The organism is Larkinella harenae (genome assembly GCF_054780515.1).
Genome location: NZ_BAAGWE010000016.1, coordinates 1 through 49,104, shown reverse-complemented (window position 1 = coordinate 49,104; position 49,104 = coordinate 1). Strand labels below are relative to the sequence as shown.

The window sequence follows — 49,104 nt, the reverse complement described above, 5'->3', positions numbered from 1 at the left end:
CGGTGATGGTCGCACCCACACTGGCTACATACTCAATGCTGTAGGTATTAGTGGCCGTGTTACACACCGGACCCGAGACGGTCAACACCGGCTGCTGGCACGGTGGGCAATCCGTCGGCGAGGCCAGGCTCACCACCTGAGCCGGACACACGCCATTGAGCGCCGTCACACTCACCGGCGTACCCAGCGCGATGCCACTGATCAGCCCATTGCTCACCACACCCGTACTGGCTACCACCGTCACCCCGGCCGGAACCGTGTAACGCACACTGTAGGTGGCCCCATCACAGGTGGGACCCGCCAGGCTGATCAGCGGGCTGGTGCACGGATCACTGCAATCAGCCGGACTGGCCACCAGCGCCGTGGCCGTGCCACAACCCGGTAGTGTTGCCACCACCGTCACGTTGCTGCCCACCACGCCCGTGATCACCCCATTGGCGTAGGTTCCGCCCTGCACCGTGATCACCGAACCACTGCTCGCCGTTACACTCACTACGTAGCTGCCTGTACCCACGCACACAGCCTGACCCACCGTCAGCTCAGCCACCTGCGTACAGCTGGGCGGGATCGTACAATCGGTCGGCGAAACCGCCGTCGTCGAGACCACCCCACAGCCATTCGTCGCCGTCAGCACTACGTTGCTGCCCAGCGGTATATTTAGAACACTCGTGCCAACCACCGTACCGACACTGGCGGTGATGGTCGCACCCACACTGGCTACATACTCAATGCTGTAGGTATTAGTGGCCGTGTTACACACCGGACCCGAGACGGTCAACACCGGCTGCTGGCACGGTGGGCAATCCGTCGGCGAGGCCAGGGTAGCATAACCTATGGCCACACAACCGTTGGCATCGGTCACCACTACCGTATAGCTGCCCACAGCCACATCCGTTAAATTCGCACTAGTTGAACCATTGCTCCACAGGTATGTGTAGGGAGTCGTACCACCGCTTATGCTCACCAGCGTGATTGTTCCCGTACTACTACCACAGGCCACCGTCGAAGCTGACAGCTCAGCTTCGATGCCCGCAGGCTGCGTCAGCGAAACGATACCACTCGCTTGACAACCATTCGCATCAGTCACCACCACATTGTAATCGCCAGCGGCTAATCCATTGATGTTCGCGGTAGTCGCCCCGTTGCTCCATAGGTAAGTGTAGGGAGCAGTTCCACCACTGGCCGTAGCTAGGGCAATGCCCGTGTTACTTCCGTTACAGCTCACAGCTGTACTGCTGGTCACCACCGTCGGACCGGTCAAATCATTGATGATTACCTCATCGCTGGCCAGGCAGCCATTGGCATCGATTACTGTAACACTGTATACACCCGCAACCAACCCATTCACACTGCTGCTGGTCGCTCCATTATTCCACAGGTAATTATACGGGGCCGTACCACCACTTGCTGTCACATTAATACTGCCTATTGCCTGACCACAGGCTGACGCTGTACTTGTTGCAATCGCCGTCAGACTGCCAGGAGTGCTTTCTATTTCAACTGGCAACACGTCCGAACAACCGACCGCATCCGTCACTGTCACACTGTAAACCCCAGCCACTAGCCCACTCACATTAGCGGCCGTTGAACCATTATTCCATAGATAGCTATATGGAGCTGTACCACCAATGGCCGTTACACTAGCTACACCAGTAGCTCCGATACAGGTAGTCGGTGTCGTCGAGTTTACGACCAGCTGTGGCCCTTCCACATTGCCAATCGTCACCAATGCTGTGGTGCTGCAACCGACTGCATCCGTCACTGTCACAGTGAAGCTGCCCGGTGCCACCCCTGTCAGGCTTGCATTCGATGAACCATTACTCCATAGATAGCTGTATGGAGCTGTACCACCATTAGCGGTTATCGTTGCCTGACCGTCATTCTGACCACAGTGGGCATTCGTTGTAACCAAATTGATACCAAAGTCTTGACAGCATACGGTTACCGATACAGGATTAGTAATGACTGCTGATGAGCTACATCCGCTGACTGAGGTAGCCACGACGGTATAGCTTCCGCTGGCTGTAGCCAAAACATTCGTTAAAGATACGGTTGCTCCCGTCCCCGAATAGTTATTGGGTCCAGTCCAGGTAAAGGTGTAACTTCCGGCTGGACTGGCTGTGGCTGATAGTATCAAGTTACCTCCTACGCAGACGGTGTTACTGCTAACCTGGGCAGTAACGACCGGGATTTCATTGACCGTTACCGGAATTTCGGCGTAGGGTCGGCAATTCGGATCGGCAGGAGCTGGTGAAATTCGGGCATAAACGTAGTAGGTGCCCGCTGTGCTGGGGAATAATACATTGGTTAACTGGGCCATATTACTCACCGGGGTAGCAGTGCCCAACAATACCCCCCCCCCATAAACTGCCGAAGCACTGGTTTGGGGCGTGGTGAAGTAAACAAACTCTACTTGGCTGGGCGTAGTTGCAGAAGTATTTACCCGCAGCAGAGCCAGGTTCTGGCCCGCGCACACCTGATAGCTGTTGTCCAGTAGTGTGAAAGTCGGGCAATCACAAATTCCAACAGGCGTCGGTGGTGATAAACGGAAACAGCATCCAGCAATTCCGTTAACATTTTGCCCTACCGTTACTCCCGTCGGCGCTGGACTGGATGTACTATAAACAAGGACTCGGATATAATAGGACCCAACGGGCTGAGGTGGAAAACTAGGCGTATTCGATACAATCAAAATTTCACCTGTGATCGAGGTCAATAAATACAGAGCGGTGAACCCAGCTCCCGGATTGACGGCCTGACCAACAATGGGCTGATTTTGGTTAAAATCACAGCAGTTGGTAGCATTGATTACTACCTGATGCTCTCGGATACAAGTCGGGGCATTGGCATCTCGAATAATGATCGTGTACCCGCCCCGGACCAAGTTCGTCAAGGATGTAGATCCTGTGAAATTGATATAGGTGATTCCTCCATCAAGGCTGTATTGGAAACTGCCCGTACCGCCAGTGGCTGTTAACGAAATCGTTCCGTCAGCGACCGCACAACCTGTGGCCGAGGTGGACATCACACCAGAGGACAAAGCCGATAGTATCGTAATAGGATAGTCTTCCACTTCTCCGTCGGGCAAAGCCCCACCTGGAAGGCTAAATGCCTGAGTACTGATCCGAAGCCGGAAAAAGCTTTGGCCGGCCGTAATACTTAGGCTTTGAATGTTGGACCAGGTTAATGTGGCCGTAGTCGCGCCGTTAGGTACCCCAACGGAAGCAAATTCTCGGGCATCAAAGGTACCGTTCCGGTTAAAATCAATCCAGCCGCCTAATTGGGCAGTGCTGCCCGTGCTGTTACTAACGGGAACGGTTAGTGTATAAGTATCTGTACATTCGACCAGAATGGGGGGTGTGGAAGTAACACCATCCTCATCATCCAAGCCGGTTGTATCGTCACTATTTGCTGAAACGCTGGCTGTACCCGTGACTTCGGCATCAACGGTACTGCCGATATACAGCAATCCGAGTTTGGCGTGCGAAGGACCGTCAGCGGTAGTACTGTAGCTGGCTGGGGCGTCCCCGAAATCACAAACAGTCGTTAAGGTGGTCAACACACTGTCGCGCTGGGTTGCGAAAGTCCAGTTATCAATGTACCGATTATCGCCCCATGTGTTGGTAAAACCAAATCCCCACCCATGGACCCCTCCCGTTACATTACTATTGGTCCCATTGGACTGGCTGGTAAGGACTGGTGTCGTATTGACCCGATTCGTTGCTGATAAATTCTGGTCATTCCAATAAAGGTTGCTATGTGGAGATGGGCCATTCGTAGCGGTAACCTGAAGCCCCCCTAGGCCCTCTACATCTTCCAGGGTAAAATGGATTTCGCCCGGTTTGTCAATCAACACCTTGGCACCAACCGTTAACCCACAACCAATCACAGTGCCTAAACCATTTAATCCATCGAACGAAACCGTATTGAGCCCCGTAACCGTGTGAATTGGGATCGTACGGTCGACGGCATCCGTATAGCTGTTGTTATTGTTAACATCGACTAGTAAACTCGCATTTCCTGCATACCCTTCCACTGTGAAGGTAAAATTACCTGCCGCTGGATTTCCCTGGGTTTTATTAAAAACAAGGTTGGTTACGGAAGGTATTTGCAGAGCCGGATTTAACCACTCTGTTTCAGTCGCGCCCGTCGTAATATTGAAACGGGGCGCTGCCACAGGCAGTGAGGTATCCATCGGTCTGAAAAACTGCTTAAATGATCCGCCACAGTTAAGTCCATCATACGACCAGCTTTGCAACAGAGGTCGAGAGCTGGCACTTATTGTAGGGTCCGTTATTTCAGCACTCCGATAGGCAGGGATACATTCTCCACTCTTTCTAACCCCATACCGATCCGTGGTGATCTTTGACTCTACGCCATTATAATTGGAAAAGGTACTCGTATACTTGTACCCAAAATCGCTAATATGATAGAGATTAAACGTAACACTGGTATTGGTTTGAGTAAGCTCCAATGCCTCCGTATAAACCCGGCCCGCAATTTCGGCATTCGCTGACGTTAGAACGTCAACTTTATAGCCATAATTAACCTGATAATCAGGCGAAGTGGTCATACGTACCGTCCATATACCTGCCGTAGCCGCGGTGGCTTGATACTGCGAAGTTGGGATGGTACCGTTGTTTACAGAAAAACCGTTCGCTGCCAATCCATCGATTGTACCAGTAAATACAAGTCCTGTCGGCGAGTAAATCCTAATAGTCAGATCGGAGGTTGCGGTAGCGGCCGATTTTGCATTTATTCGAATATCAAACCGCAACTTTTCCGTGTTGGCTACATAGGCATAGACATAGTGTTCCGCCCCCTGTCGAAAGGCCCCCTGATCCGTTGAAATTTGCCCTGGGCCCACCGGAAAACCACGCCCTACCCCATCTGCATGGGTAGTCTGAGGGCACACCGCCAGCAGCCCAATTAGAAATAATAGCCAGGCCAGTAAAACGATCCTCCCGGAATTGCCAAGCAAAAAACCGGTTCCTCGATCCACCTCGTTTTGAATAGACGGGAGTTCGCTTAATTTTCCAGCTTTTACCAATAATGGATTACTACTCCAACAACCGTTTACCAGCGTTTCATTGGAATAAGCAGAATGGGTAGAAGTTCGCCACATGGTCCTATGGTTTACTGCGTGGTTCAATCGCGTTACTATCAATCGGCTCATACTTCTATGGTATGGGGCCCTTCCGATTCCGGAAGGACGATTGGCATCTTTTACAAATAGCTGCACAAACAACTGACTTAGTGTAGTGTTCATTGTACCGTTCCCAAATTGTCTATTCACCGCCCGTCAATCTAAATGGTGGAATAATGGGTACCGGGCAATCTTGCGTCGACAATTCGATCAACCGCTGCGTTCTGCAACTGGGTATGGCTTTATCACGAACTACCACCAGATAATTGGACGGTGCCAGGTTAGTCCGTGTGATGGTGCCACTAGGCAAATCGGCCCATGTCAGTCCACCGTCCAGACTATATTCGTAAGTACCGCTACCCCCGCCTGCCGTAATAGTGATCCTGCCCTGATCGGTGGCGCACACATCGAGATTCTGCCCGCTGATTGTTGCTGTCACACTACCCGGCGTTTGTATCTGGAAACTACCTGCGTTAACAAAACAACTTGGCGCCACAGCATTACGTACCAATACCGCATAAGTGCCCGCTGATAAACCCGGGAAGGTATTGGCCGTCTGCCAGGAGCCGCCGTTGTCGATGCTGTACTCATATACCCCTGTGGCACTATTGACCAGCACCACAGCCAACGACCCATTATTGGCCGTACAGTCCGTTGGATTGGTTACCACTACTGTTGAGACGACAGGAGCCGTCGGGGTCACAATTGTACCCGATAAAGTCGTTGAACAGCTGGGATCTGTGGTTGATCGAATGATAACCGTATAGGAGCCCGCAGCCAGACCCGTTACGGAGAATGGACTGCCGCTCAACGGTTGGAATGCTCCACCATTAAGGTTATATTGATACGTTCCCGAACCGCTGTAGACAATTTCCAGGCGGCCATCAGCCACATTTTCGCAGTTCCCGATGGGTAACGCACCCATCGAAGCCACTAGATCACAACAATTGCTGACGGATACCGGCACCGTTGCCGTCGCTGAACAACCTGCCACATCGGTCACCACAACGGTATAATTACCGGATTGCGTTAGGGAGGTCGCCGTTAAACTAATAGCCCCCGTTGTGTTGGTCTGGTTAAAGCTGTCGGGTCCAGCGAACACATAGGTATACGAACCCGTTGGGGTAACTGTTGCCGTTAGGGTAGTCGAGCCCGTCCCAATACAAATCGCCGTGTTGCTGGCAGTAGCCGTCACGGAGAAGCTCGAACCACCCGTCAGGGTGATCACATCACTGAAGGTACAGCCTCGGCTGTCGCCCATCGTTACGGTATAGCTACCCGCCGTTAGTGCCGTTAAGTTAGATACCACACCAGCAGACCCGGTAACTGTATACGAGTACGGTGCCGTTCCGCCCGTGGGTTGTACAACGGCCAGGCTACCCGACGATGGCGAAGCGCAGTTCGGGTTTTGATATTGAATATTAAAGTCTAATCCATCGGGTTGTGTTACCGTAACCGTCGTTACCGATACGCAAGAGGTTGAAATGGTTCGGGTAATCAGATAGGTTCCTCCCGGAACCGTGTATGTAGCCGCCAGATTTCCGGCCGTACGTCCAATTTCAGTAGCTGTCCCCGCAATCGTCACCACGTATTCTTCGGTGGCGATTCCCGTACCCGCAAATTGAATCGTACCATTCTCATCCGCGCAAAGCGCATTGGCCACCGTCCAACCCGCAATTGGGGTTGGACTGGATGGATTGATCAAGACATTTTCACGATTTACGGAACAACCATTAGCATCCATAACTTCGACCGCGTACACACCGGCTGGTAAGCCTTGGACGGAGAAAGTACGAGTTGTACTTACCCCTTGAACATAGCCATTGACACTATACGTAAACGGCGCGGTCCCACCGGAAACGGTAATTGTCAATCGTCCATCGGAGGCATCACATCCACTGGTTGCCGTCGGGTTAACCGCCAGCGTGAAGCCATTCGGCACGCGGTTTGGTATGACCACGTCAATAACCGACTTACAGGTTGAGTTGCTACCGGCAACGGTAAACACATAGTTTCCTGCTCGGAGGCCGGTGATGTTCAATAGGCCCGCATTCGTGGCCGATTGGGTACCCGACATCTCACCCGTCCAACTCACTGTATAGGGTGCTGTTCCACCCTGTATATTCAAGGCAACGGAGCCATTGGCCGCCGTACAGCTAGCACCCGCCGTAGCCGATACGCTGACAATCGGGCCACCGATATCGTTCACCGTGACCGTGTCAACATACATACATCCGGCGTATATCGTATTATCGGCAAAAAGCGACGCTGTTACCGAGTAAACACCCGAGGTCAGACCCGACGCAATCGGACCATTCTGTCCGTTGCTCCAGGCATATGTTGCCGTAGCTCCCGTCGGAATATTCAGTAATTCGGCCGTTGCCCGTCCGCTGGTTTCACCACAAAGGTTATCCAACACGGATGTATTGAAGGCAAGCGGTGGACATTTTAAGTCGCAGGGCGGCACTGTCACCAGTGCATCTTCGTTTCCAGGACAGCCATTTGCATCAACGACCGATATGTAGTAATTACCCGCCATCAAATTGATGTGGCTCGCCCCGGCGAAACTCTGTCCCTGATTATTAATGATTGAAATTGTATAAGGTGCAGTTCCTCCGCTAACCTGGATGACGTTCAGACTACCATCGCCATTCCCCACACCACCGGGCCCGCACGTTTCCGCAACGTATTGTACGTTAAAGTCGATTCCGGTGGGTCCAGTAATGGTCAAGTTCTGGAAGGAAGTACACGTTCCATCTGTTAATTCAACTGTATAGATTCCCTGCGGCAAGTTGTAGACAACCGGGCCCGGCACATTTTGGGGGGTTGTTGCAACCTCGGTTCCGCCGAGTAGTACCCGGTACGAGCCGGTGCCGGTGCCGCCGGCGTAGGTGATGGATCCCGTTCCCGCTGCACAAAGTGCACTCTGTGAACTCCATCCAGAAACGAGCGGTGCACCATTTTCCTGTATAATAACCTGTCGTTCGGTTTGACAACCATTGGCTCCGCTGGTTACCCCTACGGTATAAATACCGGCCGGAAGGTTCGGGATCGTTACCGTGTTGACTGAAACGGAGGTGTAAGCTACCCCATTTAGGGAGAAAATATAGTTTGGACCACTCCCTGATGCAGTTAGGTTAATCGAACCATCCTGGGCGCCACAACCCGACGCCGGCGTCGGCGTTGCCGTCAGATTTATACTGCTGCTCGATGAAACCGGAATGGTTACATCCAAGACCGTCTGGCAATCCGATCCAGCCTCCTTAAAGGTGAAAATATAATCACCCGGCGCCAGCCCCGTCTGGGTAAACTGGAAGGGAACCGTACCATTCACGGTCCGTGAGCTGCTCACCGGACCATTCCAGGTAACCGTAAAAGGAGCAGTACCGCTCGTCAGACTAAACGAAACCGAACCTGTATTACTGGCACAGCTTGATGGATTCACCGCCCGTTGTGTCACAACAGGTCCTCCTATCTGATTGATATTTACCCTTTCCACGTATGCACAACCAACAAATTGACCTGCTAAAATTGTGGCCGTAACTGAATAAACGCCCGTTGCTAATCCGCTGACGTTTTTACCAAAGAAGCCGTTGCTCCACTGGTAATCTACATCATTTTCATCATACGCACCCAATTGGGCGACTGCCCTTCCGTCGGCCGCTGTACAGTTTGCATCGACCACGAATGTATTCATAGGGACAATGGGGCACTCGAGATCGCAATCTGGAACCGTGATAAAGACATTTTCCACACCGGGGCAACCACCCGAATCGACCACCCGAATCGAATAGATACCAGGTGCCACAGCCTGCAGGTTCGAAACCACCTGGTTTTGTGCATTCAATACCGTAGTGCTGTACGGCGGTGTTCCCCCAGTGATCTGCACAATGCTGATACTTCCGTCGTTATTCGGAACGCCACCCGGCGCACAGGTCACTTTCGTATATTGAACATTGAAATCCAATCCTTCCGGCCGGTTGATGGTCACGGTTGTGTAGGATGTACAATTGCTATTGCTTGTAATTTGTTCGATTGTATACGTCCCCGCAGGTAACACCAGTGTCGTTGAGGTCGCTCCGCTAATGCTATTAGCCACAATTGATCCCGAAGCGGCTTCCCGCACTACAAAGGTCGCCGTCGGCTGCCCACCGGCAAATACCAACCGGCCTTGATCGCTCGGGCAATTCGGATCAACCGATGTCCAGCCCGCAATGACCGGAGCACCAACCTCCTGAATGACCACCTGCACATTTGCGGCAGAACAACCACCGACTGAGCTAACCCCCACCGTGTAGGCACCAGCGGTTAATCCATTGATGGTATAAGTCGGCAGGGTTGATGTGCCGATTTCGACCCCGTTCAATGAGTACGAGAAGGGTCCCGTAACCCCGACAGCTGGAGTAGCAACGATCTGAATACTGCCTGTTGCTGATCCGCAGACCGTTGCATTGGTTGGTGTTGCCGTTACCGTGATGCGGTCGCTATCGTCCCGAGGAATTGTAATAGCCAAGAACGATGAACAGGCGGTATTGCTGGAGGCACCAGTTATTTCAAATGTATATTGACCGGTAGCCAGGTTTGGAATTGTTGTCGTTCCCAGGTTAACCCCATTTTGGGTTCCTGTAGCGGCCCCGCTCCAGCTAATGCGGAAAGGCCCCGTCCCACTTGTAATGTCAATGGCAACTGCACCATTGGCTCCCAGACAGTCAGCCGCTGAAATCAGATCGATCTCCGCCACGGGTCCGCCAATTTCGTTCACCTGAATTTGCTCGACCACTGTACAAGTCCCGAGCGGCGTGGAAATCGTGGCAGTAACGGAATATACGCCCGCAGCCAGTCCTGTCACGGTAGGTCCGGTTTTACCATTACTCCAGGCATAGCCTACTGTTGCACCTGTTGTGGGTAAACCGCCCAACGAAACCGTGGCGCGTCCATCGCTGTTGCCACAAGTCGCATCGACTACGGCGGAACTGATCGGATAGTTACAGGGTGGCACCGAACAATCCCGCACGATGATAACCGCAATGGCCTCATCCGTGGGGCAATCACCACCGCCGACGGTATAGGTTACAGTGTACGAACCGACTCCCGATGCGATTCCGTTGAATATGCTTCCCGATAGGATACCGTTTAAGGCAGAATAAGATCCTCCTGCGGCGAAATACGGTGCCAGATCGACGGTTTCGTTATTGCAGATGGAGAGTAAAACATCTTCTCCCGCGGATGGTTGCGGCGTCACCGTGACTGCCACGGAAGCGACTGCGGTACAATTTTGTCCATCCGTTACGGTTACACTGTAGGTTCCCGCTGCGATGGCGGTAGCCGGCAGCAGGGGATTCGCTATGTTAGCGGTAAACCCATTGGGGCCCGCCCAGCTATAAGTCAAAGGTTGGCTGACGGGGGCGGTTGTGCTATTCCCCACCGTAACGGCTAAGTTGATGGTGCCGCCCGTGCAAGCCACAATTGAATTGCCGGCGGTCGCCGTCAATGAACAGCAGTTGTTAACGATTACGGCACCTGTAATTGCCGTTGCCGAACAACCATTGGCATCGGTCACCAGCAGCGAATAGCTACCTGACTGCGTGACCACCGTTGCCGCCAGTCCCGGGTTCTGAGCTGTACTGACAAACCCATCCGGCCCGCTCCATGCATAGGCAAATGGTGAAGTACCTCCACTGACACTGGCCGATAGGCTCAAGGTGCTGCCGATACAAACCGTTCCGCTGGGCGCGGAGGCAATGACCACCGGCTGCGGATTGACGGTCAGACTTGCCACTGCCGTTCCATTACAGCCATTGGAGCCGGTAATGGTAACCGTATAATTACCCGCCGCAGAGGCGGTGGCATTGTTGATTACTACCGACTGACCCGTGGCCGCGAATCCGTTCGGGCCGATCCAGGTAAATACCCCACCGGCGGACCCAGAGGCTGTTAAGGTCGTCGAGCTTCCTTCACAAACGATAGCAGGGGTAGCCACCGCTGTTGGGTTGGAGCCGACCGTCACCGAAACAATCGCCGTCGCGGTACAGTTGGGAGTTCCCGCATCCGTTATCACTACCGTATAGCTGCCGGTATGAGCCGTGGTAGCCGCGGGAATGGTAGGATTCTGAGCCGTGCTGACAAACCCACCAGGGCCACTCCAGGCGTAACTCAACGTTCCAATGGCTCCCGAGGCAGACGAGCTTAGCATTAAGTCCTGACCCGCACACACCACTGGGCTTGGGGCATTCGCCAAGGCCGTTAACGAACAGCAGTTGGCCACCGTAACAGGTACTGTAGCGGTGCCTGAACAACCTGCCGCATCGGTGACCACTACAGTGTAGATACCACTTTGGGTGATAGCAGCAGTGGGTGAAACCGTTGGCGTTGCTCCCACCCCAACGTAGCCGTTGGGGCCAGTCCAAGCATATGTATAGCTACCCGCAGGCACCACATTGGCAGAGAGACTTAGCGGAGTATCCGTACAGACCGTCGCGCTGTTGACAAAAGCCGTAACTTCCAAGCCCGGCGTCACCACAATTTCACAGGTGATGGTAGCCGAAGTACACGAGGATGGAGCTGGCGACTCGGCCCAAACCTTATAGGTATAGGTCAACGAGGAGGGGCCTGTATTGGTCAAACTCTGGCTAATGTTACCCGTTCCACTAGAAGGCGGAGGAGTTGTTGGGGTTCGAAGCCAATGTATCGTTGAACCTGGTATACTCACATCAAACGTAATAATTCCGGTTTGGCCCGAACAGATCGTTTGCGAACAGACAGATGGGGTAATGATGGGCACGGGATTAACTGTAATAACGGTTACCGTAGGGTCACTGGGGCAACCGTATAAGTTCGTATACGTAGCTGTATACGTGTAACTAATCGGTGTAGTGCCCGTGTTACTGAGTACTTCCGATACACTACCACCGAAGGTGACATTTCCCGGCATACGCGTAATTGATACGGAACCATTAGCGGGGATATTCGAATACATAATACTGGCCAGCTCTCCGCTACAGACAGCCGTGTTCGATACCACCGCGATGGGCGTTGGCGGGGTCAAGCTGAAACTCACTGGCGCACAGGCTTCGTTATTGGTGGCAATATCCCCCGGAATGGTCGTGGTATTATCCGTTGTATTGCCTAACGTGCCGTTATTGGCCGTTTGCCCAAAGGCACTAATAATTTCAGCACAGTTCGAGAAGGTCTGATTACAGGATCCTGCTGCTGCCCGTACCGTCAGTCGTAGGGTAATCGCATTGGCAGCCCCTACATTTAAATTGTTAATGGTCAGGGACACCGGGCCGGTAACCCCAACGGCTGGCGTCGACAATTTATAGTCGGTGGTGGCCAGGTTGGCGTCCGTCGCATCGAGAACCGAGGCACTTTGGAAGACCAGCCCGGCTGGCAATACATCCCGGGCGATCAGATCAGCTGCCGGAGCGGGACCCGTATTGGATAAAGTTATGTCAAATGTTGCACTGTTTCCGGTCTGACTTCGAAGCACCTTGGTAATGCTGGGTTCCACTTTGGTAACCGGGCAGGCAGCGGCATCATTTGAACCTACAATAGCCCCGGCATCGTTAACGGTTGACCAGGTATTGGCAACCGTGTTATACCGCCAGATTCTACCTGTTGTGTTCGCATACGCGTACATGTTGTTAAACTGATCAAACCAGATAGCACCAATGGGATTGGTGCCCACATCTGCTATAGCACCATTAGCAGGTATGATGGTTTGTGATACGCCGGTTGTCGGATTAACTTTGACGATCTGGCCACTCCCTCTAAGGACACTATATAGTTGTTGATCTTGAGGATTGAACGCCCAGTCCGAAAGGTCTTGAGCCGGCGTAATAGGACGCGCCGTAGCTGTATAGGGCTTAACATTCAGATCAATTGTATAAAATTGAGCTAGGCTATTATAATAAACATAAAATATTCCAGCGGGCGAAATATCACCGACCACATACGGAGTGCTAGTTGGCAATCCCGTCACATACCCTAGATCCTCAACCACGCCATTGGCACCTAACCGAAGCAATGTACTCGTCCTATTATCTGCATCCTCTCCCTGTGCAACCCTAATGGCGTAGATATGATTATCGACCTGATTATAACCTGCTGCATTATATGTCAGATAACCGGTCGTATCCACATCCATAAAACCACCGGTAGCATAGTTGTACTTTTTCAAGTCAGTACCAGTGGTACCCGTTGGCGTTTGTGTTATATAGACCGACCCATCACAACTGAATTGATTGGTAGCGAATCCATTAACGCAACTCAGATAATTGGTGATGTCCGTTTGTGAAAAGACATTAGGGCCAAGCCCAGGTATATTATTTACATCACCCCCATTGCTATAGACAAAATCATCGATAAACCCGTTGAAAAAGTCACCGCCTTGATCTAATGGAAAATTGCTGGAAAAGACGTTACCCCCTAATGTAGCTCCTATACCACCTCCCTGGGAAGTTGCTCCGATTGTTGTTTGGATTAATGGACCCAGCGCCTGCAACACCCCATCATAATAGAGCTTTACTCGCTGAGCAGCAGGCGCGCCGGTGCCCTGGAAGGTGAAGGCGACATGGTGCCAGTTATTATCCGCGACAACCGGCCCAGTAAGGGTGACGCTGCCTGTTCCTCCTGATGTGGTATTTACCCGCGCCTGTAAGACCCCATTGAACAGTCGAATGCCAATCCCATTATTGGCGTTCCCTTCCTCAAAAAGCATTTGTGTACCGGTTGCCGGCGCATTGGCTTTAAACCAAAACATGATGGAATAATTACTGTATCCCCCAGTCATGAATCCAGAATTTATATTATCATAGCGGATGAATTGACTGGTCCCATTAAAGCTTGCCGAACTCGCCCCCACTTTCGCCGTGGTTGAAAAGGTCGGAAGGAGGCTTGAGTAAGGAGGAGTTAAAGCCCACGGATTTTCTACGGCACTCGGGTAGGTTAAATCATTATAGGCCGAACGATCTTGAAAGGACCGCTCAAAAGAGTAATATGCTCCAGCATCAGGGGCACAATACGTTTGTGCCCTAGCAGGTAGGGTAGTTATAAGACCCACCAGCACCAGGAATACGTACACGAGCCATCGGGTTGTATCTCCTATCCGTTTTCCGGCTCTACCTACTAGGTTAAATTCCGGTCCATTCCACGCAGCGGAGAGTTGATATCGTCTACCAACAACTCCTTTGTTTCCAGTGTTAAGGGTAGAAATTATACGCATGGCAATGGTTTGTTTCGTTGTCAATAACTGGGTATGTTCTGCTTGTCGCGCTGGTGGGACAACTACCTGTCTTGCTTGTCTCATAGCTGCTATTGTTGAACCGTGACGGGTACGATCATGGGTGTTGTGCTACACCCATTTGCGCCAGTCGCCGTAAAGGTGTAGATATAGTTTGCCGCTGGTAAGGTTTCCTGGATAGTCACCGTTCCTACACCGCTACCCGAAGCCGTGCCCGGTGTAGTAGGCGTCCGAGTCCAGTTGATGATAGCCGTTGAGGGCGTTGCCGTCGCAATCAATGTCACCTCCTCAATGTCACAGTAGATTACCTGGCTGGGTTGTACCACGAGCACTGGTTCAGGGAGGATCGTTACCACAACTACTTCCTCATCACTACAGGAGCCAGCCGTAGCGCCGATTACATAAGTAACCGACAGCGGCTGCGTTCCTACGTTTCGGATGCCAGCAAAATTGATACTGGTACCGGTACCACTCTGACCTAAACTATTCGCCCAAACGACTGGTGAGTTATTGTTGCCGTTCACGGCCAGCGTTGTACTTTGGCCTGAACAGATCGTTAGACTAGGCCCTGCCGTCACCGTCAGACTTGGCTGCGTAGCAATGGTCAAACTATGACTCGCGCTGGCCGTACACCCTAGTGCATTGGTCACCACGACCGAGTAGCTTCCCGTGGCCGCTGTTGTCGCATTGGGGATGGTTGGATTCTGTAGGTTGCTGGTAAAGCCATTGGGTCCACTCCAGCTATAGGAATTAAAGCCACCTGTCGCGGAAAGTGATAAGGTGTTGCCCGCACATAGTGGGGCATTGCTGGTAATGACCACCGCTGGCTGCTGGACATCCACTACTACGGAAGCTTGGGCAATACAGCCATTGGCATCGGTCCCCCTTACCGTAAACACGACGGGACCACCTTCCGGATTGGGTTGAATGTTGGTAACGACAGGATTCTGAAGCGAACTGCTGAAGCCATTCGACCCACTCCACACGTAGGTATAGGAACCAGTAGGGGTTACAGCCGAGAAGAGCGTTGTGCTTCCGCCAACACAGAGAGCTGTTTGAGAGGCCGAAGCTGTAACGGTTAAATTACAGGGAATGGTACAATCAGTGACGGTGACCGGGACCGTAGCGGTGCCCGAACAGCCCGCTGCATCCGTAACGACCACGGTATAACTGCCTGACTGACTAGCCGAGGTGGCGGAGAAGCTGGCGGTTCCTGTGGTGTTGGTAACGGCAAACCCGTTGGGTCCGCTAAAGGCATAGGTATAACTACCTGCCGGAGAAACCGTTGCGTTCAGCATTAACCCGCCACTACCGATACAAACAGTAGTACTGCTCGCCGAAGCCGTAACGGAGAAGCTGGAGCCTCCGGTCAGCGAAACTGCCTTGCTGAACGTACAGCCATTGGCATCGCCCAGGGTAACCGTGTAGCTGCCACTGGTTAGGATGCTCAGGTTGGAAACAACGCCCGCAGCCCCCGTAACGGTGACCGAATAAGGAGCCGTCCCCCCGTTTGCCTGCACCACGGCCAAGCTACCGGAGCTCGGCAGATCACAGGTAGGGTTCTTGTATTGAATGTTGAAGTCCAGACCGGAAGGCTGTGTTACGGACACCACTGTGGTCGAGACGCAGGAGGTTGAGGTCGTGCGGGTGATCAGGTACGTTCCGCCCGGCACTGAGTAGCTGGCGGCTACATTCCCGGCAGTTTGGCCAATCTGCGTGGCCGTTCCCGCGATGGTTATGACGTACTGTTCAATGGCTGCCCCTGTGCCGTTGAAACTGATGGTGCCATTTTCGGCCGGACAGAGGGCACTCGTTACGGTAAATCCGGTAATCGGTGGCTGCCCCGCCGTGTTGATCAGCAGGTTCTGACGAACCGTCGTACAACCATTCCGGTCGGTCACCTCAACGTAGTACGTTCCGGCGGGTAAGCCCTGAACCGAGAAGCTTCGGTTGCTAGTCACCCCACGAACAAATCCGTTGATAATATAGGCAAAGGGACCGGTTCCGCCCGTTACGTTCACAAAAATCTGCCCATCACTCGCCCCGCAACCGGTGACGGCGGAGGTCGATGCCGTTGCGTTCAGGTTACCCGAGGTGCCCGGTAGTGTGATGTCGTAAACACCCCGGCAGGAGGTTGTCGCATCGGTCACCGTGAAGGTGTAGTTACCCGCCATCAACCCATTGATGGTAATGCTACCGAGGTTAGGCGCCGTTTGGCTACCACTGCTCTGGCCGGCCCACGAGATGCTAAAAGGTCCCGTGCCGCTTTGCAGGTTGACGACCGCCGACCCATTCGCCGATGTACAACTGGCTGGAGTGACGGGGGTTACTGTAAAGACCGGACCACCAATGTCGTTTACGTTGACAGTCGTTTCGTATTTACAGCCACTGTATAATGGATTGCTGCTGGAGATTTGGGCCGTTACCGAGTAGATGCCAGAGTTCAGTCCAGAAGCTGTCGTTCCGATAAAACCGTTGCTCCACAGGTAGGTTAACGCCGTGCCTCCGCCCGTTGGCGCATTGAGCAGCAGGGCCGTTGCTTCCCCATTCGACTGACTACACAACGCATCGACAACAACGGTATTAAAATCCAGATTCGGACAAACGATGCCGCAAGGTGGTACGGTTACCAGGGTTCCTTCCCCACCGGTACACCCATTCGCATCGGTTACGTTCACGCTGTAATTGCCCGCAGGCAGCGAGGTAAGATTCGCCAAGGGTATCGTCTGTCCCTGGTTGTTGACCACCACAATGGTATAAGGAGCCGTACCGCCGGTGATCTGAACCACCGACAGGCTGCCATCACCGCTTCCGAGGCCCCCGTCGGCGCAGGTTTCGGGCGTATACTGTACGTTAAAGTCGATATCTTGCGGGCGATCTACCACCAGGGTATCCGCCGAAATACAGGTAGTTGAGGTGGTTTGTACAATGTAAGTTCCGGCCGAAACGACTAGACTGGTTGAAGTAGCACCACTGATGTTGTTTCTGATAATCGCTCCGGTAAGCGCTTCCCGAATCCGGAAGGTCGTACCGGCCTGACCACCGGCAAATACCAATTTCCCCTGATCGGTCGGACAGTTCGGTGACTGGGCCGACCAGCCCGCGATGGCTGGGGCATCCGGAGAATTGATGATAACTGACTGGGAGTTGGTCGTACAGCCCGTTGAGGAGCTGGCGGCTACCGTGTATACGCCCGGCGGCAAATTCGCGATGGTGTACGATGGCAAACTGGAAGTGCCCATCAACTGCCCATTCAACGAATAAGAGAACGGCGCTGAAACCCCAACCTGAGGTTGCACATCAATCTGAATGCTACCCGTGGCCGTTGAGCAGCTTGTCGCAGGTGTGGCGGTAGCGGTCAGCGTCAATCTAATATCGTCGTTACGCGGTATCGTTACGCTCAGGTAGCCGTAGCAACCGGGTGTCGCAGCACTGCTGATCCGGAATACGTACGATCCGGCGGGCAAATTGGTAATATTAACGACACCTAGGTTGACCGCGGTTTGCGAACCGGTAGTCGCCCCGGTCCACGAAACCGCGAAAGGACCTGTGCCACTGACAATGCTCAACGACGCCACCCCACCGCTCGTACAGGTTGCGGGAGTAACCAACCGTAGTTCGGCCACCGGGCCTCCGATGTTATTGACTTGCACACTATCAACCACGCTACAGACGTTTGCACCATCGGTAACCGTAGCCGTCAGACTATAAACACCAGCTGCCAGACCAGAGATAGCCGACCCAACTTGTCCGTTGCTCCAGGCAAAGGAGGTGATTGCATTGTTGGGTATCCCCCCTAACGTTACTTCTGCCCTGCCGTCGCTGTTGCCACAACTAGCATCGACCACGATGGAATTGACCGGGTAATTACAAAGCGGTGGGGTACAATTCCGCACCAAAACCGTGATGGTATCCGGAGCACAGTTAGCAGCTAGTCCGGCCGAACGATAGCCAACTTTGAAGAGGCCTGCCCCCGATACAATCCCATTAAACGTACTGCCCGACAGCGAACCCGCAGCCCCGGTCAACAGGGTGAATGAACCGCCCGTTGGAACGTAGGTCTGCAAATTCAGCGTCTCGTTGTTACACAGGGAAACCGTAGCGCGGGCAATTGGCGTGGGGCAGCAGTTGTTAACCACGACCGGTACCGTAGCGGTGCCTGAACAACCTGCCGCATCGGTGACCACGACGGTGTAGGTGCCACTTTGGGTAATAGCCGCCGTGGCCGATACCGTCGGGTTGGCCACGGTACTAGCATAGCCGTTCGGGCCGGTCCAGCTGTAGGTATAGGTGCCAGCCTGGGCAACGCTGGCCAATAGGCTCAGGGGTGAACCCACGCAGACCGTCGCACTGTTGGCCAAAGCGGTTACTGTCAATCCCGGGGTGACGACAATCTCACAGGTGATCGTCGTGGAAGATGGACACGAAGCGGGAGCCGGTGACTCAGCCCACACCCGGTAAGTATACGTTAGCGACGAAGGGCCGGTATTGAATAGTTGCTGGCTGATGTCACCCGTACCGCTGGCGGGTGCCGGTGTCGTTGGCGTGCGTTCCCAGTGAATGGTCGAACCAGGAACGCTGGAAATGAACGTGATGTTGCCAGTTTGTCCCGAACATATCGTCTGCGAACAGACCGAGGGCGTGATAACAGGACGTGGGTTGACTGTAACAACGGTTGTTACGGTATTGCTTTCACAGCCCGAAAGGCTGGGAATATAAGCGGTGTACGAGTAGGAAACCGGCGCAGTACCGGTCGCGGTTGGGTAATCCAGCACATTACCGATACCGGTCTGATTACCCGGCATACGGTTCCAGCGAACCGTTTCGCCAGTGGGGGTTGTCGTGTAATTGATCGCGACTTCTCCGCCCGAGCAGGTGCTCAAACTAGTGGCTGAAGCGGTAATCGAACCAGGCTGTTGCAGGGGTACTTCAATGGTGGCCTGGGCAGACGACGTAGCAAAGGCCCAGTTGTCAATGTAACGACCATCTCCCCATGTGCCCTGACCGTTGGTACACGAAGCTGGCATATTCCAGCCATGTACTCCACCGCTGCTAGTTACCCCCGCCGTAGCACTGATTGGATTAGTAGGTGTGGCAGCCGCACATGCTGGTGCCGACAGTTTGCTATCATCCCAGTACAAGGTTGAATTGGGCGCTCCTGCTCCATTTTCCCGGGTCACGGCGATGGAACCCAGGCCTTCGACATCGTACATGGTAAAGTGGATTTCGGCTTCCCGATCAATTAACGCCCGGGCCTGAACCGGCTGGGAGCAACTTACTAAAGCTCCGGCACCATTTCTACCATCCCAAGCCAGGGTGTTATTACCAGTCACGGCGTTGAAACTAATGGTTCGATCTATTGCATCCGTGTAGCTTCCATTGTGATTGACATCGATTTGAAATGTTGCATTTCCGGAGAAATTGGTCACATTGAACGAGAAATCACCGGCCCGGCTCGATAATGAAGTTGATGTATATGAAAGTCCGGAGACCGTCGGAGTTTGAATTGTCGGATTAACCCAGTCACTTACCGTCGCATTCGTTGCATAATTCCACCGGTTCGAACTGGTAGGCAATGCCGCGTTTGGCGTATTGAAGAAAATTTTATACAACCCCCCGCAAGCATTGCTCGGCGGGGACAATCCGGGAGAGGTCGATGGCATACTTTGATAAGCCGATACGCAGGAACCGTCTCGGCGCACGCCATAGGCATCCGCTGAAATAGTCGAATAAATCCCCTGATAATTGGTATAATTTGCCAAATACCGATACCCGTATTCGCTCAAAAACCGAAGGGAAAAGGTTTGGGGCGCAGAGTCGTACATGAGTAGCCTGTTTAAGTATACCCTTCCCGTAATAGGCGTCGTACCCGTCGCTGGCAACACGTCCACATCCCAGTTGACGCGCGCTTGCTGCCCTGCCAGGTCTGAAGTGGCGATTCGAATCGTATAAATTCCTGTGGCCGTTGCGGTCACCGTATTGGTACAGGATGTGCCGTTTGTTGCATTAGCAGCTATGGTACAAGCTGAGCCTATTTGCCCAGTAGGCGAATAAGCATAAACGGTGAAGGGAGCATCAGTGCCCGCTGTTGCTTTGGTTACTACCCAACGTATTCGTTCACCGGCCTGAACATACGCAAAAACATCCTGACTACCGTGTAATCGGTTGGCGGGTATGTTATCTTGGAGACCTTCGGCCCAGGCTGATACAACCATTCCCCAGTTTAGCAAACCGATCAAAAGCCAGCTTATCCATCGCAGCAGTTGGTTTCGATACCATAACGAATGGGAAGCACTCTCCGACTGCCTGCCGACCTGAATAGTCGGGGTCGCGCCAATGCCAAAGGTAGATGTCAGGCCCATGCTTGTAGCAAATAATTGTTTGTCAAAACAATATAAATTCAAACGCTTCATAGTTCGTGCTCAGTTACTGCTGCACCCTTACAGGCACGCTATACGGTTGACTACTACATCCATTTGCTCCCGTAGCCGTAAACGTATACGTATAATCCGCAGCAGGTAAAATTTGCTGGACAGTGACCGTCCCCGTTCCGCTACCACTGGCAGCGGGGGGGGTTGGCGTAGCTGGACTTCGCGTCCAGTTAATTGTCGCAGAGGGTGAAGAAGCATTTGCCGTTAATAAAACATTTTCGATGTCGCAATAGACAGCCGCTGATGGAACAACCTGAAGTACAGGAGCTGGGTTGATAGTCAAAACAAAAATCATTTGATCGGAACACGTTCCGGCGCTCGCTTCTACAACATACGTAATAGATTGCGGCTGGCTACTTACGTTTTGAATACCGCTCAACACAATATTTGGCCCAATACCAGTTTGCCCGAACGTGTTCGACCAAGTTACCGTTGCCCCACCGCTACCGGCCACACTTAAGGTCGTACTCTGTCCTGAGCAGATGGTTGGACTCGCTCCACTCGTCAGGGTGAGACTGGGCTGATTTGTTACGAGCACATCCGTAGTAGCAGTGGCCGAACAGCCGGTGGCATCCGTAATGGTGACTACATACGTTCCATTGACCAGGGTAGTGGCATTGGGAATACTGATAGGGCTACCCGTTCCGACGAAACCGTTGGGTCCTGACCATTGATAGGTGCCACTGACTCCATCGTTTACCAATGCCTGTAAAGTGACCGTATTGCCCGTACACTGGGGGCTATTGCTGGTGGCAATAAGTCCAATTGCGTTGATTTCTACGGCACCCGTCAAAGTGGTCGTACAGGTGGGATCACCAACGGCCTGGATAACCACGGTGTAACTTCCCGGTGCCAGATTGCTCACCGTAAAAGGACTGGCTCCTAATGCCTGGAATGTACCTCCATTCAGGTTATATTGGTAGGTTTGTGAACCTGTATACGTAATTACCAGTCCACCGGTTGTTGCCGTACAATTGGTTACGGGCGCTGATGCTACACTCGCCAACAGGTCGCAGCAGTTGTTAACCACGACCGGTACCGTAGCGGTGCCTGAACAACCTGCCGCATCGGTGACCACGACGGTGTAGGTGCCACTTTGGGTAATAGCCGCCGTGGCCGATACCGTCGGGTTGGCCACGGTACTAGCATAGCCGTTCGGGCCGGTCCAGCTGTAGGTATAGGTGCCAGCCTGGGCAACGCTGGCCGATAAGCTCAGGGGAGAACCCACACAAACGGTGGCACTGCTGGCTAGGGCCGTTACCGCCAAAGAGGGTGAAACAATTACCCGGCACTCAATGGTGTCGCTGGACGCACAGTTCGAGCCATTCGCAACGCCCCAGATCTCGTAGACCAACGTCATCGAGGTGGGGGTTGATGGGGCTGTAGCCGCAATGTTGCCCGTGCCGCTCTGGGGAGCAGGCGGTGTTGGGCTCACCAGCCGCCAGTTGACCGATGCAGGAATACTGGTAGCAAAGTTAATGGCGTAAGGCTGATCGGCGCAAACGGTCTGCACACATTCGCTAGGTGTGATGACGGGCCGAGGATTCACCGTCACGGTGGTGACGGCGGTGGTGCTGGGGCAGCCGGATACGGTGAACACCGTGGCCGTATAAGTATAGGTCTGCGGACCGGTTGTTGTGTTGGTCAGGTATTCTAATACATTTTCGCCCCCCATGACATTACCAGGCTGGCGTATCCATTGTACCTGTCCACCCGTGGGGGCCGTCGTGTAGTTAATCGCTACGGCATCACCGGAGCAGGTTGTCAGGCTGGTTGCACTGGGTGTTACCGTAAACGTGGGGCAAACATCTGTAATGGTGTACGTGCTAATGGTTTCCCCCAGTCCACAAGCATTGCCTGATGGTAGGACGATTCCTGAAGATGGATTTTGCAACGACATGATGATGATCTCATCCGGTTCGGGGTAAATGGCATCCGGCAAAATCTGGATGTAAGGAGCCAGTGAGATAGCCATAGAATCAGATCCGTTGTAATTTCCCACCGGAATAGTCACGGTGATGGGTCCCGTAGCGGGGCTGGTTGTGTAGTCTGTCCCCCGGGTGGCTGTGCTGGCGGGACTGATGTTGATCTGTACGGTTTGCGGGGTTGTAATGGCACCATTTATCCGCAGCCTGGGTAGGTTAGCCGTAGAGATGTTTTCGGGGCCGGAGGCTGCAACGGGACTAAGCGAAACCGTTGCCTGCAAACCCGTGATGGAAACCGCATCCAGGAAATTTCCAGAACCTATATCACCATTGGATGTGCTGACGGCTCGAAACGCAAACTGAACAATTTTGGAAGCCCCGGTTGTATTGGTCCAGGTGCCACTGTATTGCGTCCAGCCAGCGGCATTGGTAGCTCCTTTGGTAGCCGTTGTGGTAGCTGGTGTCAGTACAGAAACCGTATGAGTCCCCGTCTGGGCATTGTTGTCGATAATTTCAGCTACGTCCACATTATCGATGCGCAGCCGCATCACATCAACGCCATTTCGCCCCCGATGCGCCAGACTCCAGTTAAAACGTTCTCCAGGCAACACACAGATGGGTTCCTGACTCAACTCGCCATTCATAAAGGCATTCAACTCCGCATGCCTACCCCCTTCAAAGGAAGGGACACTGAAATATCCAGAGCCCCACAGTTCAATACGACCGCCATTGGTTCCATCAGGGCTAGGAGAGCGATACTCATAATTTACACTGTTTCTCAAATCGGCAATGCCTTCTGTGGTTGACCAGCCTGGCACAAGTGCTTCTCCGATAAATTGCATAGCAGCGGCCGGTGGTCCGAATGATTCGAATCCGGTATTGACAAACGTCCGAACGGGGCTTAGGCTTGTTCCGTAAACTTCCACTTCTGCCAAGTTGAAGTAATCATCCTGTGTCGATAAAATTAAAACATGTCGGGCCAAGTGAATTCCTACATTCAAATTTAATACCGTATAGTCGGGTCCAAGACTCTGACCAGCGGATTTTACCCCGACTGCCTGCGTTACCGATTCTGGAACGGCAAGTTGAGATAAGTCCCCATAGAATACTCTATTATACCGGGAATCGTTTACATAAGCGATAGGGTTTGAACCCAGGCTAGGAAGGCTATTAGGGAAGGTGACAATCATGAATCGGCGACCACGATCCTTCCCAGTGTCCGTTCGGTTCCTAATAACGATTCGGTCAATGTAATAATCGGCCCCTAAATCAATTTGGAACCATTCTCCCGAGGGTGAGTTAACCGTATTATTGGTATGCGCAAAGGTGGCTGGATTTCCATCTGTTAAGTTGGAGTTAGGATAGAGCGTTGCATTGTACTGAGTTGATGAAAACACTGGTTTACCTGACGCAAGGTTTGTCTGTGCTTGTACAGACGAATTTATTCCTAACAGGAAAACAGCTATCGTGAAGGCCAAACCATGTATAAGCCCTCCCGGTGATGTCCATCGTAGAGATTGGATCGCAGTCCATAGCCTAGCGAAGGATCCGGTGGCCGCCCAGCCCGTAGGGACCTTAGACAGCTCACACTCCATCTGGTATCTGTTCATGGCGTTTCCAACTGGGTTTTGACTTGTATACAGTGTACTCATGGCAATCGTTGGCCTTTGCTGATCATCAATTTTAAGATTCAAGGCAGCCCCGGGCCGCACATTGACAGCGTTTTGTTGCTTCATCATTGTTGCACGGTTACAGGTACTGAGATGGGCTGGCTGGTACATCCGTTGGCACCCGTAGCCGTAAACTGATAGGTATAGCTAGCCGGCGGCAGCACTTCCTGAATCAACACGGAACCCGTGCCCGTGCCCGTAGCGGTGCCGGGGGTGTTCGGGGTTCGTGTCCAGTTGATAGCTGTTGAGCTGGTCGGAGCAATGGCGCGCACCGTTACCTGTTCCAGATTACAAACCACCGACGAGGTAGGAATAATCTGTAATTGCGGTACCGGATTGACCGTCACCAGAACTGTATCCTGATCGGTACAGTCTCCTCCGCCCGCACTTGCCGACAAATAATAAACGATGGTTAGCGGTCCCGTTCCATTGTTGGTGAGTACCCCTGTGTTAATACTGGTTCCCGTTCCGGTTGATCCGTTGCTGCTGCTCCAGATAACCGTGGCTCCGTTTGATCCACCCACCGATAAGGTCGTGGACTGACCCGAACAAATGGTTAGGCTTGGACTACCCGTAACGGCCAGTACGGGCTGGGTGGCGATGGTCACCGCCGTGGTAGCCGTTTGGGAACATGCCGAGGTAACATCCGTCACCACGAGCATATACAGGCCACTGGCGGCCGTAGTCGCGTTCGGAATGGTGGGGTTTGGCTGGTTGCTGTTGAAGTTATTAGGCCCCGTCCAGGCATAGGTAAAGTTTCCACTACCTCCCTGCATAAACGCGTTCAGCTGTAAGGTATTGGTTGCACACACCGGACTGTTGCTGTTGGCAGCCAGATCGAAGCAGCAGTTCTGTACGACTGCCTCAACTACCGCCGTGCCCGAACAACCACTGGCATCGGTGACCACGACAGTATAGGTTCCACTCTGGGTGATGGCCGCCGTAGCCGACACCGTTGGGTTAATTCCCGATCCGATGTAGCCGTTGGGTCCACTCCAGGTGTAAGTGTAGGAACCGGTGGGTGTGGCGGTGGCCGACAAACTGAGCGGAGAACCCACACAAACCGTGGCACTGCTGGCTAGAGCCGTTACGGTCAGTCCCGGTGTGACAACGATCTCACAGGTGATGGTCGTGGAGGAAGGACACGAAGCGGGGGCGGGTGAGTCCGCCCAGATTTTATAAGTATAGGTCACCGAAGTAGGTCCGGTGTTGGTGAGGGTTTGGCTGATGTTCCCCGTACCACTGGCGGGAGCCGGGGTGGCTGGGGTGCGCTCCCAGTGGATGGTTGAGCCGGGAATAGTGACATCGAAGGTGATGGCCCCCGTCTGGCCCGAACAAATCGTTTGCGAGCAGAGCGAGGGTGTAATAACGGGCCGGGGATTGACCGTGACGACGGTTGTCACCTCATTGCTGGCACACACCGTACCGGATGTTTGAGCCGTGTACGTGTACGTGGTGGGACTTGATGGTGACACTGCAGGTGGTACGTCGATGACATCCCCAAAACCGGAAATATTACCGGGCTGACGAACCCAACGAACCTGCGTAGCGGGAGTTGTCGAATAAGTAATGGTGGCCGTTTCGCCCTCACAAAGGGTCAAACTGGAAACGGCGGTCAATGAGGTTGCATTAATCGGGATCTGGTAATCTTCCACCTCACCATCAAAGGCCGGGTTAGTAGGAGTATTGACCGTAATGTTCGGATCGCTGGTAAGTCGGATGCGGGCGATTCGCGTTCCGGCCGTCAGCCCGGTAATCCCCGTCCAGGTGAGCAGGTAATTGCCCGTCTGATCGGCAGCAACGACCGGAGCGGCTTCCGTTGCTTCAAAGATACCGTTCTGATTAAAGTCAATCCAGCCATACAGTTTGGCACCGGTGATATTGATATTATGGACCGCTACGCTAGCGGTGATGGTCGAATTGCCCGCGCAAATGGTGGGAAATGTCACCCCGTCTTCATCGTCCTGATTGGTGTCATCGTCGTTGCTGGCGCTGGCCGAGGCTACCCCATCGGTTTCAGCGTCAACCAGATTTCCCATTCGCAGCAGCACATTTCCGTTAAAATCCGTTTTGATAATGTGCCCGGGTCCCAGTTGGGCTTTGGTCACACCGTAGGTAGAAGGGGCATCTCCAAAATCCAATCCGGCGCAGAAGGCAACGTTCTGGCCTAAAAAACCCGCATAACGGGGACCCGATTTTGTGTGCACCACAATTTCATTCATCCCTAATTGCCAGTTATTGGACAGCACCGTACTGGCCTGATTGGCAATATTAAAGCCTGAATACGTATAGCTTCCCGACGCCTGAGGCAGGTTGGTTTGAGGGGCCTGCCCGACTCCATTGACATACACGTTTTGGACCTGATTGTCGGCCAGAAAATTCAATTGCAACCGGAAGGCAGACAGAATGTACGGATCTGAAATAGTAAACCGGTAGCGAAAGAAATAATCGTTTAGGGCTGCTCCCTGTCCTGATTGCAAAACGTCTTTTGCATAGGCAGTCATTGCAATCCAATCCGCATTCCCAAATGGGCTCGGGCTCCATAGAACCGATCCCGCAATAATTGCTGGCTGGAAAACGGCATTGGCCACACTGGCTAGAGTTGCCCCGGAGTTATTACCCACATGAGCAACATCCCAATTGGCATCAAACGTCCGGACCGTTCCCGTAGCGTTTCCAGAACTGCTGGTTCCCGTATTCAACAAATTGGCATTCTGGCAGAATACATCGGGATAGGTAACGCTGGAATTACATACGATGGGTAAAAGCTCGACTGCGGCCGCAACATTGGCGACATTGTCCCATACCGAAGTAACAAAGATTCGCATGTAGCGAGCCGTTACGGTAGTCGGAAAAAGGATCTGCCTGGGAACCCCGGCCGGTAAGTTATCCGATGGATCCACAATATCATTTGGAATCACGCCACTAATAATGGATGTGAAATTTATCCCGTCCGTACTTACTTGTACACCATAATTTTGGAAGTTCCCTCCGCTTCGCTGATCTGTTCTCGGGTAATACACAAACCCCGCCAACGACAGATTATTCCCGTAATCAAATGTGATCGTTTGGTATTGTCCTGTTGCGAATGAAGTGGGTGTACTGACCCAGGCACCGGCCGGGGAGGTTAAATCCCCATCGATCATTCTACTGGCAGAAGTCCACGCTTGTGAAGGGGCTGTAGCCGTCCAGCCTGGTTGTGGCCGTAAAACCGTCAGGTTGTTGTTGGTACATTGGGCCTGTACGCTATGCAGCGAACCGGACAGCCATACCAAGGCAATCAGGCCTACTCCAAGCATCCTGGAAAGAATTTTTCTTTGCGTAGCAGTCGCTGCAGCAACAACGATCAAGATGCAAACGACACACAGCCGATTTGCCCAACAGGATGGGTGTATAATAAACTGTTTTTTCATGGGGTTTAAATAGCTCTTATCCATCGTGTTCTCGTTTACTGCTGCACCGTTACCGGCACATTCATCGGTTGGCTGGTACAACCATTCGTCCCTGTTGCCGTGAATTGATACGTGTAACTACCCGCCGGTAAGGTTTGCTGGATCAATACCGTACCGGTGCCACTCCCACTAGCGGGGGGCGGATTGGGGGTGTTCGGAGTTCGCGTCCAATTGACAGAAGAAGTAGCGGGGTACACGTTTGCGGTTATTTTCACCTCTTCAATGTCACAGTAGACCACCGACGATGGCGTTACCTGTAACCGTGGTTCGGGATTGACCACCACCTCAACCGTTTTTATGTCCGTACAAACTCCGCCAGCGCTCGCGACAAACGTATAGGTAATCGCACCGGGGACGGTTCCTGCATTTTGTAACACCCCAGTATTGATGCTTGTCCCCGTACCGGTCTGCCCGACCGTGTTCGTCCAGGTTACGGTAGTCCCATTGCTGCCTCCCACACTCAGCGTCGTACTTTGTCCGGAGCACACCGTCAGGCTGGGACCCGCCGTAATGGTTAGACTAGGTTGGGTGGCAATGGTTACTGTGGTCGAAGAACTGGCCGTACAACCAGCCTGATCGGTTGCCTGCACTGTATATAATCCGCTGGCAGCGGTTGTTGCATCTGGCAAGGTCGGATTCTGGTTCGTATTACTGAATCCATTCGGACCTGTCCAGTTGTAAGTGACCGTTCCGTTGGCTCCACCCGGTGTGGCAAACAAACTCAGGGTATTTGTGGCACAAACCGGCGAATTACTGTTTGCGAATACCGTCAACTGAGCCCCCGAAATTATCGCTTCCAGCGTTGTGGTACAGGTTTGGCTCGTAACGTCCGTAATGACTATGGTATAACTGCCCGGTGCCAGATTGCTCAGAACCGCTGGGCTAGCAGCCAAGGCCTGATAAGCTCCGCCATTCAGTCGATATTGATACGTGCCACTGCCGCTATAGGTGATCGTGAAGGAGCCATTGGGTGTGGTACAACTGGTAGAAGGTCCCGCTACCACACTGGCTGTCAGGTCGCAGCAGTTGCTGATCGAAACCGGTACTGTAGCCGTACCCGAACAACCCGAGGCATCGGTGACGGTCACCGTATAGCTGCCATTGTTGGTCAAAGCTGACGAAGCAGCTACCTGGGGATTGGCACCCGTACCCACATACCCGTTAGGGCCCGCCCAGCTATACGTATAAGTTCCTGCCTGGGCAACACTGGCCGACAGGCTCAGGGGTGATCCCACACAAACGGTAGCACTGCTGGCTAGGGCCGTTACGGTCAGATTACACGGCAGTGTACAAGCCGAAACGCTTACGGGAATGGCAACATAAGGTCGGCAGCTCGGATCGGTGGGCGTTGGGCTAATCCGGGCGTAGACATAATAGGTGCCCGGTGTAGTTGGAAAAGCGACATCGGTCAGTGTAGCGACTCCACTGGTGGATGTTGCAGCGCCCAGAACCGCCGTTGGTGTTCCGTAAACGGCGGCAGCGGTGGATTGTTGGGTCGTGAAATAAACAAACTCAACTTCTTCAGGAGCTACCGAGGTCGTATTTACCTGCAACACACTTAACGGATCTCCGGCGCAAACCAGGTAATTTGGATCAATCAGCGTTAAGGTTGGGCAGCCGCATACATGGATTGGGTCCGGTGGATACATCTGGTAGCAACAGCCCGTGATGCCGCTGACATTCTGACCCACCGTCACCCCGGTCGGTGCCGGATTGGCGGTTGAATACGCGAGGGTATAGATGTAGTAATCACCAATGGCCTGCGCCGGGAAAGTTGGTGTTGTTTGTATAGACAGGATTGCACCCGTGGAGGAGGTCAGCAAATAACGCACCGTTATTCCGGCTCCCGGCGTGAAGGCCGTTCCGGTTATGGGTTGATTGTCGTAAAAATCGCAGCAGCCGGGGGCATTTACGGCTAGAAGCGTATCGCCGATACAACTTAGGAAATTCTGATCCCGCACGAAGATTCGATAGCCTCCCCGCCCTAAATCAGGGATTGTATACGGGCTGGCAAAAGGCGTATAAGTTACACCGTCCAGGCTGTATTCGTAACTTCCTGTACTACCCGTGGCGGTCAGGGTAATCGAGCCATCGGCAACGGAGCAACTACTGGCATCGGTCGCTACCGCAGCAAAGGAAATAGGGGGTAAAATAGTAACGGGATAATCTTCTACTTCACCATTGTTTAAAGTACCGGTTGGCGAAACAAAATTTGTCGTACTGACCCGTAAGCGAATATAGCTTTGTCCAGCCAAAACGCCTAGTGTTCCCAGATTCCCCCAGGTCAGCGTAGCTACGGTCGAGGCATTGGTCGAATCATAAGGGATATTGACACTGGTAAATTCGCCTGTATCAAAGGTGCCGTTTCGGTTAAAATCAACCCAGCCACGCAGGTAAGCCGTCTGACCAGTTGTGTTATGAACCGCTACCGTTAGGCTATAAACGTCTGAGCATTGAACCAAAATAGGAGGAGCGCTAGCCAGACCGTCTTCATCATCAACGCCATTGGTGTCGTCGCCATTGGCCTGGGTCCCGGTGGGCTGTCCATCGGCTTCGCCATCGGCGGCAACAGCTCCAATAAACAACGTACTCGTTGGTTTGTGGGCCGGACCATTGCTGCCAATCGTTGTCGCGTAGCTATTAGGCGCATCCCCAAAATCACAGAGAACGGAAAGTGGAATTTCAGCCTGAACGGACGTATTTGGTAAAAAAGTCCAGTTATCAATATAGCGCTCATTTCCCCATGTATTTTGCGTGAAATTAGGGCCAGGTATCAGCTCTCCAATCCAACCATGCGCTCCAACATTAGGCTGAGTGTTCACTGCTGTCCCCGTTCGTGGGTTGGTGACCGATCCTCTACCCGAAGCGGATAAGTTTCTATCGTTCCAGTACAGAGACCAATCGGGTGCACCTGGTCCGTTTAATCGGGCAACCCGAATTCCATTGGTTAATTTTTCGACATCGTAGTACGTAAAATGAATTTCGCCAATTTTATCGATTAAAATCCTGGCTTTCATGTTAGTCGCGCATCCCACAACGTTGCCCGCCCCATCCAATCCATCCCAAATGATTGAATTGGATCCTGCTTGTACGTTAAAAGGAATCGTTCGATCGATTGCATCTGTGTATATTCCGTTGTTATTAACATCTACCTGAAAATTAGCATTACCGGCATAATTGGTAATGGAGGCCGAAAAAAAGCCTGCAGCTGGATTCCCAATGGTTGAGGGAGTAAACGAAAAACCCGAAATGGTCGGTGTAGCAGCTAAAGGAGGTTGTAGCCATTCGGTTACAGTTTGCCCCGTTGCCGAATTAAATCGGGGAGCCGATGCAGGCAGGGTGGCATCGATCTGTGTATAAAATTGCTTATAAAGTCCTCCGCACTCCTCATTAGATGTATATCCGGTGCGTGTATCCTTGCTTTCGTAAACAGAAACGCAAGTTCCACTTTTCCGAATACCGTACCGGGTTGTTAGCAGCGTGGAGCCAACCCCGTTGTAATCCCTCATTTGTACCTGGTATTTATAACCAAACTCGCTTATCATATAGAGCCAGAAGGTAGCTCCTGGATCAGAGCTAAGCTGACGTACATTAAGTATCTCAGTATATACCCTTCCATTGATAGAGGTACTGCCAGAAGCCGGCAATACTCGAATGTCGTAGGGATTTACCTGGACTGATCCATAGTTTATGGAAAAATCAAAATCAAAGGTCCATATACCTTCTGTAGGCGCTGTGACAGTAACTGTGCTTGACCTGTTACCTGTAGTTAAATTGAGGGCCTGCGAATGAAGACCTGTAGGTGAATAGATCCGGAAGTTAAGCGTAGAAGCCGCATTACTTCCGGGAACCGGTGCAATAGTAAAAGTGTATGAAATTCGTTCGCCAGCTTTAGCATAAACGTATATTTTCTGATCGGCTTGAAATCCTATGTTATACGCCGTGGTTAAATTGGTAGATCCGTCTGCCAATGCGGTTGTTACGGGGCCAGCTAACAATAGGCTAACTAGCCACAGCAATTGCCACAGCCCTTTTCTAAGCGTTAGGAGACCAATCACACTCCGTAGAAAACGGGTCTTATGATCAGCTTGCTGACCAGTGAACGGTCTTTGGCCCAAGCCCCGCTGAAAGCGTTCCGTTACGAAATGACGCTTTTCAACTCGGCTGGTTATTTTCTCCTGTCCGCCCATACGTTGAACCAGGTTGTCCAATTTAGCTGAAACAATCGAACTCATAGTTTTTTGATTGTTAAGCGCTTTCCATTGCTAGAAAGCGTTAGGTATGATGGCTTTCGCACCAATTTATATAGCTGCTTATGCTGCTAGGACTAATCTTTAACTAAAGGAATAGAAACGGGACAATCAGATTGCTCCAATTGTACTAATTGCTGATCGACACACCTTGTGTTTACTTTATCCCGAACAACAACAATGTAATTTCCGCCAGATAAGGCGCTGATTGATAACGGGTTTTGGGTTAAGTCGGTGTAAGTCTGTCCTCCATTCAAGCTATATTCATAGACCCCATTACCTCCCGTAGCCGCGATGGAAATCGAGCCGGTATTAGGAAGGCAGGGGTCTCCATTCTGGGAGGTTACCGTTGCCACTACACTGGCCAAGTTGTAACTAAGTACCTTATTGACTACCACGGATGTACAACCCGTCGTAAGGTTTTTCGCCACGGTTTGGTAAGTGCCTACCGTCAGGTTGCTGAACAGGAATTGATTCGCGGGACCAAAATTCTCCCCGCCATCGATACTAAATTGATAATTCGTTAAGGGAGTCGGTGCCGTAAACTGAATTGAGCCTCCCGTCGGGTTACATTCCGACATATTCGCGATTGTGCTTTGCGGAGCTGGCACCGCTGGGAGCGCATTCAGCGTCACCGTGACAACCGGGGATGTACATCCCGAATTCAGGTGCATAGCCTGTAATTCATAGGTACCCGGCAATAATTCGCCGAATAGGGCCTGTCCCTGTACGCCAAAATTTTCTCCCCCATCAATACTAAATACGTGGGTAGCTAGGGCCGGGGCTGTAAACTGAATGCTCCCATTCGGATTATTACAATCTGAGGTGTTAATGATTGTTGACGTAGGCGAAGCTACGTTAACAACCGGGGCTACGGCTCGAAGGGCTGTTGCCGATACGCAACCGGTCGCGATACTTTTGGCCGCCGTAACATAATTTCCCGGGGATAAGCTATCGAAAGTGACCTCAAGAGGGTTGCCGAAGGCATCCACCCCAAAAACACTAAATACGTGATTATTTACATTGGGAGCCGTAAAAGTGATGGTACCTGTATTTGCCGTACAACTTGACGGGGTGGCCGTGCTGGTGGGGGCTGCTGGAATCGCGGTGGCCGTAACACTGATGGTTTTAGTCGCTGTGGCTGTTGTCAATGAAACACAACCGGTCAACACGCTGCGTATTACCGTTTTATACGTTCCTGGGGCTAAATTGTCAAAAATACGGTTTCCTGCCGCACCAAAAGTTACCCCACCATCGATACTCCACTCATAATTACTTGCCGGACTAAAGCCTGTAAACAAGATGCGTCCGTTGGGATTTGTGCAGTTGCTTACCGCCGTTAAGGATGAGGTTGGCTCAGCAGGGGGGGCAACATAGCCAATCGTTTTGTTGGTAATTGTCGATACGCAACCGGTGTTGTTATTTTTGGCCCGTGTAGCATAAGTACCCGCTGCCAGATTAAAAATGCCGGATACGCCCAGTGCGGCATACGTTGCCCCACCATCGACGCTGAACACATGGGAAGCGGGAGCGGGGGCCGAAAACGTTATTGATCCGGTTGGTGCATTACAGTTCGAATTTGCTACTGTACTAGTTGGGGTAGCCGGAGCGCCGGTAATGATTAAGGTTTTGGTGGCTGCTGCCGTCGTTAGCGAGACGCAACCCGTCACGGTGCTTCGTGCCACCGTTTTATAGGTTCCCGGGGCCAAGTTGGTAAAAGAGGTTTGGCCTGCAGCTCCAAAGGTAGCTCCCCCATCAACACTGAATTGATAACTGGCTACGGGGGTAGGAGCTGAAAACGTTAACACTCCGTTCGGGTTGTTACAGTTGGTGATGTTTGTCGAGCTAGAGGTTGGCGCCGAGGGTGCAGCCACATACCCAATCGTCTTGACCGTCACCGTTGATACGCAGCCTGTACTCGCATTCCGGGCAACCGTGTTGTAGTTGCCCTGGGCCAGTCCGGTAAACGACGTGACACCCGTTGCTCCAAATGTTGTTCCCCCATCAATGCTGAACTGATGCGTGGCTGGCGTTGGGGCTGTAAACGTAATGCGCCCCGTTGGGGCATTACAGTTGGTTGCTACTACCGTGCTGGTCGGCGTTGCCGGAGGATTAGTAATAGCGATTACTTTATTGACAATGGATGACTGAATACCTGAGGTAAGATGTCTGGCTCTTGTCTGGTAGGTTCCGGGGGCTAGGTTAAAAAAGCCAAGCTGACCCTGTACCCCGTAGGTGGCTCCTCCATCGATACTGAACACAACGTTAGCGCCTTGGGAAGTAAACTGTAAGCCTCCATTAACCGCATTACAGTTCGTAACATTGGTTACGGTAGACACTGGATTGGCGGGGGTTTGCGCCCAGGATTTACTTACGAACAAGAGTATCGCTAGCCCCAGTACTCGAAAATAATGAGCTGCCGTCCAACGCTTCTTCCCTAAGACGTTTTCGCCTGAGGATGCCAATGGTTGGGGTTGCAACTTGCACAACGGGTAAAGTACACTATGTTTCATACGTACTAAAGGTTTCAAATTCGCTATACATCAAGAGTAGACGTTATTTTATTAGTCATATCTTAATTCCAAAAATGGAGAACTGTCAGAGCGGATAATTTTCACTTTTCTGTTTAAAGCCACTGAGAGATTTACGATTGGTTAACCAAGGATTATTGAAGTGTAACTTACTGTTAACCAATCAGATAACTAGTATCAAAAATATAGCTTCACTCACAACTAAAATCCATTATTTATTTGATTGATCATACATATTACTCTTGATATTGTTTCTCCATTCTGAAATTTTATACTGGGCACACCACCAAATTCCCCCTTAAATCACGTCAGTTTGTCGATGCCATTGCCAGGTGACTTTCTTTCATTCGTGTGGCCTTTATCAGGCGACTTGTCCTTTCTCAAAAGCTTTTCTTCCTGCTCATTTAATATTAGTGCATGCAGGATCTGGGCCACTAATTCTTCCCGGTGTCGGTCAGTTGCATGGTGCAATTGAACCACGGACCGCTGAAACTTTCGATTACGTTGAGATTTGGAACCCATTCCTGCTTAGAATTTCGTCAAAAAAGCTTGGATCTCGAACTATGCGAATCAACTGCTGATTCTTACCGTCCCGTTCTCGTCTTCGTAATTGTAATTGGAATACAAACGGTGGGTTTACAGCAGTCCCCATTCACGAAAATGGCCGGGCAACATCCCTGAATGGGACACTGGGCGTTGGTTGCCGTAAACGAATAACTGCCCGCTACGGTCACTTGTAAGGTGGCACCGTTAGCTCCTTGGATAGGCTGACCGTCTTTGTACCACTGAATGCCTGCGTACCCACTCGGTAACCCAATCTGGTAGACATCGCCGTCGCAGATGTTCACCGGAATTGCAATACACGCAACGCTAATATCATCCTCTGTCAAATTGTCGTTGTTGGGAGTCGAATCGGAATCCTGTTGATCCGCTTTGCTCACCTCCGCCTTGTTAAACCAGGTACCCTGAGTCGTTACCCGGGCGGTAATGATGAGCTGAACCGTAGATCCTGAATTAACGGCTCCAACCGTCCAGATACCGGTATTGGCATTGTAATTTCCATTGCTGCTCTGGAAGGTTAGGCCCGCGGGTAATAAATCTTTTACCTCTACCCCGGTTGCATTCGCTGGACCCGAATTGGTCAGCGTTAAGGTATAAGTAATTACTTCCTGTAAAGCTGGCTGGGGCTTGCTGACGGTTTTAGTTAAGGCCAAATCAATGGTTTGAACCGGAGGAGCCGAAATGGTCAGCCGCAGCCAGGCCGTGGCGCAAACGGTGGGGTCACTTACTTTACACACCCGGTACTGCAAACTGTCTTTACCTATATAGCCATTGGTCGGTGTATATACATAAGAGCCGTCGGGATTGAGCGTAATCGATCCGTGTCTGGGAGCTACCACGGGGGTAGTTGTCACGACAAGGGTTGATGGATCGATTAGGTCATTGATCCGCACGTTACCGGAAACAGAAGTATTCACACTTGTCGTGTTTTGATCATCGATCGCCTGGATAGAGCAATACTCCTGAACACATAACTGGATATTTCCAAAAACGCCCCCCGCAACAACGTCCTTGAGTTCGTACCCTTCGTTTTTGTCCGTTTTAGGAACAACCACATATTCATTCATGCCCGTTACCGGGAACATGCTGTCCGTATGCCAGACTAAGGGGAAACAATTATTTTGAATCTGTTGGGGATTGACAATATCAAACTGAATGCAGGAAACCGTTGTCCAGGTTGTCGGTACCAGGGCGGCTCCCAATTCCAATCCTTTAAACGTAAAGGTGGTATTTAAGGAAACGGTTCCTTTGGTAGCCCCAAAAGTACTACCATTTAAATTTTGTGGGCCATATCGCTGGTCTCCCGCCGGCGTGGCACTGGAGTAGTTTTCCTGGCTGACGATGGTCGGATTATTGATAATGCGGGGGTCGTAATCAAAGCGGTAATTGGCATCCCCCATCCTAAATGTGCTATCGGCCCTACTGGATTTGACCTGCAAGGCAATGACTGCTTTGCCCGTCGCACAGTTGACGGTTTTTACAGCAAACTGAACGTGGAATCTTCCCTTTTGCGCAAAAGAGGTGCTGAGTAACCCCAGAAGAAGACCCATCAGAAGGTAAAGCTTTTTTTTCATATCCAATCCTGCTTGTTAGGCATAGCTACGCGATTCGAATGCACGCGGGCATTACTTCTAATTAGACTGTTGCCCGAGAGGATGGTCACATTTTACCTGAAACAGCTTTTAAATAACTGGATCGGTCAATTGTCACGCTTGAAGCGAACATCAATTCTTAGTTCGTCGCCAAGAACTACCTCGCTCCTACCGGTTCTGCATTAACGTGGTTTGTTTTCACCTCTCTCGGTTAGCTTCTGATTAACAAGACGTACATTTCATTATTTTGTAATTGTTACGACCGTCTTGTCAATAAACATTGACATTCAAGCAACTTTTGTCTTAATTGTAGACAAAATAAAATCCTCCCCTAGCATGCTAACCCACGACGATGTCGTTCGTTTTTTACGGCAGAAGCCCGCCCTATCGCAGGCCGTGATTGAAAAAGAAGCGGGACTACCCGCCAGTACGCTTTCCAAAGCGTTGTCGGGTGACCGGGTACTGAATACCAAACATCTGTCGGCGCTCTTTCCGATTTTGCGCCGATACGGATTTCTGGAATTTTCCCAACCCAAGGCGAAGGTTATTTCCGTTATCAATCACAAAGGGGGGGTGGGTAAAACTACCACGACCCTTAACTTGGGAAAAGCACTGGCCATGGCCGGGTTCCGGGTTTTGCTTGTCGATATGGACTCCCAGGGTAACCTATCCCAGACCCTGGGACACGACGAACCCGAAAAACAGGTTGTCCATGCTCTATTGAAAAACCAACCGTTGCCTATTGTCTCCATTGGTCCCAATTATGATTTAGCACCGAGTGATCTGGAATTGGCCTACGCTGATCTGGAGTTGGTGCAGGCCGTTGGGGGGGTTAATCAGTTGCGAAATGCCCTGGCTCCGTTACGGAGTCAGTACGATTACATTTTTATTGACTGCCCCCCGGCGCTCAATATTTTCACCAATTCATCCCTGGTCGCTTCTACTTCTTGTCTGGTGACCTTACAACCCGAAGCGTCGGCCATGAAAGGGGTGAATAATCTTTTTGACCGCATCTCCCAGGTTAGAGACCGCATCAATTATGAACTGACCGTAGAAGGCATTGTCCTTACAATGGTGGATAAACGGCTAAAAGTACATAAAGATATGATGGCCTACATTCAGCAAGCCTTGGCTAGCTTTCGAATTTTTAAGACGGAAATTCGCCAGAATGTAGCCCTTAAGGAAAGTCAAGTGGCCCAACAGGATATTTTCACTTATGCCCCCCATTCAAGCGGTGCGGCCGATTACCAGAGCCTTAGCCGGGAACTTTGCGCAGACCATCCCGTACGCTGAGCTCCTAATGAATATAGGGACGATGCTAATGGCCACAACCATAAGGGTCAAAATGTCCCTTATGACTTTAAGTTTTATACATTATAAGGGTCAAAATGTCCCTTATGCTTAGCCGGTTGATCATCGGTCACTCGGACATACAAACGAGAACGATTATGAAGAAATACACCACGATGTTGGGCGCTAAAACGATTATCAAAGACCAGAGCCTGATTCGACACGAAGAGATTCGAAAAAAAATCACGATACTACCCGAATTGGAAGCGCTCATTCCCCCGCTGCACCCCACGGAATTTACTCAATTAACCGAAAACATCCGAAAAGACGGATGCCGGGAAGCGCTATTGGTCTGGGAAACTACGGAACTGGAACCCAATGATGCAGAGCCTGCATACATATTAATTGATGGCCACAATAGATATTCCATCTGCCAACAGTATGGGTTACCCTTTAAAATTCATCTGGTTTCTTTTGATTCAATGGCCGACGTTCAGCTGTATATGATTGATAATCAACTGGGACGCAGAAACTTAACACCAGAACAGTCTTCTTATTTGCGGGGCATGCGGTACTTAAGTGAAAAAGGAGAAAAGGGAAAGTACGATCGCCAGGAGCATAAGGGTCAAAATGTTCCTTCTGAATTGTCTACCTCAGAAAACCATAAGGGTCAAAATGACCCTTATGACGATTCTATTAGCGGTTCAACCTCAGAGCGGTTGGCTCAACGCTTTAACGTAAGTGAAAAAACGATCAAGCGTGATGCTGAGTTTGCCCGTGGATTAAGCCGGCTTGGACCGAATCTACGTACTTCTATTCTAAGTGGTCAGGCTAAAGTAACAAAGGGAGTGATCCAGCAGTTGAGCCGACTGGAGCAACCGCACTCCCCGCTGGAAACCTTACCGGAATTAACCAGCTTGTTTCAGGACTTATTGCCCCCCCCTATCGTCTCCGACCCATCAACGGATGAAATGGTAGGGCTAAAAAAACAGCTGGCCCAGCTAATCCGCAAACTAGATCGTAAACCGGCCAAAGGAGCCGCTGTTTGTGATGAGATCATCCGCTGCAGCCAGCAACTCAAACAACTCCTGGAAGCAAAATAAGCCAACTAGTTTAAAAAGCTTAGAATCAATAGGAGCCGTTTTGCCCGATCCTGAGCTTTTTAAACTTTAACAGTTTTGCGGATTCTTTCCTCAAAGAGCGATGGTAATAAATGAAAGGTAGCCGCAAAAATGCAAGCAGTGTGTAGTCAAGTCTGCCTTGATAGTTCTGTGTCACAAGATACGGTTTTACACATTGAATGGCGTAGATTGACACGCTACAGACTTCACCACATCAATAAATGAAAACTATAACCTAGATGACATTTATGAAAAATGTACTTTCTAACCTTCCGATTTAGCTGCCATTATCTATAAAAAATGACCGAAGCTATTACAAACTCGTGTTCATGGGTGCTTAGTAGCCTTTCAAGCTTATGAAGCTATACTATTCTATTTTACACCCTATTTCTAGATGATGGTCACAAGAATATATGAAATAATGAATCTTCAGATTTGCCTTTGAAACCCGCCATATCCCTACATTCATTACTCATGAACGGAGATAATTCCATGGAAAAGTTCCTTAGAACGTGTTCGGGAATTATCTTTGGTAAAACAGTTAGACACGTTGAAGCATCAGTTGAATATTAGCTAAGTACAGCCAACGGACCGAAGATAATACCGTATACTTGTAATCTTTGAGGATTCGGCGGAAGTAATTTGTCCAGGCAATGGTGCGTTCCACGACACAGCGCTTGGTGATAGGCACAAAACCTTGGGCCGATTCGGGCCGCAATGCCTACTCGAAATCAATCGACCAATCAGCTAAGGCTTGGGCAAAGACACCAGTATAGCACGAGTCGCCATCCACTTTTTTTAGCCGTTCGCCCACTCGCCAAAGTAGATCTCCAATTAGTGAAATCGCAGCCGGACCATCCGCCTGATGGGCAGCATGAACACTCGCTATCCAGAGTCGGCCTTGCGTATCGACAACAATCTGTCGCCTATTCACCCGTTTATGAAAAAGGAGCGTAAAACTCCGCTCTTTAGGGCGGGGGTATAAGCGCCGGTTGCACGTAGCGAACCAAGGGTTTGTGGGTTAGCGGTTTTTCTGTTCTTCAATATACCGGGTGATAGCTGCAGCCGAAATGCTTCCGATAGACTCACAATAATACGACCGGGACCACAGAGCCGGCAGTTTCGTTTTGAGCCACGGAAATTCTTTCCTTAACTCAAAAGACGTTTTCCCTTTGAATTGAGACACGATGTGGTTAGGGCTGTCGGTTGGACCACATTTAACAAACACATGAACATGGTCGGGCATCACCTCCAAGGTGGCAATTTCCCATCCGTGCTCTTTGGCTACCCGGTTGACAATTTCCTTGAACCTGATTTCAACATCATCCGTCAGGACCTTACGGCGATATTTAGGGCACCAAATCAGGTGGTAGCCGATGTTGTAAACGCAGCCGCGAGACGAATTTAATTTCTTTTCCATGTTGTAAAGTTAATGTTTTTCATTAACTTTATGTAGTGAAGTTAACAACTCTGCAATACAGAATCAAAGACGAAACGGCGGGTAAGCATCTGGTCAAGATGGGGTACTCGGTCAATTTTGTCTGGAATTACTGTAACCAGAGTAATGCCGAACGGTGGGCTAAATTCCGAAAAACCTTCTCCGCTTTTGACCTCAACAAACTGACCATTGGTTACGCCAACGACTTGGGGGTACACTCTCAGACGGTTCAGGCCATGTGTGAAGAATACGCCAAAGCCTGTAAGCAATTCCGCAAAACCCGGTTGTCATGGCGAAGCCGGAAACGCTCTTTGGGCTGGATTCGCTTCAAGGCAACGGGCGTGAAAGTTCAGGCAGACTCCATCACCTACAACGGCTATACGTTCCGCTTTTGGAAGTCTCGACCTGTTACCGGTACGGTTCGGATCATTTGCTCAGGACTCTCAAGGTCACTGGTACGTCAATTTAGTGATCGAGTCAGCCGAAAAGCCACGAATCAAAACCGGCAAAGAGTGTGGCATTGACTTGGGCTTTAAAACCCTTCTGACGCTATCGGACGGTATGGCTTTTAGTCGGGAAAATCTCACCCGACAGTACGAACATCAAGTAGCAATGGCCCAGCGTGCCCGGAAGAAAAAACGGGTAAGAGCCCTTCACGCCAAGATTAAAAACACGCGAAAAGACTGGACCCACAAGGCTAGTACGGCGATTGTGGGGGAATATGACCGGATTGTAGTAGGCCATGTGAGTTCTTCAAAGTTACTAAAGACCCGGATGGCTAAATCCGTATCGGATGCTGGTTGGTCAGCCTTCAAATTGATGCTTACCTATAAAGCCATTGGGCTTGGTGTCGAGGTGAAAGAGGTCAATGAACGTTTCTCAACGCAAACATGCTCGGACTGTGGCGAACGCTGCGGTCCGCGTGGACTCGGTTCGTTGGGAGTAAGACAGTGGGTTTGTTGTTGGTGTGGAACGCGGCACGATAGGGACGTTAGTGCGGCCCGGAATATCCTGCTGTCCGCTTCGGGCATGAAGCGCCAGTTAAGGGAATCCCCGCGCCTTTAGGCCGGGCAGGATGTCAAAACGAAAAGTTTTGGAAGAAAACCAGCAACAGCATATCCTATGTTTGCCTTTTTTATTTAATTGTAGAAGACCCAGGGATAAAAACTTAGGATGTTTACGTCTTGCTTCAGATACCCTTGCTTATCCGTTCATACCGCTCCGTTGGCCATATTGGCTGATGAGCATATCCTATCGCCAATTATTTTGAATCAATCCGGTTTCAAAGCTGGCCGTCCTACCTTCTACCAATAAGTTATTAAATTGGCTTTCGCTCTGTATTCAAATGCAAAACCGGTAATCGAGCCAGGAAAGAGTAAATCATGTTGAAAACACGCTTATGTTTCCAGGCAATTCACCTTAATTTGGACGGGTTTCCATCCCACCCTTGCTAACACACTGAAAATAATTAAACTTTCCCAAGTAGTATTTGTTCGAACTCACTCTTGTTTTAAATCCGGGCATAATTGTTCCATTATTTCCAAAAAAGGGCCTATTAAAGATGGGTTATGAATGTTTTCGGCCAGATTTCGATCTTTTCGATAAAAATGGCCCAATAATCCTTTTTGCATATGGGCTTCCACCTGTGAAGCCCACTCCGGATGCTGAACAAGGGTTTCTACGGCGCGTTGAAAATGCTGCTGCATTTGCTCAGACGCCCGAAGATCGGTTTCGCTGGTTTCGTCCGGTTTCGCAACCGGGGCTTTATAAACGGGCTTCTGCGTTTTCCAAACTTCAAACTCGCTGCGAAGCTGGTCGGTCGTTAAGGCTTTGTACACAACGCCAGCTAGGGACCGAATCCGGCCTTTCTGCTGTGTTTGATCGAAATAATCCAGCACAAACCGCAAATAATCATCCGGTATTTTCCCTTGGTTATAAATGGATTTAATGTCCTGCAGAGATTGCAGGGACATTCCAATCTCATTGAGTCGCTGTTGAACCCCATCGGGTAATTCGGTATCGTCCTGGGCGACCACGGTCGGCCGGAGTAGGTTAAATTGAATTCCCACGACTTGACGTCCCACTTTCTGGGGCGTGTATTCGAACGCCATATCGGTGAAAGCGATTTCCTGCTGGGCCACATCCAGCACAAAACGCTTGAAATCCGCAAAATTGGCGTAACGGTCCACCAAATTCAGCATCTGTTTCATGGGTGTCAACTCCATTTCAATGATATCCTTGTTGAACGCGGATAGCTTTAACAGCCAATACACCCGAAATGAATAGAAGCTACGGAATCCAATTAACGTCAATTCCTGAGCACGGGTGAAATCGCCTTTCAACTCGAGCAGGTAAGGTTTGACAAAATTGTTGAATTGCGCAATGACAAAGCCAGTTCCTTCTTTGTAGCGGCAGGTTGCCATCAGTGGATTACTGACCACTTCCCGAACGCCTCTGGCATCCTTCGTCTCAACGGTAATAGAGCGGCTGACCAAGCGCATTACCGCTTTTTTTACTTGTGAGTACGTCTTGCCACCTACTTCACTATCCGGATAAAGCTCCGATACCGGGATTCGGCACATCGAAAATTCACTATCTCCCCGATTGATACGAGCTAACATGGCAACAAACAAGCGCATTTCAAGCAATGACATGTCGTATTGCGCTTTAATCAAGTCATTATGCTGGGCAACAACCCGATCGGGCCGCGTTTCTGAAATGACTTCCGTACTGGGAAACAAAGGGGTATCACTCGGACTGGTTGCTTTGCGTGACATGATCAAGATGAAGGGTGTTCTAACAAATATACAATTCTATCGAAATAGTATCTTACCCTAAAAAAGTAATTGCGAGAAAAAACCCGTTAATCCGCCTCTGAAGCCGAATTTTGCCACCTTTTAAGATTAAATTCTATCGAAAGACCCACACCAGACGGTACTTTCCTCGTAGTTTATCCATGCCCCTCAGAACGTGTTATTTACTAGCTCCCAAGAATCGGTAACTTAACCTAATGGACGGTACTTTCCTTGCAATTGACGGTACTTTCCTCGTAGTTGACGGTACTTTCCTCGCAGTGACGGTACTTTCCTCGCAATTGATGGGATTTCCCTCATCGTGACGGTACTTTCCTCGCAATTGACGGTACTTTCCTCGCAGTGACGGTACTTTCCTCGTAGTTGACGGTACTTTCCTCGCAGTGACGGTACTTTCCTCGTAGTTGACGGTACTTTCCTCGCAGTGACGGTACTTTCCTCGTAGTTGACGGTACTTTCCTCGTAGTTGACGGTACTTTCCTCGCAGTGACGGTACTTTCCTCGCAGTTGGACGGTACTTTCCTCGCAGTTGGACGGTACTTTCCTCGCAGTTAACGGTACTTTCCTCGCAGTTGGACGGTACTTTCCTCGCAGTTAACGGTACTTTCCTCGCAATTGACAGTATTAACTTTCTGATAATCAGAAAGTTATCGAGCCATAATAGTTAATAAGGTAAATTTATAATGCCTACCTAATTAGGTAATGGAGGGGCTTAAAATTTTTTCAAAAAAAAAAAGGGGGGCTGGCGCTTTTGGAAAATAGGAAACAAAGACCACCGCGACGGTACTTTCCTCGCAGTTAACGGTACTTTCCTCGCAGTTGAGAACAAACGGCTTGAAGCGGGTAGGAAAGGGATTAGATGCTTCTATTGATCCACGCACGAGTTGTCTTATTCAGCCTGCGGATAAACGTAATTCAGAAGTTCTGGTGACTTTCGGAACAGAACTAAAAGGAAGATTCCTCAAAAGTAACCCGCCGATGAAAAGAGCACCGTCGTAGAATAGGCATTAGGGTTAGGCCTGGAAGAATACTGGGCGCTGGTAGAGGAGAACCGGATGAACGAAAGCGTTGGATCATAAATCACCGGAGATGGCGATACAGAACCGACGATTTTGGCGTGTTTCCGGTGGATGCCGGCGATTCTGGCTTCAACGCTGAAGCGATACAGCCTTTTAGTAATGGAGAAACCCGCGAAAAAGGCAGTTTACGGGGCTATCGGCATCTTAGCTGGCAATTACCTTACTAAGGTAATTGCGTGGAACCAGCGGGCCGTAAAACGTTTTCTATGGTAGGTTGACGACCATCAATAGGAGAGGGGAAAAGCGGCCAAATCCTTTTTCAAGTCATCCGCTGAATTTCCATCTTATTTTTTTGGCTAGAGAGGACGATTGAGAGCGGACTTAGGTGAAATGAAGGCAAAAGGATAGTGTTGGGATCGGGACCGGTTGCGCCCGTCATCGGAGGATTTGTAAGAACGCTCGAGCGTTGTCTACCTTTGTTCTGAACCATGTAAGGCAGAATTCGCGAACTGTATGTCAGGATCGCCTTGTTATAGTTCTAAACCCTTAAAAGAAAGTCTTCACACTCACGCTATTTAGGAAGAGGGTGGTGCAAGAATCCTCATCTTGGGGAAGAAAGCCCATCCACGAATCGAGCCCGATTACGTTAGCCAGCTTTTTCATTCGATTATCATCCTTGGAATGCTTCATGCTCTTACCCAAACGGAGCGGTATGAACCGAACCTTTTTTAGTCATGCAAACAAACTCGTTGATTGTGTTAATGGGGGACCGGGTTCTGGCAAAACAGTGTTGCTAGACACCATAAAGGCTCTGGGGTTCCTGGTCATGCCTGAGGCTGGAAGAGCCATCATCCAATAACAGGTGCGTTCCGGAGGGACCGCTTTGCCCTGTGTCAATCCGACGGGCAAAGGCCGTCGGATGTTTACCTGGAAACTAGACGCTTATCGGACAGCAGAAATCGCAACGGGGCCTGTATTTTTCGATCGGGGTATACCGGACGTACTTGGATACCTGGCGCTGAACACGCTTGCCTTTCCTGAACCGATGCGCAAAGCAGCTGTTAAGTGCCAGTAAAAGTGCACAGGTTAATGGAAAAACATTTAACCTGTCCTGCCTTAAGGCAGGACGCCAATGTACCACATGGATATGTACCTCACGGTTCAGACTTTGCACAAACGGGGTACGAGCCAACAACAGACTGCCAACGAGTTGGGTATCTCCCGACATACCGTTCGCAAGATTCTTCAACGACTTAATCAGGGCATTACACAGCCTCCCCCACAAGTGCGAACCAGGAAGCTCGATGAGAGCATTGAGCTAGTTAAGACGCTCCATGAGAACGGATTGACGGCCCGGCTTATTTATCAGCAACTTTGCCAACAGCAACCACCGATCCAGACCTAGTATCGGAGCGTGGTTCGACTGGTGAAGACTGGGAAAGGGAAAGAAGTGTACGTGCCGCTCCACATTGAGGCCGGTGCCGAAGGTCAGGTTGACTTTGGCTATCTGGGTACCTTTGACTATGAAGTCAAGCCTCGTAAGGTTTGGGTCTTTGCCATGATTTTATACCATAGCCGTTATGCCTACTTTCGGGCGGTACTCGATCAGCGTGTATTAACATTTATCGACCGCCCTCGGCACGCCTTCGACGGGGCCGCCCTTTAGATTAGCAGAACAAAACCTAATTTCTAAAAGTACAATACTGAAGATCCGAGGTATGAGTGGTGAACTATGGCGGGGCGCCCCGTGGCGGCCGCCTAGTAAGTAGACTGGGGTGGTCCTGTTTGGCCGGACACTTTACTTTTGAGAGTTTGACAAAACAGTTTGGTAAAATTGGCTTTCAAAATCAATCGGTGAACAGTATCCTAACGCCGAATGCAATCGGCGCACATTATAATACCCTTCAATATAGTTAAACAACTCGTCACGAGCATCTTGCAGATTCATAAAACAGCCATCCTCCAACAACTCCGCTTTTAATCGGCCCCAGAATGACTCTGCATGAGCGTTTTGGTAAGGATTATCTGCTTCTGCCATACTTTGCTGACACCGCCATTTATCGAGCCGCTGCCGAAAAGAATGACCAAAATACTGACCACCCCGATCCGAGTGGGCTGCCGGCGCAGTGGACGATCAAACCCGGCTTGGGTTGACGCTGTTGGAGGGCCTGATCAAAGGCCTGCACAATCAGGCTTTCTTTCATGTGTTTGTCGACCCACCAGCCCACGATCCGACGGGAAAATAGATCTAACCAACTGGCTAGATAGGCCCATTTACCATCTGCCAAAGGCAAATACGGTAGAGTAGAGCAAGCGCGCCTGAATAGCTTTATAACTACCGGTTTCGCTTGCCCCCTCTCCGAACCGGACGTGCACCTTTCGTTATGCATCCGGCTCTCCAGGAACCATCATGAAGTCAGGCGGCTTCATCCATCCTCGTCGATAATGCATTACCTTCTGCCAGCCCATTTGATAGTGCTCCACCGTATGGCCCCGCCATACCTTCCATCTGGGACGGAGGCGACTGGGTTGGCGGTGTTTTAAAATCAGTTGGACATTGGCTTTTGGATACTTCTTGCGTAACCAGCGCCAAATACGATCCCGTCCGTACCAATCCAGAGTCGACAGGATTTTCTTTGCTCCGGTACAATACTTGTAGAAGTTGCCCCAACCGCGTAGGATAGGGTTCAGTTTTTGTAGCAGCTCATCCAACGACCAGCCGAGCGTAGCCCGCCCTGTCAGTTGTTTGATACGGTAGCGTAGATCCGCAGCTTTCTGTTTAGGTATCTCTAACCGAGGTGTCCAGCCATAGCGATAATCCCAACGCATGCTAACCCGATGACCTAAGAACTGAAAGCCCTCGGTTAGAGGGGTGATCTTAGTCTTTTCAGGCGAGAGCGTTAAACCCATCTTTTCCTGGAGTAGCGTTTGTAGGGCCTCTCGTTCTGACCGTGCATCTTCTTGACTACCACTTACCAGAAGGACAAAATCGTCCGCGTATCGAAACGGGAAGTATACCGTCCGACCGGCCTGACGATCCACACTTCGGGACCACATTGCGGCTTTGATACCGTCGCACTGGCGACGTTCCTGACGCTTTGTCTGATGGTTAACCCACCGTTCATAGCGTTCTTCGATCAGCCCCAAGGCTACATTGGCTAGCAAGGGAGAGACGATACCCCCCTGTGGCGTACCGGCATCGGTTCGCAGAAATTGTTCCTCTGACAGAATGCCTGCTTTTAAAAACTGAACCAGTAACTGGTTAACCCGTCGGTCAGCCGAGTGCTGCCGAATCCGGTCCATCAGCTGGTGGTGATCGATATGATCAAAACAGGCTTGAATATCGCCTTCAATGACCCATTGATAGGGCATCTCATGGCGTTTGTTATCCTGTTTATTCACCTTTCGAGGGCGCATACTCATGCGAATATGCTCCAACGCTCCATGACAGCCTTTTCCCGGCCGAAAGCCGTACGAAACATGCCAGAAGCGCGCTTCCAGAATGGGTTCCAGCACTTGTTTGATGGCACTTTGTACCACCCGATCCGCAATCGTCGGAATGCCCAGTGGACGGAATTTCCCTGGTTTGCCCGTCTTAGGAATCAACTTCCGGCGACAAGGACTGGGTTTGTAGGTTCCCGCCCTTAACTGCTGCTGAAGAGACGCTAAGAATGAGGCTTCGCCTATGCGCTGGCGAATGCTTCCGACGGTCATCCCATCAATTCCTGGTGTGCGTTTGCCCTTATTCTGGGCTACCCGACGCCAGGCTTCTCGTAAGTTACGCAGGTCTGTTAACCAATTCCATAACTCTCGATAGGCTTCGGTGGGATGTTTCTGACTCCATTGATACAGTTTTCGTTGCACGCTGAGTACCCAGGCGTAATCCGCTTGGTGAGCCAAGTCCATGGCTCGCTTCTCCGGCTTTGAAAGTGTATCGATTCCCTGCCCGCCTTCGCCATGTGAACAGCTTTCCCGTTCTCGGACTACTACGCGGACTCCGCCCTGAGAATGACCCTTCCCGAGTCGCTGTCGATAGCCTGTTTTCCTGACAGGCGGATCACTCCCAGTTCCCATGTTCCGATTTCTGACCTGTGAATCCTTAGATGGCATGCTCTACCCCTGGTGGTACGGGATGATGGCTAAGGGGAGGCTCCATCATCGAATAAGTTAAACTCATTCCTGGTTCGGCAACATCAAGGCCGAACCAATCAGCCCACAGATTCCCTCTCAGCCAGTTCTGAAGGTGAGGGTTGGTGAGTAAGTACAGAGGCTTCCAGCGCATGCTTCGTTGTCTCATCATCAATTCGGTGGTAGCCCGGCCGACAGGAAATGGCCTGTCTCCGGTACAGTTCAGGCTGCTCTGCTTATGACACCCGCTTGGCAGCACCCAGCGAGCTTTGCAGCCCCCTTCACCCCAACTTCCCTAGTTGGGGCGGGCAGTATTACAACTGCCGGTCAAAAATCAGCCGACGCAGTCTTAAAAAAAAGACTGCGTCTTTGTCTTAGCCCCCCGAAGAGTTGGACAAAATTGTAAAAACAATTAAGTCCCTTTAACTTCAGGAACAATGAGCAAAACACGACGAACATTCACCCCGGAGGACCGCTACTCCATCGTTCAAGAGTC

At 51.0% G+C, this 49,104-nt stretch carries 18 protein-coding genes and 2 pseudogenes; 6 read left to right on the top strand and 14 right to left on the bottom strand.

The window, feature by feature from the left end; all coding sequences use genetic code 11:
* The 9 genes and pseudogenes from ACYVH9_RS30345 to ACYVH9_RS30305 all read right to left on the bottom strand — a co-directional run.
* Positions 1–4,195: beta strand repeat-containing protein (locus ACYVH9_RS30345; protein WP_460640213.1), on the bottom strand; the 4,195-nt coding region annotated here is incomplete at its 3' end.
* A gap of 1,093 nt (positions 4,196–5,288) precedes the next feature.
* Positions 5,289–13,937, bottom strand: coding sequence for a DUF6923 family protein (locus ACYVH9_RS30340; protein ID WP_460640212.1), 8,649 nt, complete (start codon positions 13,935–13,937; stop codon positions 5,289–5,291).
* Between the two features lie 521 nt (positions 13,938–14,458).
* Entirely contained in the window at positions 14,459–20,749 is a 6,291-nt protein-coding gene (locus ACYVH9_RS30335) for a beta strand repeat-containing protein (protein ID WP_460640211.1), read from the bottom strand.
* Between the two features lie 64 nt (positions 20,750–20,813).
* The gene (locus ACYVH9_RS30330) at positions 20,814–23,678 is read right to left on the bottom strand and encodes a hypothetical protein (RefSeq protein WP_460640219.1); all 2,865 of its coding nucleotides are present in this window, start codon (positions 23,676–23,678) and stop codon (positions 20,814–20,816) included.
* A 255-nt stretch (positions 23,679–23,933) separates the two neighbouring features.
* Positions 23,934–24,338 (bottom strand): annotated as a pseudogene (locus ACYVH9_RS30325) (discoidin domain-containing protein); the annotation flags it as partial.
* Between the two features lie 140 nt (positions 24,339–24,478).
* Entirely contained in the window at positions 24,479–27,712 is a 3,234-nt protein-coding gene (locus ACYVH9_RS30320; RefSeq protein ID WP_460640210.1) for a discoidin domain-containing protein, read from the bottom strand.
* 149 nt (positions 27,713–27,861) lie between these two features.
* Complete coding sequence (locus ACYVH9_RS30315; RefSeq protein ID WP_460640209.1) at positions 27,862–31,374, bottom strand: GEVED domain-containing protein; 3,513 nt, start codon at positions 31,372–31,374, stop codon at positions 27,862–27,864.
* Between the two features lie 818 nt (positions 31,375–32,192).
* Positions 32,193–34,628, bottom strand: coding sequence for a hypothetical protein (locus ACYVH9_RS30310; RefSeq protein WP_460640208.1), 2,436 nt, complete (start codon positions 34,626–34,628; stop codon positions 32,193–32,195).
* Between the two features lie 602 nt (positions 34,629–35,230).
* Positions 35,231–36,781 carry an Ig-like domain-containing protein gene (locus ACYVH9_RS30305; RefSeq protein ID WP_460640207.1) on the bottom strand — a complete coding sequence of 517 codons (1,551 nt, stop codon included), beginning with the start codon at positions 36,779–36,781 and terminating at the stop codon, positions 35,231–35,233.
* A 354-nt stretch (positions 36,782–37,135) separates the two neighbouring features.
* Between ACYVH9_RS30305 and ACYVH9_RS30300 the strand changes: the two genes are divergently transcribed.
* Positions 37,136–38,092 carry a ParA family protein gene (locus tag ACYVH9_RS30300; protein WP_460640206.1) on the top strand — a complete coding sequence of 319 codons (957 nt, stop codon included), beginning with the start codon at positions 37,136–37,138 and terminating at the stop codon, positions 38,090–38,092.
* Positions 38,093–38,247: 155 nt separating this feature from the next.
* The gene (locus ACYVH9_RS30295; RefSeq protein WP_460640205.1) at positions 38,248–39,192 is read left to right on the top strand and encodes a hypothetical protein; all 945 of its coding nucleotides are present in this window, start codon (positions 38,248–38,250) and stop codon (positions 39,190–39,192) included.
* A gap of 1,039 nt (positions 39,193–40,231) precedes the next feature.
* On the opposite strand, the gene tnpA is transcribed toward ACYVH9_RS30295, so the two are convergent.
* Positions 40,232–40,630: an IS200/IS605 family transposase gene (gene tnpA / locus ACYVH9_RS30290; RefSeq protein WP_460640204.1), complete on the bottom strand. Its 399-nt coding sequence runs from the start codon at positions 40,628–40,630 to the stop codon at positions 40,232–40,234.
* A gap of 35 nt (positions 40,631–40,665) precedes the next feature.
* Here tnpA and ACYVH9_RS30285 point away from each other — a divergent pair, with 35 nt between their 5' ends.
* Positions 40,666–41,172, top strand: coding sequence for a nuclease/transposase family protein (locus ACYVH9_RS30285; RefSeq protein ID WP_460640203.1), 507 nt, complete (start codon positions 40,666–40,668; stop codon positions 41,170–41,172).
* Positions 41,117–41,713, top strand: coding sequence for an RNA-guided endonuclease InsQ/TnpB family protein (locus tag ACYVH9_RS30280; protein WP_460640202.1), 597 nt, complete (start codon positions 41,117–41,119; stop codon positions 41,711–41,713). Before ACYVH9_RS30285 ends, ACYVH9_RS30280 begins: the two co-directional genes overlap by 56 nt.
* Before the next feature lie 434 nt (positions 41,714–42,147).
* Here the strand turns inward: ACYVH9_RS30280 and ACYVH9_RS30275 are convergent, their stop codons facing one another.
* A complete protein-coding gene (locus ACYVH9_RS30275; RefSeq protein ID WP_460640201.1) occupies positions 42,148–43,425 on the bottom strand; it encodes a replication initiation protein in 1,278 nt (425 codons plus the stop codon).
* A gap of 2,187 nt (positions 43,426–45,612) precedes the next feature.
* On the opposite strand from ACYVH9_RS30275, the gene ACYVH9_RS30270 reads away from it, so the two are divergent.
* Positions 45,613–45,885, top strand: a complete 273-nt coding sequence (locus ACYVH9_RS30270; protein ID WP_460640200.1) for a helix-turn-helix domain-containing protein — start codon at positions 45,613–45,615, stop codon at positions 45,883–45,885.
* A 21-nt stretch (positions 45,886–45,906) separates the two neighbouring features.
* Complete coding sequence (locus ACYVH9_RS30265; RefSeq protein ID WP_460640199.1) at positions 45,907–46,146, top strand: hypothetical protein; 240 nt, start codon at positions 45,907–45,909, stop codon at positions 46,144–46,146.
* 132 nt (positions 46,147–46,278) lie between these two features.
* Here the strand turns inward: ACYVH9_RS30265 and ACYVH9_RS30260 are convergent.
* From ACYVH9_RS30260 to ltrA, 3 genes and pseudogenes are all read right to left on the bottom strand, one after another.
* Positions 46,279–46,521: pseudogene (locus tag ACYVH9_RS30260) on the bottom strand (integrase core domain-containing protein); the annotation flags it as partial.
* 16 nt (positions 46,522–46,537) lie between these two features.
* Entirely contained in the window at positions 46,538–46,768 is a 231-nt protein-coding gene (locus tag ACYVH9_RS30255; protein WP_460640198.1) for a DDE-type integrase/transposase/recombinase, read from the bottom strand.
* 94 nt (positions 46,769–46,862) lie between these two features.
* Positions 46,863–48,386, bottom strand: a complete 1,524-nt coding sequence (ltrA, locus tag ACYVH9_RS30250) for a group II intron reverse transcriptase/maturase (protein ID WP_460640197.1) — start codon at positions 48,384–48,386, stop codon at positions 46,863–46,865.
* Positions 48,387–49,104: the final 718 nt, after the last annotated feature.

What these genes read in the sequence shown, in the direction of transcription:
- ACYVH9_RS30340 (WP_460640212.1), bottom strand. Translation starts at nt 13,937, where the DNA reads ATGACTGGGGGATACAGTAATTATTCCATCATGTTTTGGTTTAAAGCC.
- ACYVH9_RS30335 (WP_460640211.1), bottom strand. Translation starts at nt 20,749, where the DNA reads ATGGGCCTGACATCTACCTTTGGCATTGGCGCGACCCCGACTATTCAG.
- ACYVH9_RS30320 (WP_460640210.1), bottom strand. Translation starts at nt 27,712, where the DNA reads ATGCTTGGAGTAGGCCTGATTGCCTTGGTATGGCTGTCCGGTTCGCTG.
- ACYVH9_RS30315 (WP_460640209.1), bottom strand. Translation starts at nt 31,374, where the DNA reads ATGAGGGATTACAACGGGGTTGGCTCCACGCTGCTAACAACCCGGTAC.
- ACYVH9_RS30310 (WP_460640208.1), bottom strand. Translation starts at nt 34,628, where the DNA reads ATGAAACATAGTGTACTTTACCCGTTGTGCAAGTTGCAACCCCAACCA.
- ACYVH9_RS30305 (WP_460640207.1), bottom strand. Translation starts at nt 36,781, where the DNA reads ATGAAAAAAAAGCTTTACCTTCTGATGGGTCTTCTTCTGGGGTTACTC.
- ACYVH9_RS30300 (WP_460640206.1), top strand. Translation starts at nt 37,136, where the DNA reads ATGCTAACCCACGACGATGTCGTTCGTTTTTTACGGCAGAAGCCCGCC.
- ACYVH9_RS30295 (WP_460640205.1), top strand. Translation starts at nt 38,248, where the DNA reads ATGAAGAAATACACCACGATGTTGGGCGCTAAAACGATTATCAAAGAC.
- tnpA (WP_460640204.1), bottom strand. Translation starts at nt 40,630, where the DNA reads ATGGAAAAGAAATTAAATTCGTCTCGCGGCTGCGTTTACAACATCGGC.
- ACYVH9_RS30275 (WP_460640201.1), bottom strand. Translation starts at nt 43,425, where the DNA reads ATGTCACGCAAAGCAACCAGTCCGAGTGATACCCCTTTGTTTCCCAGT.
- ACYVH9_RS30270 (WP_460640200.1), top strand. Translation starts at nt 45,613, where the DNA reads ATGTACCACATGGATATGTACCTCACGGTTCAGACTTTGCACAAACGG.
- ltrA (WP_460640197.1), bottom strand. Translation starts at nt 48,386, where the DNA reads ATGGACTTGGCTCACCAAGCGGATTACGCCTGGGTACTCAGCGTGCAA.